We start from the raw sequence: 57,671 nt of genomic DNA on the forward strand, positions 1-57,671 counted from the left end.
CGGTTCATGGTCATTTACCGCAGTACCCTTGGCACCTTGCTGCGCCGCCCGGGGTTGACCCTGTTGGGTGCGTTGGGAGTGATTATCCTGATTTACGCCGCCTATGGCCGTTTCAACCACGGCGTGGAATTTTTCCCGAGTGTGGAACCGGACTCTGCCCAGGTGCAGGTGCGTGCCCGGGGTGATCTATCTGTGTGGGAGCGAGACGCCATTGTGCGCCAGGTGGAGCAGCGCTTGCAGAATATGCCGGAAGTAAAAGCTCTGTATGCGCGTTCCATGCTGTCAACCAGCAGCCAGCTGGCGCCGGATGTCATCGGGGTGTTGCAGTTCCAGTTCAACGACTGGTTTACCCGCCGCACCGCCACCGACATTCTGGAGGATTTTCGGGAACGAACCAGGGATATCCCTGGTATCGAGCTGGAGTTTCGCAAGCAGGAAGGTGGCCCGGCAGAGGGCAAGCCCATAGAGCTTCAGGTCAGCAGTATGAACAGTGACGAGCTGAATGAGTATGTGGATGAGATTCAGCGGCAGATGCGAGCATTGGGTGGCTTCGCCGATATCGAGGATGACCGCAGCCTGCCGGGTATCGAGTGGCGCCTGCAGGTGGACCGGGAAGCGGCGGCCCGCTTCGGTACCGACGTGTTGAGCATAGGCAGTGCCGTGCGCCTGGTCACCAATGGCCTGGTGCTGGCCACCTACCGGCCGGAAGATGTCCGGGATGAAGTCGATATTGCCGTGCGGGTTCCAAACAACTGGCGGGAGCTGGACCACCTGCAACGCCAGACCATCCACACCCCGCGCGGCCAGGTGCCACTGTCGGAATTTGTCAGCCTCGAACCGGGTGATAAAACCGGCTCCATTGTCCGGGTAGACGGCCAGCGCACCATCACCATCAAATCCGATGTTGCCCCGGGCCGACGCATGGATGAGGTCTTGCGCAGCCTGCAGGCCGAAATGCCAGAGCCGCCGGAGGGGGTAAGCGTTCGCTTCGCCGGCGAAAACGAAGACCAGCAGCAGGCGGCCACTTTCCTGACCACAGCTTTTCTGGTGGCGGTGGGCCTGATGCTGCTGATACTGGTTACCCAGTTTAACTCTCTCTACCAGACTTTCCTGATCCTGTCGGCGATTGTGCTGTCGACCGCCGGCGTGCTGCTGGGCCTGCTGGTCAACGGCCAGTCCTTCGGGGTGGTGATGGTGGGTATGGGAATCATCGCCCTGGCAGGCATTGTGGTGAACAACAACATCATCCTGATTGATACCTTCAACCAGATGAAGAAAGAGGGCAAGGCCGCCTACGAGGCCGCCCTGGAGACCGGCTGCCTACGTTTGCGCCCGGTGCTGCTGACTGCCGTTACCACCATTCTGGGCCTGATGCCCATGGTGCTGGGCGTCAACGTCAACCTGCTGGAGCCGTCGCTCGGGCTGGGCGCCCCTTCAACGCAGTGGTGGACGCAGCTGTCCAGCGCCATTGCCGGTGGCCTTGCCTTTGCCACGCTGCTGACATTGCTCCTGACGCCGGCGCTGCTGGTGTTGGGCGAAAAAGCCGGCCAGCGGGTTCGGGCGTTGTTCGGTCGGGATTCCTGATGCCATTCGCCGACAACCCTCTTGTCGAACTTTATCGCGATCAGTGGCTGCTGGCGGTCCACAAACCGGCGGGGCTTCTGGTTCATAGAAGCCCCATCGACAAACACGAAACCGAGTTTGCCCTGCAATACGCCCGTGCGCTGAATGGCGGCGAGCATGTGTACCCGGTGCATCGCCTGGACCGGCCCACCTCGGGTGTTTTGCTGTTTGCCAGAGATCCGGAGACTGCTCGCCTTGTTGGGCAGGCCATGATGGCGGGCGAGGTGGAGAAAACGTATCTGGCGATGGTGAGGGGGTGGGCGCCCGAGTCCGGCGTGATTGACCACCCGCTGAAGGATGAGCCGGAAGACCGGCGTTTACGTGGAACCGAACAGCCTGTGCGGGAAGCGCTTACTCACTTCCGAAGGCTGGCGACCACTGAGATTCCGGTGGCCATTGAACGCTATCCCTCCAGCCGGTACAGCCTGGTGGAGCTATACCCGAAAACCGGCCGAAAGCATCAGCTACGCCGCCATATGAAACACATCAACCACCCCATCATCGGTGATGCTAACCATGGTCGGGGGCGCCATAACCGGTATTTTGCTGAACGGTTTGGCGAGGGCCGGTTGATGCTGGCGGCTACCCGGCTGTCGTTGTTGCACCCGGTCTCCGGCGAAGAGCTGACACTGGTATCCGAGCCGGAAGAGAGCTTTCTCCGGGTGCTTGAAGTGTTTTCTTAGGCCCCGTTTAACAATTGGCTAAAAGTGTTTGATTAATAACCATTGTGTATCTTTTTTTGTCATTTTGCGTCGATTGGTAGTAGCGGCAGGCGCCGCGCCCAAGCTTGGTGCATACTCGTTGATAAGCACATAACTACACTAAATGCTTATACCCGAGGCCCACTGTGCCAAGACTCTCGTTACTGCTCATTCTTGCCCTCAGTCTTTTGCTGCCATCGTCAGTGTTGGCAGAGCCGGCAACCTGGGACAAGCACTCGAAGCGACTGGAGCTGGCGCCCCATGTCGATTACTGGTTGGAAAACGGGCGAACCTCGTTCTCGGAGGTCACTCAGTTACCAGATGAATCCTGGACCGCCGGTGGCGACGAAAGTGCGAACTTCGGCTATAGCGATGATGTTTACTGGTTCCGTTTCCGAGTGACCAACGTCACCGGAGTGGAAGCCGTCAATTTCATGGAAATTGGTTACCCGGTCTTGGACCACATCGAAGTCTACCTCCCTGACGCTCAAGAACCTCTTCTGCTGGGCGACAAGCGGCCGTTCTACGACCGGCCCATCCACCACCGTCATTTTGTTGTGCCTTTGCTGTTGCCAGCCAATGAAACAGTTACGGTATACCTCCGGGTGGACACTACCAGCTCCATGCAGGTGCCGCTGACACTCTGGGAGCGGGATGCGTTTTATGCGGCAGACCAGGGCCGCAGTATGCTGGAAGGTATCTACTACGGCATTGTTCTGGTGATGATCCTGTACAACCTGTTTGTGTTCATGGCCGTGGGCGAGCGCAGTTTTCTCTACTACGTTGGCTACATCACCACCATGCCCCTGTTTCTGGCCAGTCTTCACGGGGTTGGTTTCCAGTACCTTTGGCCGGAAGGCACCTGGTGGAACGATCAGTCCATTATTGTGTTTCTGAATCTGGTGATTGTCTTTGGTGGGGCCTTCAGTATCCGCTTTATCAGCGTTACCCGTGAGAATCACCCGTTGTTGAACCGGTGGACCATGGCGATGATCATGGCCGCGGGCCTGATGGCTGGGGCAGGTCTGTTTATTCCCTACAAGCACATGATTCTGCCCACCATTCTGATCGCTGCGGTGGGCTGTTCGACCATGCTGGTGCTGAGCGTGATGCGTTGGATCAAGAAAGATCCCGCGGCTCGCTATTACACCGTTGCCTGGGTGTTCATGCTGTCTGGGGGAATTGTACTGGCCCTGAACAAGTTCACCTTCCTGCCGCGCAACCTGCTGACAGAGAATGCCACTCAGGTGGGCTCGGCACTCGGTGTCATCCTGCTCTCACTGGCCCTGGCAGACCGCCTGAACCGGGAGAAGAAGCGTTCATTTGCCGCCCAGCAGAGGCTCCTGCGTGAAGAACGCAAGGCTCGCCTGGCTCAGGAGAAGTCGCTGCGGGTGCAGCAGGAGGCCAACGCCATGCTGGAAGAGCGGGTGCAGGAACGTACCCGGGATCTGGAAACCCTGAACGAGCAGTTGCTGGAATTGAATGCCACAGACCCGCTAACGGGCCTGAAAAACCGGGGGCATTTCGACAAGGCGTTCCAGTCATCGGTGGTTCATGCCTACCGGTTTGAGGAAGTGGTGTCACTGCTAGTGCTGGATATCGACCATTTCAAGAAATTCAACGATACCTACGGCCATCTGGTCGGCGACGATTGTCTGAAAATGGTGGCCCAGTGTATCAAGCGCCACGTGACGCGCCCCCAGGATCTCGCTGCCCGCTATGGCGGGGAAGAGTTTGTGGTACTGCTGCCGGATACTCCCGGAGATGGTGCCGAGCGCGTAGCAGAGCGGATTCGGAAGGAAATCGAGAAGACCGCCTTCCGGGTGTCCGGTGAAATACTGCATCTGACCGTCAGTATCGGCGTGTGCAGTGTGTCACCGTCCCGTGCCGACGCCACCAAGGAGATCTTTTCCTGCGCCGATGAGGCACTCTATGAGGCCAAAGGGCAAGGCAGAAATCGTGTGGTGGCGAACCGGCATCAGGGTCAGACCATTACGGCTACATCGCCCGCGTAGCGTCTATCTCCCAGATTTGAGATCAGGGGCAGCCGATGGTCAGCCTCCAGCGCATAAGCCAGTTCCAGCAAGGTGCGTTCATCACCATGGCGGGCCATGAACTGAACGGAAACGGGCAGGCCCGCGTCTGTGAGTGCCATGGGTACGGAGATCGCCGGTGCGCCGGTGGTATTGGCGAGTGGGGTGAAACACACGTATCGGGTCAGCCTCTCAAACAGCTGATCAAATGGAACGGTCGGGCTCAGGTGCCCCAGCGGCGGTGTCGTCTGGCCGAGGACCGGGGTCAGCACGGCGTCGTATTGTGACATATGCCGCGCATAGTCCTGCTGCGAGCGCTTGAGTCGCCAGAGCGCGGCGGGCAATTTCCAGAGTTTCTTCCGGAACATGCTCTCTAGCCCGTTGGTCAGCCCGTCAACTTGCCGCTTATCGAACTGAGGGTGCATCAACTTGCGCCCCTGCAGTTTCACACCGAAGGCCAGCAACCCCCAGTAAAGCGCGAAGTCATCCGGAAAAGACGCTGGAATGGGAACATCCATCGGCTCGATGATATGCCCGAGTTTCTCGAGATAGCGCGCGGTGGCCTCCACGGTTTTGCGGGTTTTCGGGTCTGTTTTGTGGCCGGTCACCGAGTCCAGAACCACTCCGATCCTCAGCTGCTTTCCTGACGGACCCTGCACATGGCCCACTCGGGGAAGGGCCGGGTTGCGTAAATACTCGTCCGCAGCTGCAATGAAGCCTGCGGAATCCCGTACAGAGCGGGTGACCACTCCATCACTGACAATATTGATGGGCAGGGTTTTGGCGGCCTCGTTATCCACCACACGGCCCCGGGTGGGTTTCAGCCCAATCAGCCCGCAGCAGGCCGCCGGGATTCGGATAGACCCGCCACCATCGTTGGCATGGGCCACAGGCACAACGCCGGCGGCCACCAGGGCCGCAGCGCCACCCGAGGAGGCGCCGGAGGAATATTGCAGATTCCAGGGGTTACGGGTGGCGGCGCCATGGGCTGGCTCGGTGGTGGCATTGAAGCCGAATTCCGGCAGCGTGCTCTTGCCCAGACACAGGTAGCCCTGTGCCAGCATCTGCTCAGCGAACGGGCTGGTTTTGCTGGCGGTATTGCTGGGCACGGCCGCCGAGCCATGGCGCGTTGGCAGGCCCTGAACGTCGGTGTTGTCTTTGATAAACGTGGGCACACCGGCAAACGGGGCCTCAGGCTTTGTGAGGCTCCGGGCAAGTGAAAGGCTTCGGTCGTAATCCGTGGCAACCATTCCGTTAATCACCGCTTGTGCCATTTCGGCCCGTTCAATGGCGGCTTTCGTGACGTCCAGCGCTGACACTTCACCTGCACGAATGCGCGCCGCCAGTGCGGTTGCGTCATCTTCACCCATGGCATCATCACGGAAACAATGGAACGGACCTTGGTGCTCGGACTGCATGGTGTACTCCAGACTGATCAGATCGTCTAACGATAACCTACCTGAAAACGTGATGGCATGTCATTTTGGGTATCGCGTCACATGCTTCGTTAAAACCAGCGAACTGGAGATTGATTCTGATCACTTTCAATAACCGGAATCAGACAGTAAGCTGATGGCCAACCTGTTGAACCAGAATGCATCAATGGATCTGATTGAACCCGCTGTCCGAACGTTTCTCGGCATCTTTTTTCTGATGATTGGCCTGCAGTTCTCTGCCAGAACACTGGGCTTATACGCCCGTATGGGGTTCAGTCACATTCATTACGGTGCCCGGGGTAAAGCGACCTGGTGGCATCGCCACATCTTCAATGTCTTTCGGGCGGCGATTCTTCTGGTGTGTCTGGCGCGGATTTTTGTCGACCTGGATGGCTGGCTCGGGGTATTTGCCTGGCTGTATCACTGGCCGGTTCTGTTGGCCGGTGCGGTGTTACTGCTGGCATCGTTTACGGCGGTGAATTACCTGCAGGCGTATATGCACGAAGACTGGCGCTCCGGTATCGCACCCACTGCAGATAAGGCCAGGCTACTGACTCAAGGCCCCTACAGCCGTTCCCGAAATCCGTTGTTTCTGGCGGTTATGACCGGGCAGCTGGGCTTTTTTCTGGCATTGCCCAGTGCGTTTTCGCTGGTTTGCCTGGTGGCGGGTGTGCTGGTGATTACCCGCCAGGCAAAAGAGGAAGAAAAAGCCCTGGCTCAGCGCTTTGGCCAGGACTATGAGGTTTACCGGGCAAAGGTGCCCCGTTGGTTCTGACGTCTGTCGTCAGGATGCCTGTTTTCGGGCGTCTTTGATCACATCGTAGGCGTGGCTGATTTCACGAGTGCGCTCTTCCGCCATCTCCCGCATGCTCTCGGGCATGCCGCGCCCGGCCAGTTTATCCGGGTGGTTCTCACTCATCAGCTTGCGGTAAGCGCGTTTGATCTCTGCATCGGAGGCAGAGGCGGAGACCCCCAATACCTTGTAGGCGTCCTCAATCTGCTGCCCCGAGGAGTAGTTCGGGCTGCCGCCGGCATGCCCGGCATGGGCGCCGCGCAGCATGGCCTCCAGTTGGTCTACCTGGCTTTCTGGCAGGCCAAGGCCCCGGGCAATACGCACCAGCATCTCGTGCTCGGCCGGGTGTACCTGGCCATCTGCGGCCACCGCCGACACCTGAACCTGCAGGAACATCTGCAGAAACGCGGGCTGGCGGCCGGAGTTCTGCAAAAAGCGGTTGAGCTCCGCGTCCAGGTCGAAATCCGGTTGCTTGCCACGGTTGAAGGCGTCCCGGGCGATGGCTTTTTGCTCTTCGTTCAAACGAAACCGTTCAAACATCGCCTCCGCCAGTTGAATCTCGTCCCGGGTCACCACGCCGTCGGCCTTGCACAGGGCGCCCATGACGGCAAACACGGATTCAACGAAGTTGTTTTGCAGGCTCTGAATCTTGCCTATCAGCCGGCTCTTCATCCGCTGGAACAGGAATGCGCCAATGGCAGCCCCCACCAGGAATCCCGGAAACCGGCCAAAGGCATAACCGATCAGGCCACCGAAAATCATTGCGAACAGCATTCAGATATCCTTAGCGAGTAAATCAGTCCGTAGAATATACGTGTTTTTGGTCAGGGCTTCATGAACAGGCTTTCATCCACCGGATCAATCTGTTCCGGCCGCAGGTGCTGTTGCGCGTAGGTCAGCCAGATACGGGACTGCAAAAACAGGTTAAAGGTGTCCTTGTCCAGGTGCCCCTTGTCCACCATAATCGCCATCAGCCCCAAGGATTCGGAGAGGGTTTTACCGCGTTTGTAGGGGCGGTCTACCGCGGTGAGGGCTTCGAATACATCAGCGATTGCCATGATTTTTTCCGGAATGCTCATGTTTTCACCCGTCAGCCTGCAGGGGTAGCCATGACCGTCCATTCGCTCGTGGTGGGTGCCGGCGAGCCTCGGCACATTGGCCAGTCGATCTGGCAGCGGCAGGGCATCCAGCATGCAAATGGTCTGCACGATATGCTCGTTGATTTTGAATCGCTCTTCGTCGGTGAGGGTGCCATAACGCACCGTAAGGTTGTGCAGTTCACCCCGATTGTAGGCGTGCTCGGGCAAGGTCATATCGAACCCCCAGCGGTTACGGGGATCGTCTTTGCGCACCGGGGGAAGTTTGTCGCCCCAGCTGCGCAAGTGGCCGGGTTTGTCAGCCAGCAAGGTTTCCATAACGGGTAGCTCGGGTGTTGGCTGGTGTTCCAGAGCTTGCTGTTCGTCGCCGGACAAGCCCAGGCGATCGTTAAAGTTCCGTAGCCAGGTGCGGCTGCCTATCTCGTGAATGCGCGCGACATCGTCATCCGACATGGATTCGCTGCCTTGATTGACCCGCGCAAGAAACGCGAATTCCTCCTGCAGGGTTTCTTGCAACTGATCCCGTTGTTGCCGCGCCTCGTCAGAATCTTTCCCTTCCAGGCACGCCTTCAGGTACTGGATGTCGGCATCCCGGTGTAACACCTCAAAACGGGTTCGGATTTCATGTATCCGGTTGTGAATGGTCTCAAGCTTGACCGCCTTATCAACCACATATTCCGGGCTGGTTATCTTTCCGCAGTCGTGGAGCCAGGCGGCCAGGCGGAATTCATAACGTTCGTCTTCGGACATCCTGAAGCGTGCAAACGGGCCGTCACTGGCGCTCTCAGCCTGTTCAGCCAGCATCTGTGCCAATTTGGGCACCCGCTCGCAGTGGCCCCCGGTGTAGGGTGATTTGGCGTCGATGGCGTTGGCCACCAGTTGAATGATGCCGTCCAGCAGGGCCTGCTGGCTTTCGATCAGCTCACGGGTTTCGATGGCAACGGCGGCAGAACCGGCAATCTCGTCGACAAACTGGATCAGGTCATCGCTCAGTTCTGTTTTGTCTCCGTGCTCGATCTCGATAATCAACACGCCAATCAGTTTGCGGCGGCGGTTGCGGAGAATGGCAAACACCGAGTGGCCGGGAATGTGGCTGCGCAGAATACGGATCAGTTCGTTGTCATCGGCGGCAGGGGGAATAGACCTGAGTGCCTTGGGTATTTCAAGGCCGCCATTCACGGTCAGTTCGAGTTTGTGATCGTGAATGTTGAACAGGTAGATCGCACCGCGTTTCTGGCCCACGATACTAACGATCTGCTCGAGAATATCCCGCAGCAGCTGGTTCAGGTCCTGGCCGCGGTTCAGTACGGTGGAAATGTTCTGGAAGCTGCGGATGGTATGGGCCATGTCGTCCAGCGCAATGCTCAACTGCGACGCCTCACGGATGTGAGACTCGGAACGAACCTTGGTATCGAATCGGAAGCGTGACAGCTGGCTGACTCTGTCTGTCAGCTGCTCCAACGGCTTGCCCACCTGGCGCCCCATAAACCAGCCGATGACCAGCAACAGCAGGGCGATGGCTCCAGCAATGAGGGTTTGCCTGGCCAATGCGGCCCAGACTTCTGCAAGCAGTTCATCAGAGGGAATGGCAATCACAATCGACAGTGACTCATCCGGCAGGGCATCCAGTGCCACGGCAACGCCATACCAGTCACGCCCCTCTGCGGAAAAACCGCCGACGCCCCGTTCCGTTTGCTGCAGCCGGGCCGTTTGGATAACGGCACCGGCCTCCTGCTCTAATTCTGAGCTGGCCAGCAACTGTCCTCGATCATTGACGATGGCGAGTTGGCTGCCGGGCGTCTGGCGCAGTTGGGCGAGCTGGGCGCCAAGATCGTTCACCGTAACGTCAATGCCAAGGACCGTGGAAGGCTGTGCACTGGCCCGCTGAGACAGTGTCAGCCCGGTTTCCTGAGTGGTGAAGAAGACGTATGGCGCGGATAACTGCAGTTCGCTGACGCTCTGGGCTGCCTGATACCATGGGCGTTGGCGGGGATCGTAGTCATAGCTTTCCAGCACTCGATGCTCGATCAGGTTTAGCCCCTGATCGTAGAAGCGCCATACCCCAACCCGTTGCTCATCTTCCCGTTCGAGGCTTTGAAACAGGAAGTGACTGCCAGTGGGAGCATCCGGAAACTGCACGGCCCCCGAACTGCTCAAGGTGCGGAAGAGAAAGAAATCGCCGTCACCAAAACCGGCGTAAATAGCACTGACGATGGGGCTGCTGGACAGAATATCGGCCAGCACTGGCAGTCGGTCCAGCCGTTCATCCAGGTTGGTTGCGCCCGTTAACGGGTCATGTCGGAGCACTGCCAGGGCGGTGGAGGGCGGCTGGGTAATGGCGTTGATACGGTCATCCACGCTGGTGGCCAGTTGCCGTGCCGTGGCCTCTGCCGCTGTTAGTTTGGCCTGCTCCATGCCTCTGAAACTCTGGCCCACCAGCACCAGGGTGAGAATGAGCATGCCCAGAGTGATGGCGGACGCGATCAGAAAAGCGAGCGACACCTGTGCGGTCTGGCGGTTCGGCAGCATGGGCGAGCCTTAAATGGAAAACAGGTATCCTGAGTGTAGACCCTGACCGCCGAGGTGTTTTGAATGTTGATGAAAATGATCAGGTTATGACAACAGATCTGTTTGATTTCCGTGATGCTGAACCCTGGCAGGAACTGGTGGGTGAGGGCGTTGTGGTATTGCGCCGGTTTGCCCGGAACACGGCCCCGGATCTGATACAAGCCATTGGTGAGGTGGCCAGCAAAGCGCCGTTTCGGCATATGGTAACGCCCGGCGGCCACAGCATGTCGGCCGCCATGACCTGTGCCGGCGAACTGGGCTGGGTGACAGACCGGTCGGGTTACCGGTACCAGTCCACCGATCCGGAATCCGGCCTGCCCTGGCCTGAGATCCCCGAGTCCTTTATAACGCTGGCGCGGAACTCTGCCGAGGCGGCGGGGTATCGGGGATTTGTGCCGGATGCCTGCCTGATCAACCGTTATCAGCGCGGCGCCCGCATGGGGTTGCACCAGGACAAAGACGAGCAGGATTTCTCCTGGCCCATTGTCTCCGTTTCCCTCGGTTTGCCGATAACCTTCCAGTTTGGCGGGCCGAGGCGATCAGACAAACCCCTGAAAATCCCGTTGGAGCACGGCGATGTGGTGGTTTGGGGAGGGCCGGCCCGGCTGTTCTATCACGGCGTACTGACACTCAAAGCGGGCCACCACCCTTTAACGGGCTCTTGCCGTTACAACCTGACTTTTCGCAAAGCCGGTTGAGGTGTGCGGCAGCGAGGCGGTTGGCACCCTTGCCTTACTTTCCTGACCCGCTTCTGGTAAGCTTCGCCGCCCCGATTCGACAGTAATCTGACTTTCATCCAAGCGAAGCATTCCATAACCGTGATGATCCTTCCGCCATAGCGTTCATGCTCCCTTAACTGGCCTCGCCCAGACTTCTTTTTCAGGTTTCCTGACACCCGCCCGTGCCCGTGTGCATGGAGCCGTTTATTTTTCATTGTTCAGTTGGATATCCCCAATCATGGTGCAATCACTCAAGCAAAACTGGTTTTCCAATATTCGAGGCGACCTGCTCGCCGGTGTCGTTGTTGCCCTGGCGCTGATTCCGGAAGCGATTGCGTTCTCCATCATCGCGGGCGTGGACCCGAAAGTGGGTTTGTATGCCTCTTTCTGTATCGCCGTTATTATTGCCTTTGTGGGTGGCCGGCCGGGCATGATCTCGGCAGCAACCGGCGCCATGGCCCTGTTGATGGTGACGCTGGTCAGAGAGCACGGCCTTGAGTACCTGCTGGCGGCAACCCTGTTGACTGGTGTCATACAGATTGCGGCGGGTTATCTGAGACTGGGTGGATTGATGCGCTTTGTGTCCCGGTCTGTGGTCACGGGGTTTGTGAACGCACTGGCTATCCTGATCTTTATGGCCCAGTTGCCGGAACTGACCAATGTGACCTGGCATGTGTATGCCATGACCGCCGCTGGCCTTGGCATTATCTACCTGTTCCCGCTGATTCCCACCGTGGGCAAGCTGATTCCATCGCCTCTGGTGTGTATTGTTGGCCTGACCCTTGTGGCCATGGTGATGGGCCTGGATATCCGCACGGTTGGGGATATGGGTGAACTGCCGGATACCCTGCCCATCTTCCTGTGGCCGGACGTGCCGCTGACCCTTGAAACCCTGATGATCATCCTGCCGTATTCGGTTGCTCTGGCCGTCGTCGGCCTGCTCGAATCGCTGATGACAGCCACCATCGTGGATGACCTGACCGACACCACCAGTGACCGTGACCGTGAGTGCAAGGGCCAGGGCATTGCCAACATCGGCTCCGGCTTGCTGGGCGGCATGGCCGGCTGCGCTATGATCGGCCAGTCCATCATCAACGTGAAATCCGGTGGTCGCACTCGATTGTCTACCCTAACCGCCGGTGTCTTCCTGCTGATTCTGGTGCTGGTCCTCGACAAGTGGCTGGTGCAGATTCCCATGGCCGCGCTGGTGGCGGTGATGATCATGGTCTCCATTGGTACCTTCAGTTGGGACTCCATTCGCAATCTCAGGGAGCACCCGTTGTCCACCAACATCGTGATGCTGGTAACGGTGATTGTGGTGGTGGCTACCCACAACCTGGCCTTTGGTGTGCTGGCGGGCGTGCTGCTGGCGGCGCTGTTTTTTGCCAACAAGATTGGCCACTACATGCTGGTGACTTCTGAGCTGGATGAAAACACCGAGACCCGTCGCTACACCGTGGTAGGTCAGGTGTTCTTCAGCTCGTCAGAGAAGTTCCTGGAATCCTTTGACTTCAAGGAAGCAGTCGATAATGTAGTAATAGATCTCAGCCGGGCCCACTTCTGGGACATCACCGCCGTGGCTGCGCTGGATAAGGCGGTGATCAAGTTCCGCCGTGAAGGCTCCGATGTTGAGGTGATTGGCCTGAACCAGGCCAGCGCCACCATCGTTGACCGCTTCGGTGTTCATGATAAGCCGGATGCCGTCGACCGCCTGATGGGTCACTGACAATGATCGACAGCAATGAAAAGAACGACATTCGCAGCCACAATAACGAGCAGACGGACAACCAAGGCGAGGCAAGTATGTTACGAGTAGTGGCCTGTATCGATGGCTCCCGGGCAGCACCTGCAGTATGCGATTACGCAGCCTGGGCCAGCCGGCACATGGAAACGCCCCTGATGCTTTTGCATGTTCTGGACGAAGAACGCTACCCGGCGGAGCCGGATCTGGCGGGCAACATCGGCCTTGGCAGCCGCGAGCAGTTGCTGGACGAACTGGCACAACTGGATCGCAAGCGGGCCAAATTAGCGCTGGAGCACGGCCATCACATGCTGGATGAAGCCGAAACCAGGGTGAAAGCCGCCGGTGCGGCGGAGGCCGTCAAGCGCCAGCGCCACGGTAACCTGACCGAGTCTCTGGTGGCTCTTGAGAAAGAGACCCGCCTGTTTGTCATGGGGCTGCACGGTGAAAGCAGTTCTGACCGTGATATCCACATCGGCAGCCAGCTGGAAACGGTTATTCGCAGTGTTCACCGCTCCATTTTGTTGGTGCCGGATGACTATAGTGAACCGAAAAGTGCCATGCTGGCGTTTGACGGCAGCCCCACCGCTTTCCGGGGTGTGGAGTTGATTGTCCAGAGCCCTGTTCTCAAAGGCATGCCGCTGCACCTGGTGATGATTGGTGCAGACACTGCAGACCGCTGGGAGCAGCTCAAGAAGGCAGAGCAGATGTTGTCCGGGCTGGGTGTTGATATCACCCTGGCCATTCGCGCTGGGGATGTGGAGCCTGCATTGCACGCTTACCAGGAGGAGCATGATATCGACATTCTGGTGATGGGCGCTTACGGCCATTCCAGAATTCGCCAGTTCCTGGTGGGCAGTACCACCACAACCATGCTGAAAACCGCTAAAAAACCATTGGTTATCATTCGCTGACAAGGAATCCCCCGGCCATGCTGACCCGGCAAGTAGTCCCGTTGATCGCCAGGCTGAGCCTGTTATTGTTTGCGGGGCTGCTTGCCGGCTGCGCAAGGGGGCTGCCGCCGGTCGACCATGGCCCGGTTTTGGCGGTATCCTCGGAGGCAGAATCCTTCACAACGGATCAGCGCCGGATGCACCTTGATCCCGAATCCCGACTCTCTGCGTTTGGGCTGCTCGACACGGGCCGCGATGCCTTTGTGGTTCGCAGCGCCCTGATTGAAACCGCCAGTCAGCGCATTGATGCCCAATATTACATCTGGAACGACGATGCCAGCGGCCGGTACCTGGCTGGCCGCCTGGTAGCCGCTGCAGACCGGGGCGTGCAGGTTCGCCTGTTGCTGGATGACATCAATGTGGCCGGCAAGGAATCCCTGTTTGCCATGATGGAGGCCCACCCGGCCATCAGCATCCGGATTTTCAATCCGTCTCCTTCCCGCAAGGGCGTTGGCCGCTGGCTGTCGTTCATCACCGACTTCGACCGCATCAACCGGCGCATGCACAACAAGACCTTCGTGGTGGATGGCAATGTAGGGATCACCGGCGGCCGCAATATTGGCGATGAGTACTTTGACGAGCACCAGGAACTGAATTTCCGGGATCGCGACGTCATGGTACTCGGGCCGCTGGCTGGCGCCATGACCGATAACTTTGAGGCCTACTGGCAAAGCCCGTGGTCCTACCCGCTGGGGCAATTGTATGAGCTGCCGGAATCGGAGCGTGCGGGTGACCGCTTATCCGGACTCAGCCGTGCCACCACCGAGCCGCTGCCTTTTGCTGCGCCCGTACCCCAGGGCAGGGACCAGGCGGAATCCCTGCTGGCAGGGTGGTTCGCTGACTCGGTGACGGCGGAGGCCGAGCTGGTGTTCGATCCGCCACCGGAAGACCTGGAAGCGCCGGCGGACAAACCGCGAAGCACCGCAAAGGCCCTGTTTGATCTGATCGAATCGGCCCGGAAGGAAATCCTGATTGAGTCCGCCTATCTGATTCTGGCCGACGAGCAGCTGAATGGGCTGGACAATCTGGGTAACCACCGGCTGAAGGTAGCGGCGATCACCAATTCGCTGGCCACCAACGATCTGGTCACCAATCATTCCGGTTACGCCCGCTGGCGGAGTGACATGCTGGAGCAAGGCTTTGACCTGTACGAGTTACGCCCTGATGCGCCAGCCTGTAAACGTTGGGTGGCCAATGAACAAGCCTGTGATAACGGTGTGGTCAGCCTGCATTCCAAAGCCGTGGTGTTTGACCGGGAAACGTTGTTTATTGGCTCGTTCAACGTGAACCTGCGTTCGATCTATCTCAACGGCGAAACGGTGCTGGTGATTCGCAGCCCGCAACTGGCGCGCGCGGTAGCCGAAGATATTGAGCGCGCCATGGCGCCGGAGAACAGCTGGCGGGTGAGCCTGAACGAGCAGGGTAGTCTGGTGTGGCAATCCCGGGATGGGGAGGTTTATCAGGAACCCGAGAGCGGATTCTGGCGCCGGGCGGCGTCCCGGATGTTGTCCTGGCTGTCGATCGAGAAGTATCTCTGAGGCCTGTCAGGCCACGTTACCCGCCGCCACCCCGGAGGCCCACGCCCACTGGAAATTATGCCCACCCAAGTGGCCTGTAACGTCCACCACTTCCCCGATAAAGTACAGGTTCGGATGCTCCAGGGCCGCCATGGTTTTGGAGGATAGCTGGCGAGTATCCACACCGCCCAGGGTCACTTCGGCCGTTCTGTAACCTTCCGTTCCAGCCGGCTTGATGGTCCAGTCGCCAAGCGTGCCGGCAACCTGTTCCAGTTCCTGGTTGCGATACCCCTGCAGTGGGCCGTTCCAGCCGTGCAGGTCGTTAAACGCCTGGGCGAATCGTTTCGGCAGGTGCTGATTCAGATAGTGCGCGATGGTGGATTGCGGCTTGCTGTTGCGAAGGGCCAGCAGGTCTTCGTGAATGTTCTCAGCCGGCAGCAGGTTGATGTGTACCGCATCGCCTGGCTGCCAGTAACTGGACACTTGCAGCATCGCCGGGCCACTGAGGCCGCGATGGGTTACCAGCATGGGTTCCCGGAAGTGTTGTTGGTGGCAGTGGGCGTCCACCGGGCAGCTAACGCCAGACAACGGCGCCAGTTGTTGCTTCAGGTCCGGGTGCAGGGTGAAGGGCACCAGCCCCGCGCGGGTGGGCAGCACGCTCAGGCCAAACTGCCTGGCAATCTCGTAACCAAAGCCGGTGGCACCCATGGTGGGAATCGACAGCCCACCGCAGGCTACGATCAGGGATTCGCAACCGAGTGTGCCACCACGGGTCTTCAGGGAGAAGCCCGAGCCTGCTTGCCGAATGCCGGACACCGACGTGTTCATGCGAATCTCGGCGCCGGCCCATTCGCACTCGGTCAGCAGTACGTTGAGAATGTCCTTCGCGCTGTCTTTGCAGAACAGTTGGCCCGGCGCTTTCTCTTCATACTCCACACCGTGGCGGTCCACCAGTTCCACAAAATCCTGCGGGGTATAGCGCTTTAGCGCGGAGATGCAGTAGTGCGGGTTGTCGGAGAGAAAGTTCGCAGGCGTGCTGTTCAGATTGGTGAAATTGCAGCGGCCACCGCCAGACATCAGGATCTTTTTGCCCGGTTTGTTGGCGTGATCCAGCACCAGTACTTTGCGGCCGCGATAACCGGCGGTGGCCGCGCACATCAGCCCGGCAGCGCCTGCGCCGATGATGATGACATCGTACCGGGATGTTGAACCTGCCATAGAACTGCCCACCACTCGTTGAAAATGGCGGGCAGTATATCAGCCTCAGGGCAGGTAAACGGCCCCTTCCATGTAAAACGCCGCCTGGCCGGCGATCGCTACCCGGTCACCTCTGAGCTCGCATCGCAGAACGCCACCGCGTGCAGAGAGTTGGCGGGCTTCCAGTGTTTGTTTGCCGAGCTGTTCAGCCCAGTAGGGCACCAGTACGCTGTGGATGGAGCCGGTTACCGGATCCTCATCAATACCCGCTCCTGGGGCGAAGTAACGGCTGACGAAATCGCACTGAGTCCCTGGAGCGGTAACGATCAGCCCCTGATTGCCCAGTTCTGCCAACAACGCCAGGTTCGGGGCTGCTTCGGTCACTGCAGCTTCTGAATCCAGAACCACCATGTAGTTGGTGTCATTTGGCACGTAGAACGCCTGTTCGGGGGGCGTTTGGCAGCGCTTTCCGGATTAACTCCGGGGTTGGTCGGGGTTCAAATGGCAGGTTGGGGAAGTCCAGTTCCAGCCAGTCATCGGAACGGCGGGTAACCGCCAGGGGGCCACTTTTCGACTGGAAACGAACTCTGTCTTGCTGCCAGCCAAGACGGTTGAACACCACCCAGGCCGACGCCAGGGTGGCATGCCCGCACAGTGGCACCTCTACCGTCGGGGTGAACCAGCGGATATGAAAATCTGCATCATCCTGCTCCGGGAGTGGCACCAGGAAAGCGGTCTCGGACAAATTGTTCTCCAGGGCAATGGCCTGCATCTGTTGCTCCGGAAGCCAACTGTTCAGGGGCATCACCGCCGCAGGGTTTCCCCGGAACAGTTCATTGGTAAATGCATCCACCTGGTAGATATCGGTCTTCATGGGTTGTCCTTGTGGGTTGTTAGTAGAACGCGTCTGGCTGGTGAGACTGAGATTCCATGTAGCTCCTGCTCACTGTAACAGTGAATCTCTGGCAGCGGCGCAGCGCCCCGAAGAACCCAGTGACGGTTGCCAACCGGTATCACACGGATGCCCTCACGGGCCAGGGCCTGCATGGCTGTCATCAGTGTGCCGGCGGCCGGCGTGCCCCCTGTGGCGTAGAGGCCCAGTACATCGTTCCGGGTGGCGCGGTGAACACGGCGCGGTGAACGCGAGTCGGGTTTTGGGATGGTTGCCGTTGCCATGATGAAACTCCTTTTCTGATTCAGCAACCATTATTGGTTTCATCGGATTTCCATAACAGATTCAGCTACAGTGTTATTGAATCGGTACAGATGCAGAAAAATGCAAACTGTACTGCCGAAAAAGCCGGGAAACTGTACTGCTCATAGTGGCGTCGGTTCTGGTGGAATAGAGCTTATAAAGCACGGCTTGGCGGAGAACACGATGGGCATGCTCTACAACCAGGTGGCGGACCAGCTTCAGGCGCTGATCCTTGATGGTGTATACCGGGAAGGGGAGCGTGTGCCCGGTGTGCGGGTATTGAGCCGGCAGTTCGGTGTCAGTATTTCAACCGTGCTGCAGGCCCACCAGACTCTGGAAGCCCGAGGTTACCTGCAGGCCCGGGAACGCAGCGGGTATTTCGTGCGCCGGCCAGCCCGGGATTTGCCGGAACCAAGAATGACGGAACAGCGCAGTCGTCCGGTACCGGTGTCTGCCCGGGAAATGACCCTGGACCTGTGTGCCGATGAACAAAAGCGTATGGTGCCCCTGGCCACGGCCATTCCGCACCCGGACTACCTGCCGGTCAGGCAGATTCAGCAGAGCACGTTATGGGCGGCGAGGCGAGGCCTGGAAACCCTCGACTATGCGTTTCCGGGCAAGGAATCGTTCCGGCGCCAGATTGCGCAGCGAATGGCCACCATCGGAGTGCCCATTGCGCCAGATGATGTGCTTGCCACCAACGGAGCCCAGGAGGCTATCATTCTGGCCCTGCGGGCAGTGACCCAACCCGGGGATATCGTCGCCGTGGAGTCACCTTCGTTTCCCGGCATCCTGCAGGCGCTGGAAGTGGTGGGCCTGCGGGTGATTGAAATCCCCACCCACCCGTCAGACGGCATCAGTCTTGAAGGCCTGCAGCTTGCCCTGGAGCAGTGGCCCTTGAAAGCCTGCGTGGTGGTGCCAAACCACAGTAATCCCATGGGTGCCCGGATGAGCGACGAGCGCAAACAACAGCTGGTGTCCATGCTGGCGGCTGCTGGGGTGCCATTGATTGAAGACGATATCTACGGCGACCTTTTCCATACCGGCGAGCGCCCGCGCCCGGCCAAAGCTTTTGACCTGGCGGATAACGTGATTTACTGCAGCTCATTCTCCAAGACCATCTCTCCGGGGCTGCGGCTTGGGTGGATGATCCCCGGTCGGCATATGGCTGCCGCCCGGCAACACAAATATTTTGTGAATCTGGCAACTTCCACCATCCCGCAGCTGGCAGTCGCCCATTTTCTGGAACAGGGTGGTTATGACCGTTACTTACGCTCGGCCCGGCAGCACTACAAGGAGTCCACAGACCGGCTTCGTTCGGCTATTGCCAGAACCTTTCCGGAGGGCACTGCGGTGAGCCGGCCCCAGGGCGGGTTTGTGCTCTGGGTTCAGCTGCCGGAGGGGGTGTCGGGTACCGAGGTGTATCACCGGGCGCGGGGAGAGAATATAAACGTCGCCCCGGGACGGATGTTCTCCACCGCCAACAAGTTCGACAACTGCCTGCGGCTGAACGGCGGCAATCCCTGGACCGGCCGGATTGAAGCCGCGGTCGACCGCTTGGGCGCCATCGCCCGGGAGGTGCAGTCCGGGGTCAGCCCGGACCGGTTCTGAGATTTGCCGGGTCGAGCAGTCCAGCGGCAATGGCAATGCCGGTGACATCCGGCAGCCGTTCTGCGCCCAGGCGCTTCATTACCCGAGCCCGATACAGGTCGATGGTTTTAACGCTGACATCCAGCTGTTCGGCGATTTCCTTACTGGTGTAGCCCTGGGCCAGGGGCAGAAAGACATCCCGTTCCCGGCGGGTGAGGGTGCTGATCAGCGCTTCGGTATCCGCATCGGAGCGAACGGGTGGCTCGGGTTCGGCGGGTGCCTGTAGTGCCTGCTGCACGCTGTCCAGTAACAACTGCTCATTGAAGGGCTTCTCGATAAAATCAAAGGCGCCGGATTTGAAGGCGCGCACCACGATGGGCACATCGGCATGGCCAGAGACAAAAATAATCGGTATCTCCAAACCCCGTTTTTGCAGTTCTTCCTGAACATTCAGCCCGCCAAGGCCGGGCATCCGGATATCCAGAATCACGCAACCGGGGCGTTGGTCTTCCACGGCATCCAGAAACTGCCGGCCATCACTGTAGGCTCTGACTTCAAGCCCGACCGATTCCAACAGCCATTGGGTGGACTCCAGCATACCGGCATCGTCATCAACAACGTAAACGGTGTTGGCGTTTGACTGGGTGGTACCAGACATCGGGGGCTTACTCCTGGGTTGGTTTGTGGGTGCATCGGGTGTTGCCGGGAGGGAACCGGCAGATCAGCGAAAGGCCGCCGGTGTCTGTGCGGGTGGCATCCAGAAAGCCGCCAAATCCCTCAATGATGGAACGGCTCATGGACAGCCCAAGTCCCAGCCCCTTGGCCTTGCTGGTGTAGAACGGCTGGAACATCTGGCGGATGCCTTCGTCGTCCAGCCCCGGGCCTTCATCGATGACCTGAATCAGGGTTTCCTGTTGGTCGTTGACGCAGGTGCTGACCACAATCCGGGAAGGGCCTGCACTGTCTTTCTCTGCCCCGGCTTCCACATTGGCCTCGATGCCGTTACGGATCAGGTTGATCAACACCTGTTCAAGCAACACCGGGTCTGCGGTGATGGTGGGGGAGTCTGCGGCCAGGTTCTCATAGATCCGGACGCCGTTCTTCTCTGCCTCCCACTGGCACAGGCGTGCAACCTCGGTAATCACCGAATTCAGGGATACCGGGCCCATGCGCTTCTGGCCTTTACGCAGGAACGCCCGAAGACGTTTGATCACCTCGGAGGCGCGGTTGGCGTGGTGCACGATCTTTTGCAGGCCGTCGTCTACCTTCAGCAGCTTCGCGGGATGTTGGTCTGCTTCCTTTAGAAAGCGCTGGCTGGCGGACGCGAAATTCACAATTGACGCCAGTGGCTGATTCATCTCATGGGCAATGCTGGAAGCCAGTTCACCCAGGGTAGCCAGGCGGGCCGTGTGGGCCAGTTCATCTGCCAGCAGCCGGTTCTGCTCCTCGGATTCCACCCGGGCGGTGATGTCACGGGATACGCTGATCACCTCCACCACGGCGCCGGTATAGGTCTCCCGGATGGCGCGGCTGGCAATCTCGAACCAGCGGCGGCTGCCGTTGCGGTGAATAATCTCCAGCGTCATGGTGGCGTAGCCGTCTTCCCGCAGCCGGTGGCGGGTCAGGGCCAGTTGCTCGGCCACGTTTTCCCCCTGGAACACCTCTTCCAGGGCCTTGCCCCGGAGCTCTTCCGGCCAGTAGCCCAACAGGCGCCAGGACGCTGGCGTGGCATCAATGAATCGTCCGTCCGGGGCATGCCGCGAGATCAGGTCTGTGGTGTTCTCGGTAATCAGCCGATACAGGCGGTTGGAGCGAACGGCTTCTTCCAGGGTGAGGATATCGTTGGTGGCATCACGGCCCCGAACCAATACTTCCCCGCTGTCTGGATCCGGAATGAAGCTCCACAGGAAAATATGGTCGGCAAACCGGGATTCCACGTTTTCAATGGCTCGGCCCTGTTCCAGGGCTGATTTAACAAGCGCTGCCGCGTTCACCGGTAAAAGGTGCTCCGGATGGTCCAGTTCTGCGCGTTGGACGAGGGAATCGGCCGCATGATTACTGGCCAGGACCTCTAATGTGCGACCGACCATGAGAGTGGGTTGTGGGTCATTAGGGGCCATTTGGCTGAAAATGCGGGCTTTTTTAGGGTTGCTCATAAATTTATAGTAATAATCCTATAATACCATAGTAGAGTTTCTAATATTTGTTCTATCTTCTACCATTTCGGGCAATCTGGAGTATAGCTGCTTTGGCTATTCTTCTGAATATGCCATAAGAACAACATCTGAGTTAGAGGACCACACCAATGACTTCGATCTTCGACCAGGGCCTTGCGCCCCGGGATGCCAACTACGCAGTTCAGTCCCCCATTGATTTTATCGAGCGCACCGCCAGTGTGTACCCGGATTATCCGGCCATCATCCACGGTGCCATCCGTCGTAACTGGGCAGAAACCTATGACCGTTGCCTGCGCCTGGCCTCTGCCCTGAAAGGCCGGGGTATCGGCCGGGGCGATACCGTGGCGGTGATGCTGCCCAACATTCCTGCCATGGTGGAATGCCACTTTGGCGTGCCCATGATCGGCGCAGTACTGAACACCCTGAACGTGCGCCTGGATGCCGAGGCCATTGCCTTCATGCTGGAGCATGGTGAGGCGAAAGTCGTGATTGCCGACCGCGAATTTGGCCAGGTCGTTAAAGATGCGGTTCGTCATCTTGAGCACAAGCCCCTGGTGATTGATGTGGACGATCCTGAGTACGGCGAGGGTGTCCAGGTCAGCGACCTCGATTACGAAGCCTTCCTGCAGGAGGGTGATCCCGAGTTTCAGTGGAGCTTCCCGGCCGATGAGTGGGATGCCATTTCCCTGAACTACACCTCCGGCACCACGGGTAACCCCAAAGGTGTGGTTTATCACCACCGCGGCGCCTACATCAATGCCCTGGGTAACCAGACCGTTTGGTCCATGGGTATGCACCCGGTGTATCTGTGGACCCTGCCGATGTTCCACTGCAATGGCTGGTGTTTCCCCTGGACCATCACCGCCATGGCTGGCACCCACGTATGCCTGCGCCGGGTAGACCCTGAGAAGATCCTGCAACTGATCCGTGACCACCAGGTTACCCACATGTGCGGCGCGCCGATTGTTCTGAACGCACTGCTGAACGCGTCTCCGGAAGCGAAAGCCGGTATCGACCACGAAGTGAAGTCCATGACCGCCGGCGCGGCGCCCCCCGCCCAGGTGATTGGCTCCATCGAAGAAATGGGTATCAAGGTGACTCACGTTTACGGCCTGACCGAGGTGTATGGTCCGGTCACCGTCTGTGCCTGGAAGTCCGAATGGGATGAACTGCCATTGCGTGAGCGTGCCCAGATCAAGGCGCGCCAGGGCGTTCGTTATCACACCCTGGGCGGTACCATGGTGGCTGACCCCAACACCATGCAGCCGGTCCCGAAAGATGGCAAAACCATTGGCGAGATCTTCCTGCGCGGTAATACCGTGATGAAAGGTTACCTGAAGAACCCCAGTGCCACGGAAGAAGCCTTCCGGGGTGGTTGGTTCCACACCGGTGACCTGGCCGTGTGGCACGAAGACGGCTACATGGAAATCAAGGACCGCCTGAAAGACATCATCATCTCCGGCGGTGAGAATATCTCCACCATCGAGGTGGAAGACACCCTTTACCGCCACCCGGCGGTGATGGAAGCGGCGGTGGTTGCCCGCCCGGATGAGAAATGGGGCGAAACGCCCTGTGCTTTCATCACCCTCAAGCCAGAGGCAGGGGATGTGTCTGAAGAAGACATCATCAATTTCTGCCGCGAGCACCTGGCCCGGTTCAAGGTGCCCAAAACCGTGGTCTTCTCGGAGCTGCCGAAAACATCCACCGGCAAGATCCAGAAGTTCGTGCTGCGGGACCAGGCCAAAGATCTGAACTAATCCCCCTGAACGGCGGCATCTTTCGGTGCCGCCACACCTCGTCACAAAAACAACATTGACTGGCACCCTTTAACGGCGTGCCCGGAGGTAATGCAATGCAAATGTTCCACAGAAAAAACGGTGAAGAACAGCCGTTCTGGCCCGCGGGCCCTTTCAAAATCCGTCTGCCGTTCGTCCACTATCGTTGGGAGTTCGCAGAGATGGTCCAGGCCCTGATCATGTTCGTGGTCAGTTTGGCGATGATTCCCCTGCTTGAAACCTATCTCGGCGTACCCTACGAGGTGGCCCTGGCTTATGTCGTTATCTGCGGTATCGGTTTTATGCTGCCGGCGCTGCTGGGCGTGCCACTGGTTCCCGGCTGGATAACCCCGGGTATTCCTGTGGTGCTGCTGTTCCTCTCGGACTACGAGCCTGGCCCGGAGGCCATTCAGGCGCTGTTCGCCCTGCAGTTCCTGGTGTTCCTGATCTTCCTGATTCTGGGGGTTACCCGCCTGGGCAGTAAACTGGTTGAGTGGATTCCGCGCTCCATGAAGGGCGGTATCATTATCGGTGCGGGTATTGCGGCCCTGATGGGCGAAATTGAGGCTGGTGGCCGTCTGGCCAACACGCCCATTTCCCTGATTGTCGGTGGCCTGGTGTGTCTTTACCTGATGTTCTCGGTGTCCTTCAAGGGCTTCGTCGATAAGAGCAATATTGCCCGCAAGATTGCCAACTACGGCATGGTGCCGGGCATGGTTGTGGCGATCCTGGTTGGTTTTGCCACTGGTGAATACGCTGTACCGGATGTGCAGTGGGGCATCACCAAGCCGGCCTTTGACCAGCTGTGGAACTACCTGCCGTTTACCGTAGGTTTCCCGGATCTGAATATCTTCCTGTATGCGATCCCGACTGCGGTTATCGCTTACGTGATTGCCTTCGGCGATATCGTGGTGGGGCAGTCCCTGATGAACCGTGTCGACCACCTGCGTAAAGACGAAGACATCGACAACAGCATTGACCGTGTTCACCTGGTAACTGCTATCCGTAACGGTGGCCACGCGTTCTTTGCGCCATACCCTGGCCTTGCTGGTCCAATCTGGACAGCGGTCACCGCCACCATGGCCGAACGCTACAAGTATGGCCGTAACGCCATGGATTCCATCTACAGCGGCGGTGGTACTTTCTGGATTACCGGCTTTATTGCCCTGTTTGTCCTGCCGCTGGTGAGCTTCTTCCAGCCGGTGCTGCCGATTGCGCTGTCGCTGACCCTGCTGCTGACCGGTTACATTTGTTTGATGGTGGGCCTGGAGCAGCTGGAGAACAACACCGAGCGAGGCATTGCCGGCACCATGGGTGTGGTTCTGGCGGTGTATGGCGCAGGCTGGGGCCTGGCGACCGGTGCGGTTCTCTACTACCTGATCGAACGCACTCATTTACTGAAATTCACTTCCGACCCGGAGGCCCCGGGCGCCGAGAAGAGCGAGTAACACTGAACCCGGTGCCGTTAGTAACTTGGCGGCACCAACCCACTGTGTGTCCTTGGGAGGCTTGATGCCTCCCTTTTTTTGTTTGCATAAGCGTGCTGACAGTTTGTCATTTCATGACAAATTGTCGAAATTGTCAGCCTGGCCCCTTCCGGTTATCTGGAATACGGGGGTACACTGGCCGAACTGGTGAAAATTTATCCGATGTCGAGTGCTTTAATAACAACAAACCGACAACAGGGGGCCGAAATGACCATCAGTTCCACACCGGACGGCGTCGCCGTCAAACCCAGGCATCTGCGTTTTGATGTAAGGGACGAGTTGAAAACCCTTTGGCACGGCAACGATGCCTTCCGCACCGCATTCTTCAATGCCTTGTCGCTGCAGTTTCCCGACGGAGAGCAGCAATTCATCAACGCTGTTCGCCTGTACCGGGACCAGATCACCGACCCTAAGCTCAAAGAAGAGATCAAAGGCTTTATCGGCCAGGAAGCCCTGCACAGCCGTGAGCACAAAGATTACAACGAAGCCCTGAAAGCCCGTGGCTACGATATTGATGCTCTTGATGCGCGCTTTCGCAAACACATGGACTGGGTGGGGCGGTTGCCACCCAGCAGACAACTGGCTGGTACCTGCGGTGCAGAGCACTACACCGCCGTGCTGGCCAACGCCATTCTCAGTCACCCCGAGTGGATGGAGGGCGCTACGCCGACAATGCAGAGGTTATGGCGCTGGCATGCCATTGAGGAAACCGAGCACAAGTCGGTGGCGTTCGACGTATACCGGGCCTGCGTTGGCAATGAGCGGTTGCGCCGGATTGTCTTTCTGTTTGTCACCTGGAATTTCTTCAAGTACACCTTCATCAACACCTGCAGCCTGCTGAAGACGGATGGCAAGCTCTGGAGTCTGAAAACCTGGTTAGGCGGGCTGAATTTTCTCTGGGGGAAGCCCGGCGTTCTGCGCAAGTGCCTACCGGAATTCATGGCCTACTTCCGGAAAGGGTTCCACCCATGGCAGCAAGACAACCGTCGGCTCCTGGAACATAACCTGAAAGAACTGGAGGCTTGACAGCCTGAGGTGGGTGCTGAAATTTTCACCAATCTGTGCAAGACTGTAGCGCGACAAAAATAATGACAATAAAGGGCATGCCCATGTGAGGTGTTGCCCGCACCCGGAGACACACAGCATGCGAGTAGGCCTGATTGTAGATTCCGCCTGTGACCTGCCCTATGACTTTGCCCGCAAGCACGACCTGTTCGTTCTGCCGGTAACCGCTATTATCGACGGCCAGACCTACACCGATAAACATTGCCCGGTTCGTACCCAGGAGTTTTATCAAAGTGGCCTGCTGGGCAAAGGTCATGAAGCGGAAACCAAAGCCTACACTGCCGAACAGATCCATGACCTGTTCATGGAAAAGATCGTGACCGAGTTCGATGTGGCCATCTGCGAAACCGTCACCAAAAGCCGTAGCCAGATTTTCCAGAACGCCGCGGAAGCCATGAACTCGGTCATGGCTCATTACGAGGAGGCCCGTAAGGCCGCTGGCCGGGATGGCAAGTTCTCCATGCGGGTGATCGACAGTAAACAGATCTTTGCCGGGCAGGGTTTGCTGGCGGCCCATACTCTGAAACTGATTGAGCAAAAGCTTTCCAAGAATGCCCTTCGGCATGAGGTCGAGACGTTTACCGACAAGATCTATACCTGTGTGATTCCCCGAGATCTGCACTATATACGCGAGCGTGCCCGGCGCCGTGGTGACAAAAGCGTCTCGGCGTTTGCCGCGTTCCTGGGTAAGGCCCTGAACATTGTCCCGGTGATCTTTGGCCAGGGTGCCGAAGGCAAACCCGTGGTTAAAACCCGCAACTTTGATATGGCAGTCGAGAAAGTAATGAATTACGCGGTCGCCCGGGTGGAGGCTGGTTTATTGACGCCTTACGTCAGCTTGTCCTGCGGCCTGGCCTGGACGGAGATCGAAGATCTGCCAGGCCTGAATCGCTTGCGCGATGCCTGTGAAAGCAATGGGGTAGAGCTGTTGCTGTCACAAATGGGTATTACCAGTGCCATCTACGTGGGCCCGGGCAGTATCTGCCTGGCCCTGGCCGCCGAGCCCCATACCTTCAACGATTTCCAGTAGCCTCCAGGCCCGTCGGCCCAGACTGGCCCTGCATTGCCCCAGCCGGGGTAATTCCGGCGAACCCGCGCCAGGCCAGTTCGTGTTAGCCTCGTTGGCAACGTTCAGGACCCTAGCCAAAAGGATGCCCGGTTTATGTCAAAGACAAGCCCAAGCCTTGCCGATACTTTGTTGGAAGCACACGTCAAACATGAGATGTCTGCTCTCAAAGGGGCGAAACTGAAAAAGTTCATCGATAACGAGGTGGACGAACTGCTCGATCACGCGGGCAGTGTCACCCTGAACCGACTGGTGAGCGCGGACCAGGTGATGGGCGTGATCCAGCGTATTGTGGTGGATATGGAGCTGGACGCCGGTATTCCGGAGCTGGCCGCGGAAATGGCGACCGAGGTCATGAATGCCTCGGTCCAGTCTGACACCACCCTGGGCGAGATCCTGTCTCGTGAACAGGCCAGCGGGTTCATCGAAGAAGCCCTGGAGCTGCGTCACCAACGTGAGCGCATTATTGCCGAAATCATGGCGCACCCGGTCTACCAGGAGCTGGTGTCCAACGTGGTCTACCACGGTCTGGTCAATTACCTCTATGAAGACAACCTGATTACCCGGTCTGTGCCTGGTGTTGGCTCAATGATGAAGTTCGGCAAGAAAATGGCCAATAGGGCGGTGCCCGGGCTGGACGAAACGTTTGAGCGGCGCATCAAGGCCTGGTTGGCAGACAGTTTGCCGGGGCTGATTTCCCGCAGTGAGCAATTCCTGCACAAGGCGCTGTCTGATGATGAGCTGAGAGATACCGTGATGGCTGCCTGGGTATCCCTGGAAGGTCGCACCATTGCTGAGCTCAAAGAGGGACTGGGCGATGTGGAGTTGCAGGAGTTCGTGGTGATGGGGTACGAGTTTTGGCTGAATTTCCGGAAAACCGGCTACTTTGAAGGCTGCGCCAGGGCGGTGGTGGAGCATCTTTTTGCCAAGTATGGCGATCGCCCGGTCATGGACCTGTTGCAGGATGTCGGGGTGACTCGAGAGGTTATCGTGACCGAAGTGGAATCCCTGGCGCTGCCCATCGTGGAGGTGTTGGCCGAGGAGGGCTACCTCGAGGCACTGGTACGCCGGCGTTTGGGAGCATTCTATCGATCTGCAGCAGCCAAAAAATTGCTGGCTTAGTCTGTTTGGCGGTTTCCTTGCCCTGAGCCCGTCAATACCCGGGCTCAAACAAAAAGGCCGGACGATGTTTGTCGTCCGGCCTTTTTGTTGTTGAAGTAATGCTGGAGGTTCTTAGCGCTCCAGATACTTCAGTTTGTCAGGCTTGCCGTCCCACTCTTCAGCGTCTGGCAGCGGGTCTTTCTTCTCGGTGATGTTCGGCCATTTGCCAGCCAGCTCGGCGTTGATCTCAACGAACGCTTCCTGGCCCGCCGGCAGTTCGTCTTCAGAGAAGATGGCCTCGGCCGGGCACTCGGGCTCGCACAGGGCGCAATCTATGCACTCGTCCGGGTCAATCACCAGAAAGTTGGGGCCTTCGTAGAAGCAGTCCACCGGGCAGACTTCCACGCAGTCAGTGTATTTGCACTTGATGCAGTTATCAGTAACGATAAACGCCATAGTCAGATCCCTGGTTCGTAAAGTATTCGGTCTCATCAGGAGCCCTGAAAATCCGGCCCCGCCTATAATTTTGTGCGCGATATTGTAGGGAGCGCCCCCCGTGCCCGCAAGCTTTCCACTGCTATAACCTTATTACATGGATCAATTCTGGCCCACTTTTCGGTTATTTTTCCATTAATGCCCTGAGTTCGTATAGCTGATTCAGGGCGTCCCTGGGCGTCAGCCCATCAATGTCCATGCTTTTCAACGCTTCCTCGACCACGCTGGGTTCCGCACTGGCAAACATATCGCCCTGGAACACGGCCTCCGTAACGGCTGGTTGCCTGGTGGTTTTGGCCGCTGGTGACGGCTCTGACGCAATGCTGGCAGGCGCCGGTGCGGAGGGGCCATTAAGGCCTTCCAGATGCGCCAGCTGAGCCTTGGCATTGCGAATCACATCCTGTGGCACACCCGCCAGTTTGGCCACTTGCAAGCCATAGCTCTGGCTGGCCGGGCCATCGTGCACATTGTGCAGGAAGACAATGGAGTCGTCGTGCTCGGTGGCCGTCAGATGCACATTCACCGCATGTTCCAGGTCATCCGCCAGTTGGGTCAGTTCGAAGTAGTGGGTGGCGAACAGGGTGTAGCAACGAATGTCCCTGGCCAGGTGCTCAGCTGTGGCCCAGGCCAGCGACAGGCCGTCAAAGGTACTGGTACCGCGGCCCACCTCATCCATCAGCACTAGGCTGTGCTCGGTGGCGTTGTGCAGGATGTTGGCGGTTTCGGTCATTTCCACCATAAACGTGGAGCGGCCGCCGGCAATGTCATCGGAAGAACCCATGCGGGTGAAAATCCGGTCTACCGGCCCCAGCACCGCCCGGTTGGCGGGCACAAAGCTGCCGGTGTAGGCGAGCAGGGCAATTAACGCGGCCTGGCGCATGTAGGTGGACTTACCGCCCATGTTCGGGCCGGTGATCACCAGCATCCGCCGCTTGGCGTCCATCAGCAGGTTGTTCGGCACGAAGGGCTCGTCGAGCAGTTGCTCCACCACCGGATGGCGGCCCTCTTCCACATCAAAACCCGGCTGCTCGGTGAACTCCGGGGCGGTGAAACGCAGGCTGGTGGCCCGCTCGGCAAAGTTACTGAGCACATCCAGTTCCGCCAGGGCCTGGGCGGCGTCCTGCAGCGGTGCCAACTGCTCGGCGACGGTTTCCAATACCTCGTCGTACAGTCCTTTTTCCCGGGCCAGCGCCCGGCTCTTGGCGCTCAGGGCCTTGTCTTCAAATTCTTTCAGTTCCGGCGTGATGAACCGCTCGGCGTTTTTCAGGGTCTGGCGGCGGATGTAATCCACCGGCGCCTGGTCAGATTGGGCCCGGCTAATCTCGATGTAGTAACCGTGCACCCGGTTGTAGCCCACTTTCAGCGTGGAAATGCCGGTGCGTTCGCGCTCGCGGGTTTCCACATCCAACAGGTACTGGCCAGCGTTCTCGCTGATGTTGCGCAGTTCGTCCAGTTCTTCGTCGAAGCCTTCGGCAATCACGCCGCCGTCCCGGATCACCACGGGCGGGTTCTCGATAATGGCCCGCTCCAGCAGGTCTGCCAGTTCCGGGTATTCGTCAATAACCGTGGCCAGCTTCACCAGGTGATGTGAGTTAACGGGCTTTAGAGCCTCCTGCAGCCCCGGTAAGCTCTGGAACGCATCCCGCAGGCGTGCGAGGTCCCGGGGGCGGGCTGAGCGCAGCGCGACTCGGGCCAGAATCCGCTCGATATCACCCACCTGCTTGAGCAGATCGTGGATTGGCTCGTAATGGAAGCCGTCCAGCAAAGCCGACACCGCCTGCTGGCGCTGGCGCACGACCTCCACATTCCTGAGCGGCCGGTTCAGCCAACGGCGCAACTCCCGGGCGCCCATGGCCGTGGCTGTGCGGTCCATTACCCAGGCAAGGGTGTACTGCTGGCCGCCCATCAGGTTGGTGTCTATTTCCAGGTTGCGGCGGCTGGCGGCGTCCAGGATCACCGCATCTTCCCGACGCTCGCGGGTCAGTTTGCGGATGTGGGGCAGGGCGGTACGCTGGGTTTCCCGGGCGTACTGCAGCAGGCAGCCGGCGGCGCAGATCGCCAGGTGCAGGTCTTCACAGCCAAAACCGGTCAGGTCTTTAACCTGCAGCTGTTGGGTAATCACCCGCCGGGCGGAATCCATCTCAAACAACCAGGGGCCCTGGCGACGAACCCCGGTGAAGCCCTCCAGCACATCGCTGTAAGGGAAGTCCTCGCTGATCAGAATCTCCGCCGGCCGCAGGCGCTGCAGCTCCCCCTGCAGAGCTTCCAGGCTTTCCAGCTCTGCGACCGCAAACCGGCCACTGGAGATGTCCAGCGACGCGAAGCCGAACTGCTCCTTATGACTGAAAATCGACACCAACAGGTTGTCCCGCCGGTCTTCCAGAAACGCCTCGTCGCTCAGGGTGCCCGGTGTCACCACGCGCACCACCTGACGATCAACCGGCCCTTTACTGGTGGCCGGGTCGCCAATCTGCTCAGCAATAGCGATGGATTGACCTGCGCGCACCATGCGGGCAATGTAACCTTCAGCCGCATGGAAAGGCACGCCCGCCATCGGGATGGGGTTGCCCCCGGACTGGCCCCGGGCCGTCAGGGTAATGTCCAGAAGTTCCGCTGCTTTCTTGGCGTCGTCGTAAAACAGCTCATAGAAATCACCCATGCGATAAAACACCAGCTCGTTCGGGTGTTCCCGCTTGATCTTCAGGTACTGCTGCATCATCGGGGTGTGCTTGGAAAGATCGGTCTGGGCTACTGACATGGGTTTGTCCGGTTGATCGTACTTTTGGGTGAAAGCGGGGATTGTAAGAAAATAATGCCCGTGATGAAACGAAGGGTTTGGCAACAGACACAGGGAGATTGTTATGCAGGCCTCTGACCAACAACTGGAGAGCGCTGGAAACACGCTGGGTGAATGGCTCGTCGAGCACGGTAAAACCATCGCCACCGCCGAAAGCTGTACCGGCGGCTGGGTGGCCAAAGTGCTGACTGACCGGGCGGGGTCGTCTGCGTACCTTATGGCCGGGTTGGTGACCTACAGCAACGAGGCGAAACAGGCCATTCTGGGGGTTGAAGAATCGGTGCTCGCCGAGCATGGCGCGGTGAGCGAGCCAGTGGTTCGCCAGATGGTCGCCGGTGCCATACGTGCTGCGGACGCTGACATAGCCGTGGCCATCAGCGGCATTGCCGGCCCTGGCGGCGGCAGTGATGAAAAGCCTGTAGGCACCGTATGGTTCGCCTGGGGCACCGGCCCGGACCGCATCGAAACCAGCGTGCAGTGCTTTGATGGCAACCGGGATCAGGTACGCCGCAAGTCGGTTTTGTATGTTCTGCAAGGGGTTACGGAGTTTCTGAAAACGCTGTGACGTTTTTCACCCGGGCAGGGGTTGGTCTCAGCGAAGCCTTATGTTTTAATACTGTTCAAATATACAGGAAAACACTGGATGCCTCCGGTGTCATCGCTTCGAATTTCGCTACTGTCGGCCCAGTCTCGGCCCAGTAGCTCCGGCAAATGAGGGTCAGGTACCAATGGAAGACAATCGCAAGAAAGCACTCGGCGCAGCACTCAGCCAGATTGAACGCCAGTTCGGCAAGGGTGCCGTGATGAAAATGGGCGATCAGCCCCGTGAAGCCATTCCTGCGGTATCCACCGGTTCCCTCGGGCTGGACGTGGCCCTGGGTATTGGTGGCCTGCCTTACGGCCGGATCGTTGAAATCTACGGCCCGGAAAGCTCCGGTAAAACCACACTGACCCTGCAGGTTATTGCTGAAGCCCAAAAGGCTGGCAAAACCTGCGCCTTCATCGACGCCGAGCACGCGCTCGACCCCATCTACGCAGAAAAGCTGGGCGTAAACGTAGACGACCTGCTGGTTTCCCAGCCAGACACCGGCGAACAGGCCCTGGAAATCGCCGACATGCTGGTGCGCTCCAACGCCATTGACGTGATCATCGTCGACTCCGTTGCCGCACTCACACCGAAAGCCGAAATCGAAGGCGAAATGGGTGACAGCCACGTCGGCCTCCAGGCCCGCCTGATGTCCCAGGCTCTGCGTAAACTGACCGGTAACGTCAAACACGCGAACTGCCTGATGGTCTTCATCAACCAGATCCGCATGAAGATCGGCGTCATGTTCGGCAGCCCGGAAACCACCACCGGTGGTAACGCCCTGAAATTCTACTCCTCCGTACGCCTGGACATCCGCCGCATTGGCGCTGTCAAAGAGGGCGACGAAGTGGTCGGTAACGAAACCCGCGTAAAAGTCGTCAAGAACAAGGTATCTCCGCCCTTCAAACAGGCCGAGTTCCAGATCATGTACGGCAAGGGCATCTACCACATGGCCGAAGTGCTGGACATGGGCGTTAAAGAAGGCTTCGTCGACAAATCCGGCGCCTGGTACGCCTACAACGGCGACAAAATCGGCCAGGGCAAAGCCAACGCCTGCAAGTTCCTGGAAGAGAACATGGACATCGCCAACGAAATCGAAGCCAAGGTTCGTGACAAACTGATGCCGAAGCCGGTGAAGAAGGAAGCGGCAGAAGCGCCAGCGGAAGCGAGCGGCGAGTTGCTGTAACCCGCTTCATACGGCTCTATGCGGCGTTGATACGTTGGACGGCATATTCGGAGCCTAGCGAGTTGTGGCAGGGAGCCCCTCACGGGAATCTCGTAGGCCATGGATGGCCGGAGCGAAGCGCACATGGATGTGCTCGTAGCGTTTCCCGTGAGGGGGTTCCTGCCACAACTCATGCTCCATGAGTTAACGGCAAGAAGGGAGTCGGACGGCAAATGTCTAGCAAAAAGAGACTACTCATCGTAGCCCACGCCCCATCCCCGAATACCCTGAAACTCCGGAACGCCACTGAAAAAGGCGCCCGTAACCCCGACATCGAAGCCGTAGAAGTGGTGGTAAAAGCCCCACTGGATGCCGGCCCCGAAGACATCCTCGCCTGCGATGCCATCATTCTCGGCACCACCGAAAACCTCGGCTACATGTCCGGCGCCCTCAAAGATTTCTTCGACCGAAGCTATTACCCCTGCCTCGAGAAAACCCAGGGCCTGCCCTTTGCCTACTACATCCGCGCCGGCCACGACGGCACCGGCACCCGCCGCGCCATCGACAGCATCACCACCGGATTACGCTGGAAACGCATACAGGAGCCATTGCTGTGCAGGGGAGATTACAGGGATGAATTCGAGCAACAGTGCGAGGAACTGGGCATGTACGTGGCGGCCAGCCTGGATGCTGGCCTGATCTGATTAACTGGCGAACCGGTTGTAAAAACCCTCAATCCGGGAAAGCGCATTGTCGATCGCTCTCGAGTAGCCTTTCTTGTCGAGACAGTAGCTGAACTGCAGACTCACACGGAAGCCCGTCTGAAACGGCTGGCACGACACCACTCGGGCATCAATGCGCGACTCGCTGATGTATTTACCCTCAATATCCAGGAACAAATGCGCGCCGGAGTCTACCGGCCGAGGGCACAGCACCGCCATACCGTAACGATTGAGGTCCAGGCAGGTTACCGCCACTGGCTGCTTCCCGCGACCAAAGAACGCCCTCTCACGGAGTTGCACCCTGAGACACGACGCCGAAAAACGATCCTTGATGCGGCGATCTGCGGAATAATTCGTCATTGCTTTGACCATCACCCGTATTGTACTTGTTGTATCCGGAATCCGTCCGGGCATGGAAGTGTAGTAATCGACGGCCTGCCTGAAAAATGACCAAGGGGGAATTTGTGACCCGGTTGGCATATTGTCACGAATCCGGCCTCTTCCGATAAATGCGGCGCGGATAGGCGACAGCTTGAAGCTCAAACACTACAATGCGAGCGACAGTTACTACTCAAAACCGAACTCAACGGGAATCGAACTTGAAGTCATTGCCCTTGCATCAGCTCTACAAAGCCTGCGTTCTCAAAGATCTGCCATTCAAAACCACCCGGCAACTGGAGCCGCTGGCTGAGATTGTTGGCCAGAACCGCGCTCAGGAAGCGGTTCGTTTTGCGCTCGCCATGCCCCACGGTGGTTATAACGTGTATGCGGTCGGTCGCAATGGCTTGGGTAAGCGCACCATGATGCTCCGGTACCTGGAACACCACGTCGATACCGAACAGCAGAGCCACGACTGGTGTTACGTGGCCAACTTCGATGAGCCGCGCAATCCGCGTTTGCTGCAACTGCCGGCAGGAATGGGCACCCAGCTCAAACAGGACATGGACAAGCTGATGTCGCGGTTGGTGAAGGTGATTCCCCAGACGTTTGACAGTGACAGCTTCCTGGAGCGCTCCGAGCACCTCAAGAACGAGTACGGCAAAAAGCAGGAAGATGAGCTCGAGAAAGTGGCCAAGCAGGCCCGGCGCAAGAAAGTCAGCCTCACGGTAACCACACCGGGTGGCTATCGGCTGGTTGCCATGAATGGCGATGAGCCCCACACCGTGGAGAGCTTCCAGGCGCTGACCGATGAGCAGCGTGACAAGTTTGAAGACACCATCAACGCCCTTGAAAAGAAGCTCCGCCAGGCCCTTCGCAAGCTGGCCGATTGGGAGCAGGAGTACGCCGAGAAGCAACAGGCATTGAACCAGGAAACCCTCGAAGGCATCTCGGGCCACCAGATTGATGAGTTGGTCAAGCGCTACAACGACCAGCCAGACGTGGTTTCCTATCTTGAAGCCGTTCGCAAAGATCTGGTCGACAACCTGGATATCTTCCTTGAGGACGATGAAGAGCAGGCGGCGATCGCCTACGCCTCACTGGACAAGAAAACGCCCCGGCGCTACGTGATCAATGTGCTGGTGCACCAGAAAACCAATGAAGTGCCGGTGGTGGTGGAAGACAATCCCACCTACCACAACCTGTTCGGGTACGTTGAAAACGTCACGTTCAAAGGCACCGTGTTCACCGACTTCTCCCTGATTCGCCCGGGTAGTCTGCACAAAGCCAATGGCGGTTACCTGCTGATGGATGCCATCAAGGTGCTGGAGCAGCCGTTTGTCTGGGACGGTCTGAAGCGCGCCCTGCGCTCCCGCACCCTGCAGATCAATTCCCTGGAGCGGGAGCTGACGCTTTCAGGGACCATTTCCATTGAGCCGGAAGCCGTACCTCTGGATGTTAAAATTGTGCTGTTTGGTGATCGCGAAACCTGGATGCTGCTGCAGGAATACGATTCCGAGTTTGCTGAGCTGTTCCGGGTGACCGCCGATTTCGAAAACGAGATGTACCGTACTGAGGAAAGCCAGCTTCTGTATGCCAAGTTCATTGCCAGTCTGGTGGTGGAGAAGAAGCTGCTGCACTGCACCAATAAAGCGGTGGCCCGTATAATCGAGCACAGCGCGCGCATGGCCGAACATCAGAACAGGCTCTCGCTGCATGCAGCGGACATCGCCAACATTTTAAGGGAATCCGATTTCTGGGCCCGACAGGCGGGTGCCAAACTGATCTCTGAAGTGCACGTTGAGCGCGCGCTGGAGAGTGCCCGTTACCGTAGCAGCCGTATCCGGGATCATTTTTACGATTCGGTTCGGGACGGCTCCACCCTGGTGACCACAACCGGCACCTGCGTCGGTCAGGTGAACGCCTTGTCGGTGCTGTCGACCGGCGGTTTCGAGTTTGGTCTTTCCAACCGGGTAACCGCAACCTGCTACTATGGTGATGGCGGTGTCATGGACATCGAGCGGGACGTGAAGCTGGGTGGCAATATCCATTCCAAAGGCGTGATGATTCTCAGCTCCTGGCTGGCCTCCCATTTTGCGGTGAATGACCCGATGCACCTGTCGGCCAGTCTGACCTTCGAGCAGAACTACGGCGAAGTGGACGGTGACAGCGCCTCCCTGGCCGAGCTGTGCGCCTTGATCTCTGCACTGTCTGGTATTCCGGTGCGGCAGGATCTTGCGATTACCGGCTCGGTGAACCAGTTTGGCGAGGTGCAGCCGATTGGCGGCGTCAACGAAAAGGTCGAAGGCTTTTACGCCACCTGTGAGCTGAAGGGCGGCCTGACCGGCTCCCAGGGCGTTATTATCCCGGTCACTAACGTGCAGAACCTGATGCTGGACAGCGAAGTGGTCACGGCATCCAAGGCGGGCAAATTTGCCGTATACCCGGTTGCCCGTGTGGAGGAGGCCATTACACTGTTGCTTGGCAAACCGGCGGGCAAGGCCGATGACAAAGGCAGGTACCCCAAGCAAAGCGTTTTTGGCATTATCCAGCAACGGCTCGAGAAAATGCGGGAACATGAACGGCAGGAACATGCCAGGGACGATCACAAAGATCCGTCCATCCACTGACCGGCTCCATAATAAAACGGACAGGAGAAAACAGATCCATGACTGATATCCAGCAGACTGTGTATGTGGTAGAGGACGACGAGGCCGTCCGCGATTCACTGGAATTGTTGCTGAAATCCGATGGCAAGCCGGTGAAAACCTATGAAAGCGCCGGCTCTTTTCTGGCAGATTATTCTGACCAGATGGCGGGCTGCATTGTGCTGGATATCCGTATGCCGGGTATGGACGGCATGGAGTTGCAGAAAAAACTCAACGACAAGCATTCGATCCTGCCCATTATCTTCGTGACGGGGCATGGCGACGTTCCCATGGCTGTCGATGCCATGAAGGAAGGTGCCGTCGACTTTATCCAGAAGCCCTATCGCGAGGAAGCGCTGCTGGAGAAGATCGAGGCGGCGCTGGAGCAGGATCGTGAGCAGCGGAAATCTCTGGATGAGCGCCAGGAGATCGTTCGCCGTATCAAGAGCCTGACACCCCGCGAGCGTGAAATCATGGATCGGATGATTGCGGGCCAGGCCAACAAGGTGATCGCCATCGAGCTTGAGATCAGCCAGCGCACCGTTGAGATTCACCGGTCCCGTGTGATGCACAAGATGGGCACCCATTCATTGGCACATCTGGTGCGTATGGTTCTGTCCGTAAAGGAACTTATCGACTAGGTCTGTCGGTATCGTCATCATACAATGACGTTTTTAACCGGCCATGTTTCTATGACTGAAGTTGTCAGTGAGAACTCCGAGGTGACGGTTCTGCTGGTTGATGACAACCCGCAGAACCTGAAAGTCCTCTACGAGACCCTGAAAGACAAAGGCTACCGGCTTCTGATCGCCAACGAAGGCGAGAAAGCATTGGACCTTGCCCACCGCCATCATCCGGAAGTGATTCTGCTGGATATCATGATGCCGGAAATGGACGGCTATGAGGTGTGTGAGCGCCTGAAAGCCGATCCGGAAACTTCAGATTGTGCCGTTGTATTCCTGTCAGCCCTGGACGACCTGCAGGCCAAGGTGAAAGGCTTCAGCCTGGGTGGTGCAGACTACATCTCCAAGCCATTCCAGTCCCTGGAAGTGATTGCAAGGGTTAAAACCCACGCCCAGGTGATTCGCCTCGAGCGGCAACTCCAGGCCCGGAACCGCGAGCTGCAGAGCGATCAGGCGCGCATCCTGAACTCCATCAGCGAGGGCATCTACGGCCTTGACGAGAACGGCATCATCGAATTTGCCAATCCCGCAGCCGCCATGATTATGGGATGCCCGGCGGAAGACCTGATCGGCAAGAGTTTTTTCGAACTGCACTTTTCGACGGCGGCGGAGTGCCAGGACAGCCTGCCGGTGATGGCCACCTGCCGGCAAGGTGTGGCGGAAAACCAGCGTGATATCCGGCTGCTGCGAGCTGATGGCAGTGGCTTCCCCGCGGAGTATCGTTCCACCCCCAAACTGGATGACGGCGAGTTGCATGGCGCGGTGGTTGTGTTTCGGGACATTACCGTGGAACTGGACAACGAACTGGCCCTGGAGGAAGCGCGGGCCCTGGTTCAGGAACAGCGGGATCAACTGGCCCACACCTCACGCCTGACCACCATGGGTGAGATGGCCGCAGGGTTTGCCCATGAGGTCAACCAACCGCTGACCGCTATCACCAATTATGCCCGGGTGTCCAAGCGCATGATGGCCAAGGAGCAACCGGACCTTGTGTTGCTTCAGGAAACCCTCGACAAGATCGAAGCGCAGTCGCACAGGGCCAGTGAGATTATTCGCCGCATCCGACGGTTCATGAAAAAGCCTGCCACTGGTAAAGAAGTCCTGTCTGTTCCGGTGCTGCTGGAGGACACCCGGCAGTTTGCGGAAGTGGATATGAGGAACAACGAGGGCGGTATTGATGTCCGCGTTGAAGATGACCTGCCAGACGTACTGGCGGACCCGATTCAGGTGCAGCAGGTTGCCCTTAACCTGATCCGTAATGCCCTTGAAGCCACTCGCAGTGCCGAATCATCCACGCCTGTGGAAGTCAGCGCCCGCCGATGCGGTGACCAGTGTGTGCGCATTCAGGTGCTCGATCACGGGGTGGGTGTGCCGGAGGATGCCGAGGAAAAGCTGTTTCATCCCTTCTACACTACCAAGGATGAAGGCATGGGCATTGGTCTGGCCACCTGCCGGTCCCTGATTCAGGCCCAGGGTGGCGACATTGGCTATGAGCGTCCGGAAGAGGGTGGTGCCTGCTTCTACTTCACGCTGCCTGTTGCCAATGCGGAGGGGCAGCCCTGCGCAGCAGATTGAGCATCGATCTGGCGGTGAGCGGCCAGATCGATGCGTTTATCCCGCCGTTATAGCCATTCAATACGACCACTCAGGTGTGGCGCATCGCCTTTGCTGTTCAGGAGCTGGTAATCCCAGGCGTCGCTGGCGGTCTGCCAGTTCAGTTGGGCGGTGCCGGGCAGAAACAGGGGTTTCTTGAACTGACAGCTCACCCGCACAGGGCCGGATTGCCAGTCAGCCTGCTGTTCCAGTAATGACAGCGCCCGGGCTTTGCTCCACACGCCATGGGCAATGGCCCGTGGGAAGCCAAAGGCTTTGGCACTCAATGCGTGCATGTGAATCGGGTTGCGGTCCCCGGATACCTGCCCGTACCGTCGCCCAAGGTTCTCCGGTGCCGTGATGGACTCGCTGAACGGATAGGTTTCGAGTTTGGGCGGTTGCGCTTTCGGCTTGCCACCTTCAGCATTTGCCATCCGGAACAGGTTGGTGCTTACCTCCTCCCAGATCAGCCGGCCCGCAGAGCGCGCCTCGGTGATCAGGTCGAACTCGATGCCGCGCTCCGTGCTCTGCTGATTGCCCAACGTAACCCGGATATCCAGGTTTTCGCCGGTCTGGATGGGTCGGTGTTGGGTGATGGTGTTGCGCAGATGCACAAGGCCCAGCAGGGGCAGTGGAAACCGTTTGTCGGTCAGCAATTTCAGGTGCAGCGGGAAAGCAAGGATGTGCGGCCAGGTCATGGGCAGGGTGGAGCCAGGCTTGAATCCGCACACGTTCAGATAGCGGGACAACATCGGCGTATCTGTGGCCACGCCCAGCAGCTCAGCCTGCAATTCCGGGATCTCTGTGTTGGCGCCGGGCTTGTGTGATTTTGGCAGCAGTGCTCTGCCGAACATGGGCAGCAGAGAGGGTGGGGTGCTGCGATAAATCAGTGGTTCTGTCATGGTATTCTTCTCCCTTGTTGGCCTGATCGGCCGGGTAATTTCCCGTGAATCAGTAACGTAATTACCGATTTTCTCTACATTCTGGTACAACTGTGCGTCTGTGGCCTGATATGCTCTAATGTAAGACGAAAGTCGTGGCGGCCTCGCAGTCTGGCAAACCCCTCCAGATCGGGCATTGACCCGCCGTGCCATGAGCACTGTCCGGTGGGTCAAAGTAGTAACCATATAAATAAAATAGCGGGATACTATGCAGGAACTACGTGATGCGGGCGTGATGTTGCGCCTGATTTATGAGGCGATGAAGAAAAAGGGTGTCGATACCGATGCCATATTCAGCCGCCTCGGCGTTGACGAGAACTACGTCTACACAGACCAGCTTCGCACTCCCCACAGCGCCCAGCTTTACTTCTGGCAGGCGGTGGAGGATGTATCCGGCGACCCGGACATAGGCCTGCACCTGGGGCCGCTGTTGCCCGCCTATAAGGGCCAGGTTCTCGAATACCTGTTTCTCAGCAGCCCAACCTTCGGAGAGGGACTGCGCCGGGCTCAGAACTATCAGCGCTTGCTGAGCGATGCCGCCAATACCGATTTCTTCATTGAAGGCGAAGAAGCCTGCATGGTGCTGGACGCCGCCTCCGATGAGATTCGCAAGCTCAAGCACTTCAATGAGTGCTTCGTACAGGGGCTGATTACCTTCTTCAAGTCCATCACCGATGGCAATTTCTACCCATCACGAATCGAGTTCGAGCATGGGCGGGAGCAGGGAGCCGAGCACGTACGCGAAGTTCTGGGTTGTAACGTGGTTTTTGGCGCAGAAGAAAACCGGTTGTATTTCCCCGCTGCGATGCTGTCCCACGCCTCTCCCCACGCCGAACCAGAACTGTTGGCGCTGCACGAGCGCTTTGCCAGTGAACAGGTGGCGCGGCTAGAGAAAAAGGACATTGTCGGTCAGGTGGAGCGCATCATCGCCGAGCTGCTGGACAGCGGCGAGGTGACCCTGGATGCCGTTGCAGAACGGCTGGGTATCAAACCAAGAACCTTGCGCACCCGGCTCACCGAGGCGGAAACCAGCTTCAACCAGGTGCTGGCGGATTTCCGCTATCGGCTGGCGCGGCAGCTCCTTGCGACCACCGATGAGTCCATTGATGAAATTGTGTACCTCACCGGTTTTTCCGAACCCAGTACGTTCTATCGGGCGTTCAAGCGCTGGTCTGGTATGACGCCCATCGAATACCGGAAGACGGCCCAGGGCAAAGATGCCATGGTTGACGCCATGTAACCGGGGGTTTGGAAAAATCTGAAAAAAGTTCAGTAAAAGCGTTGACATAAACGGGGGCCTCTTTATAATGCGCCCTCGTTGTCACCGAGCAGTCAGCAAACAGGCTGTTAGGCAACAAACGCGGAGCGGTAGTTCAGTTGGTTAGAATACCGGCCTGTCACGCCGGGGGTCGCGGGTTCGAGTCCCGTCCGCTCCGCCATTTTTATCCCCCCCTTGCTTTACCTCAGTTACTTCCCTTGATGTGTTTCCGGTATTCTCCCGGGCTTATGCCATACCAGCGCCGATAGGCCTTGTGGAAGGCTGGTGGGTTCGCGAATCCCAATAGCCAGGCGATTTCCGAAAGCGAACTGTTGGTCTCCTGCAAATAGTCTTGTGCGAGTTGTCGTCGAGTGTTGTCCAGCAACTCCCGAAAGCCGGTTCCTTCACTGGCAAGCTGTCGTTGCAGTGTCCAGGGCGTTGTTCCCAGTCGGTTGGCCAGGGTTTCAATGGTGGGTGTTTCTCCCCGCAATAACGGCGTCATCAGGTACCGGGCCCTGTCAGCCACACTCCAGCCTTTGCGAATCTGCTGCAGCTCCTGTTCACACCAGGCGGTCAGTTTTTCGTGCATACCTTGGTGCGCCTGGCTCGGTGCCTGAAGCCAAACGCTCTCCTTCAGACGAATCGAGTTTTCCTTCGCGCCGAATTCCACGGGGCAACGAAACCAGCTCTCGAATACCTCGTCCAGCCCGATCGAGGGATACTCAATTCGTACCCGTTCCAGGATGTCGTAACGGCCGGTCATGTGTCTGATCAGTTGGGTCCAGGCGGCAAGGATGGAGTCCACGACAAAGTAGTTGTACTGGTTGTATGGACTGATCGAATAGAAACAGGCCTTACGGTGTTCAGCCGCCAGACTTGGCTCGCCTCTGGAGTTCCGGCTGCTTAACAGAGCATACCGTACCAGTGTGGCAAGGGACTGGTGTACGGTGTTGGCGGTTTCTGCGGCCAGGCCGGCAATGCCGGCGTCGATGGGGCGGGTCAGGGCGCCCATACGCAGGCCCAGGGCGGGGTTGCCCGTTGTGGCGATGGCAGCCTGGCCCAGGCGCATGAACCTGGGAATGCTGATGCGTCCTTCCGGCGCGGCCAGCTCAGGGTCGTTAAGATGGAACTGGGATTTTAGCCTTTCGGCATCGCCTCCCTCGGCCTCAGTGGCACGCAGCAACACGGAAGCATAGAGCAGGCTGATGTCGCCCAGCGAATTCTGGTTGGGTCTGGATGCATTGGTCATGATCGTATTATCGGTGTTGTCCAGGGATAATAAAATGTTCTTTTTGGATATTGTTGCGCTGGCGGGAGCTGGGTAGTGTAGGGCCATAACAACGGGCGCGATGGTTGCCCGATCCTACAATCGATGAGGAGATTACCAATGGCTGCATCACCGGGCGTGAGCAAGTACCCGCACCTGCTTGAACCACTGGACCTTGGCTTTACCACCCTGCGTAACCGCACACTGATGGGTTCCATGCATACCGGCCTGGAGGAAGTGAAAAACGGATTCGAGCGTCTGGCTGCGTTTTACGCCGAGCGTGCCCTTGGTGGCGTTGGCCTGATCGTAACCGGTGGCATCGGCCCGAATACCGAAGGTGCGGTATTCCAGCACGCCGCCAAGATGAACACAGAGGAAGAATCTGACAAGCACAAGGTGATTACCCAGGCGGTGCATGAGGCTGACGGCAAAATCTGTATGCAGATCCTGCATGCGGGCCGTTACGCGTATTCCCCTGAGCTGGTCGCGCCTTCGGCTATCCAGGCGCCGATCAATCCGTTCAAGCCCAAAGAGCTGGACGAAGCCGGCATCCAGAAGCAGATCGACGACTACGTGAACTGTGCTGCCCTGGCTCAGCGCGCTGGATACGACGGCGTGGAGATCATGGGTTCCGAGGGTTATTTCATTAACCAGTTCATTGTCAAACACACCAACCACCGCACCGATCAGTGGGGTGGCAGTTACGAGAACCGCATTCGCCTGCCCATTGAAATCGTTCGCCGGGTTCGTGAGCGCGTGGGCGAAAACTTCATCATCATTTATCGCCTTTCCATGCTCGATCTGATCGAAGACGGCAGCACCTGGGAAGAAGTGGTGCACCTGGCCAAGGAAATCGAGAAGGCTGGCGCCACCATTATCAACACCGGTATCGGCTGGCATGAGGCCCGTGTGCCGACCATCGCCACATCCGTGCCCCGTGGCGCCTTCACCAAGGTAACGGCCCGCCTCAAGGGTGAAGTCAGTATTCCGCTGGTAACCACCAACCGGATCAACATGCCGGACGTTGCCGAGAAGGTTCTGGCAGAAGGTGATGCGGATATGGTGTCCATGGCCCGCCCCTTCCTGGCGGACGCTGACCTGGTGCTCAAGGCGGCGGAAGACCGCGCCGAGGAGATCAATACCTGCATCGGCTGTAACCAGGCCTGTCTTGATCACACGTTTAGCGGCAAGCTGACGTCCTGCCTGGTCAATCCCCGCGCCTGCCACGAAACCGAACTGGCGTATGTGAAGACGGCTACGCCGAAGTCGGTTGCGGTGGTTGGTGCTGGTCCCGCAGGCCTGGCGTTTGCCTCGGTTGCCGCGGAGCGTGGACATAAAGTCACCGTCTTTGACGCCGGTAGCGAGGTGGGCGGTCAATTCAATGTGGCCAAACGCATTCCGGGCAAGGAAGAATTTTACGAAACCCTGCGCTACTTCCGGGTGATGCTCGACAAACATGGCGTTGATATTCGGCTCAATACCCGCGTTACGGCAGAGGACCTCAAGGCCGGTGGCTTTGATGAGGTGGTCCTGGCCACTGGCGTGGAGCCACGCACACCGGAGATCGAAGGTATTGATCACCCGAAGGTGATTGGCTACCTGGATGCGTTGTTGGAGCGTAAGCCGGTTGGTCAGAAGGTTGCTGTCATCGGTGCGGGTGGTATCGGCTTCGATGTGTCTGAATTCATCGTCCACAAGGGTGAATCGCCTTCGTTGAACACCGAGCACTTCATGAAGGAGTGGGGCGTGGATCTCACGGTTGAGCACCGTGGCGGTATTCAGGGTGTTCAGCCTCAGGTGCCTGAGCCTGCGCGGGAGGTCTACCTGCTGCAGCGCAAGGCCTCGAAAGTTGGCAAGAACCTGGGCAAGACCACCGGCTGGATTCATCGTACCTCTCTCAAGCACCGCAACGTGCAGATGGTGCCCGGCGTCAGCTATCGCAAGATTGATGACGAAGGCCTGCACATCACCATTACACCGAAAGGTGCCGAGCAGGGCGAGGATAAAGTGTTGCCGGTGGATACCATCATCGTGTGTGCTGGTCAGGAGCCGCTGCGTGAGCTGCACGCAGGCCTGGAAGCAGCCGGTTTGCCGGTGCATCTGATTGGTGGTGCCGATGTGGCGGCAGAGCTGGATGCAAAGCGGGCCATTGATCAGGGTAGCCGCCTGGCAGCGGAGATCTGATCACAAAACGTTGCAGTTTTTCTCTGTGTTTCGGTTAAGGTCTGGCTAGACTATGGAGTTGAAGAGCGGGAGGGGGATGGAACTCTCTTCCCGCATCGGGCGTCCATAACAAGAGTTTTCCGAAGCATGGAGAAAGTGAATGGTTAATGCCGGGCAGGCAGCCGACGGGTATTCGGCGGTTTTCTTTATGGAGGGCAGTCAGGTTGCCCGGCAGATGCGGTTGTCTGAATTTGGCGCGTTTCTGGACGGCTATGTTGGCCTATCTGATCTTGCCGAGACAGATGTTCGGGCGGTGCTGGTCAACCTTTCACCGGAGTTGACGGTTCGGTCGTTGGTTTTCTTCCGTATCTGGTTTGATGATGAGGGGCGGGCCGACAGTCACTGGAACGTGCCTATCGAGGCGTTGGCAGAGAAAGGCGCCAAGGGACCGGATATGGGCGGCGGTGCTATCCGGCTGGTTTGTAGGAGCCAGTGTCCTGATCCGGCATTTGCCCAGGAACTCTGGGACCCGGACATGACACCGGGCAGTAACCACTTCCAGTTGATCCGCAAAGCGGTTGACGCCAACGCTTTGCGTTTCCAGAAGGTGGAACCGGAAGAAGAGAATATTCCGGTCCTGACCGCGGCGAGTGTGGAGCAGCCCGTCGAGGATAACCGTGACCGGGCCCGTGTTGCCCAGATCCTCCGTGAACAGCGGCTCAGGATCAAAACCCTCCAAAGTGTGCATCGGGATTCCCTGGCTGACCTCCAGCGTGAGCATCGCCTCGAAATGCAGGCTTTGCGCAGCGAAATGTCAGATCTGGAACAGCGATACGAACGCACCCGGATCAGCAATGAACAGCTCAAACAGCGCCTGGCTCAGCGCAACGAGCAATATCTCTCCATGCAGGAAAAAATGGCGGAGGGCGACGCCCGCCAGCGTAAGGACGTTCATGCTGACGCCGAGACCGTTCTGCTGCATGAACAGCTGGAGCGCAAACAGCGTGAGCTGGAGCTTCGGGATGACAAAATTGTTGCCCTTGAGCAGGAAAACCACGAGCTTCGACACCAGGTACCACCCGAGGATTCGCTGCTGGAACAGTTGCAGAGCCAGTCCGTATTCCTGGTTGCCTATCATCCCGGCGTGGGCCATATCACACTGCCTTACGACGATATCGATACCTATTTTGGCAATCCGGTGGCCTATGCCGCCGAGCGTTGCGGTATGAACGAGCCGGCCTACAAAGACTGGCTGGCACACTACGAACACCCGGTTTGCCGCCACGTGGATAGTGACGGAAATGCCTGCGGTGAGCCGATCATGCGGGTAACCCAGCCGGCGGAATTCCAGCCAGGGGTAGATGATCATTGCGAACAGCACCGGTCCTGACGCGGATCTTTTTTCAGTATCTGCCTGAGATTCGTTAAACTGTGGCTCTGTTCGTTACAGAACAGGAGGGGCCATGCCTTTCCTGTCTCATTCAGACACCACGGGATACTTCATGGATCAGTTCAGGAATATCGGCATTGTCGGGCGCATGGGCAGCGTCAAGGTGGTTGAGTCTCTGCGGCAGCTCAAGCAGTACCTGACGGCCAACAACTACCACGTCATCATCGAGGAAGATACCTCCACCATGATTCCGGGCCATGGCCTGCAGGTCGCCAGCAAAAAACTGCTGGGCGAAATCTGCGACCTGGTCATTGTCGTGGGCGGGGACGGTAGTTTGCTGGGGGCTGCCCGTGAACTGGCCAAATCCAAGATCCCGATTCTGGGAGTTAACCGCGGCCGCCTGGGCTTCCTGACGGATATTTCTCCATCTGACCTCGAAGAGCGCCTGGCCCGGGTGCTTGAGGGTGAATATATCGAGGAATCGCGGTTCCTGTTGGATGGCCATGTGGAACGTAATGGCCAGCCCCTGGGCTACGGTTCTGCCCTGAACGATGTGGTGCTGCACCCCGGTAAGTCTACCCGGATGATCGGTTTTGACCTCTACATTGATGGCCACTTTGTTTACAGCCAGCGTTCCGATGGCTTGATTGTTGCCACGCCCACCGGCTCAACCGCCTATTCCCTGTCAGCAGGTGGTCCCATCATGCACCCGAAACTGGATGCTGTGGTGCTGGTGCCCATGTTCCCGCATACCCTGAGCAGTCGTCCGATCGTGGTCGATGGCAAGAGTGAAATCAAACTGGTGATTGGTGAAACCAACGAAACCTACCCGCAAGTCAGCTTTGATGGCCAGATGAACATTGCCTGTGCGCCCGGGGATATCATCCGAATTACCAAAAAGCCGTTCAAGATCCGTCTGATCCACCCGACCGATCACAATTTCTATGCCACCTGCCGTGACAAGCTGGGTTGGGCAAGCGAAATAGCAGCGAGTTGATTATGGCGGGACAGACTTCAACCGCGAGCCGCGGTTACGACATTATTGGTGACATTCACGGTTGCGCCCACACCCTGGAGCGGTTGCTCCAGCAGATGGGGTATCGTAAACAGAACGGCATTTACCAGCATCCCCGGCGCCAGGCCATTTTTATTGGCGACATCATCGATCGGGGCCCAAGAATCCGTGAGGCCCTGCATCTGGTGCGGGATATGGTGGAGCACGGTGCCGCCCGCATCGTTATGGGCAACCATGAATACAATGCCCTCGGCTACTGCACCCGGGCGCGGCCGGGCAGTGGCAAGCAATTCCTGCGCGAACACAACCCTCGCCATGACCGCCTGATCAAGGAAACTCTTGAGCAGTTCGATGCGTATCCCCACGAGTGGAACGATTTTCTGGAGTGGTTTTACACCATTCCGCTGTTTATCGAAGAGGAGCACTTCCGGGTGGTGCATGCTTGCTGGGATCAGGATCTGATAGACAAGTTCCGGCAGAATCAGGGCGGTGCCTGTATTGATGAAGACTTTCTTCATGCCTCGGCCGCCATCGAATCTTTCGCCGGCCAGGTGATGGACACCTTGTTGCGTGGCACTGACTTGCGCCTGCCGCCAGGGGTCAAGATTACGGGGCGGGATGGCTATGTTCGGGAATTCTTCCGCACCAAGTTCTGGGCCGACAACCCACAAACATACGCCGATGTGGTGTTCCAGCCAGACCCATTACCACCGGAAGTGGCGTCCATGAGCTTGCGGGAGGATGAGCGTAAACAACTGATTACTTATCCGCTGGATGCGCCGCCGGTCTTCGTCGGGCATTACTGGATGGATGGTGAGCCGGCACCTTTGAAGTCGAATGTGGCCTGTATCGATTACAGCGCCGTAAAGTACGGCAAGCTGGTGGCCTATCGGCTGGATGATGAAAAGGCACTTTCCCGCGACAAGTTTGTCTGGGTAGAGGTGGATCGTCCCGAGCAGCCGGATTATCCCACCAGTGAAGACAGCGTGGCGCGCTAAGTATCAGCGAGGTTAGTTTGGACCAACATACATCATCTCCGATTACCCCCAGCGGGCGCTGGCAGCCGGCTCCCCGGCATGCACCGTTTGTTGTGAGCGTGATCGGCATCGCCGTTGCCATGGTGTGGCTGACATCCATGGGGCAGAACCCCCTGGCCGCGGCCATGATGATCGTCGATCCGAGGCACTATTCCTGGGACCTGTTCAGTTCCCTGGGCGGGAGGTTGGATGCGCTTTCTGCGACAGTGGCAGGCGGGCAGTTGTGGCGCCTGATTTCACCGGATTTCCTGCATTTCAGCTGGACCCACATCATTTTCAACTCGGTCATGCTCTGGTTTCTGGGCAGCCAGATTGAATGGATTGATGGTCGCGCCCGCCTGGTGGCGCTGTTCCTGGTAACCAGTCTGTCCGCCAATCTGTTGCAGTATCTGGTGTCTGGCCCCCTGTTCGGAGGTTTGTCGGGTGTCGTTTATGGCATCCTTGGTTACTGTTGGCTGAGCCAGCAACGCCGGCCCAGATTCCAGTTTCCACCTGCGTTGGTCACCTTTGCCCTGGTGTGGATGGTGATCGGCTTTACGCCTATCCCGGAAATGATTGGCCTGGGCCGGATGGCTAACGAGGCTCACCTGGGAGGCTTTGTGGGTGGTCTGGCGTTGGCAGCGGTGATGCCCGCCCGGGGGCGGTTTCGGTGAAGGCATAAAAAAGCCCCACCAAAGGGTGGGGCATTAAAAGAGCTTATAGCTCCTGATGAGAGAGACCAAATGATACGACCGTCGTCATTTGGCGAGATAATGATAATTGTTATCATTTCCATCTGTCAAACGGATTTGCCGATTTTTTTATGAATGATTTTTCAGGAGGTGGGTAATGACCTACGACGAACTCATTGAACGGCTGGATCCGACTGTATACCGGAACCTCAAGCAATCTATCGAGCTTGGTAAATGGCCTGATGGAAGGGCAATGACCCGAGAGCAGCGGGAAATCAGCCTGGAAGCGGTTATCTATTACGAGAACAAACACAATGTGCCCGAAGAGCAGCGGGTGGGCTATCTGGACCGGGGCGAGAAAGCCGGTACCGCCTGTGATCCATCCGTGCAGTTTCGTAAAGATCGCCAGAACGGCAACGATGTGGATCCAGACCAGTTCGTCGAGGTCAAGGTTTGAGCGAGTCAATTGATGTAACCGGCCGCTTGCGTAAGATGCCGGCGCAAGCCGGCGATCCGGTGGCCTACACTCTGGCCGTGGGTGACACCCGCATTCCCCTGAATGACCTGATTGGCCAGAAGGTGCGACTGGACTTTGACGGTGTGATTCGCTGCATCCACTGCGACCGCACCACCAAGAAGAGTTTCAACCAGGGCTACTGTTATCCCTGTTTCCGCAAACTCGCTGCCTGTGACAGTTGCATCATGAGTCCTGAGAAGTGCCATTACCATCTGGGTACCTGCCGGGAGCCCGAGTGGGGCGAGGCGAATTGCATGGTGGAGCACGTGGTCTACCTGGCCAATTCCAGTGGCTTGAAGGTGGGTATTACCCGGGGCTCGCAAGTGCCGACTCGCTGGATCGACCAGGGCGCGGTGACAGCCATTCCCATGCTGCGGGTAGCCAGCCGTTACCTGTCCGGTCTGGTGGAAGTGGCGTGCAAGAGCCATGTGGCGGATCGGACCAATTGGCGCGCAATGCTCAAAGGCGATGTGCCGGAGCTGGACCTGGTGCAGGAGCGCCAGAGGCTGCTGGCAGTGATAGAGCCTGATCTGGCAGACCTGCGGCGAACCCATGGCGAAGACAGTTTGCGAGTTGTGGACGAGGCCTCACTGGGGCTTGGTTATCCGGTTCAGGTGTGGCCGTCTAAAGTGAAAACGCATAATCTGGACAAGTCACCGGATGTGGAAGGGCGGCTGGAAGGCATCAAGGGCCAGTACCTGATGCTCGATACCGGTGTGATCAATATTCGAAAATTTACCGGATACGAAGTCCGGTTCCGGGTTCTTGACTGAGCGCGGAAGTCTACTGTCTGGAGAGTGTGAATGCGTACCAACCAGCCACAAACCATCTACCTGAGCGAGTACCAGGCGCCGGCGTATCTGGTGGACCATGTAAGCCTGAGGTTTGAATTGTTCGAGGACGGCGCGCGGGTGCACAGTACCTTGTCCATGCGCCAGAACCCCGCGGCCGGGCAGAGTGGCACGCCACTGGAGCTGGATGGTGACGGTCTGACCCTGGAGACTCTGTCCCTGAACGGTCAGCCGCTGGCCAGTGGCGAGTATCAGAACGAGGGTGACAAGCTGGTGATTCCAGTGGTGCCGGATTCGTTTGAGCTGGCGGTCGTCACCTGGATAGAGCCGCAGAACAATACCCGCCTGGAGGGCCTGTACAAGTCATCGGGCATGTTCTGCACCCAGTGCGAGGCCGAAGGTTTCCGCTGTATCACCTATTATCCGGACCGGCCGGATGTGATGGCGCGCTTCCAGACCCGCGTTGAAGCCGATAAGTCTGCCTACCCGGTGTTGCTTTCCAATGGTAACCCCATTGAGCAGGGCGACCTAGAGAACGGCCGTCACTTTGTGACCTGGGAAGATCCGTTCCCCAAACCGGCCTACCTGTTTGCGCTGGTGGCGGGCGACCTTGTCGAGAAACGGGATACGTTTACCACTGTTTCTGGTCGCGATATCGATTTGCGCATCTACGTTGAGGCGCGCAATGCCCGCAAGTGCGATTACGCTATGGATGCGCTCAAGCGTTCGATGCGCTGGGATGAAGAGGTGTATGGCCGTGAGTACGATCTTGATATCTTCATGATCGTAGCAGTGGATGATTTCAATATGGGGGCCATGGAAAACAAGGGCCTGAACATCTTCAATTCATCCTGCGTGCTGGCCAGCCAGGACACGGCTACGGATGCCGCTTTCCAGCGTATCGAAGCCATTGTTGCCCATGAGTATTTCCATAACTGGTCCGGTAACCGGGTTACTTGCCGGGACTGGTTCCAGCTGAGTCTGAAAGAAGGCTTTACGGTATTCCGGGATTCCCAGTTCTCGGCGGATATGGGCTCGCCCACCGTCAAGCGCATTGAAGACGTTACCCTGCTGCGCACCGCTCAATTCGCCGAAGATGCCGGCCCCATGGCGCATCCGGTTCGGCCGGCGTCGTACATGGAAATCTCCAACTTCTACACCCTGACCATCTATGAAAAGGGCGCAGAAGTGGTGCGGATGATTCACAATCTGCTCGGCGCCGAGCTGTTCAGGAAGGGCAGTGACCTCTACTTTGGCCGCCACGACGGCCAGGCCGTCACTACCGATGACTTTGTTCGGGCAATGGAAGATGCCTCCGGGCGCAACCTGAGCCAGTTCCGTTTGTGGTACGAGCAGGCGGGCACGCCGGTGTTGGCGGTAGCGGATCATTACGATGAGGCACAAGGTGTGTATCGACTGGATATCCGGCAGTCGATTCCGGATACGCCCGGACAGTCCGGGAAAAAGCCGCAGCATATTCCGTTTGCGATCGGCCTGCTTGATTCCGAAGGGCAGCCGCTGCCTCTGAACATGGGGGCGGAGGACAGCAACGGTCCCGCTGAGCGGGTGCTTGAACTGACTGAGACGCAACACAGCTTTGAGTTCCATGGACTCAAGGAGCGGCCGGTGCCGTCGTTGCTGAGGGATTTTTCCGCCCCGGTGAGGGTTCATTACCCATGGGCCCGCGAACAGCTGTTGTTCCTGATGAGTCATGATCCGGATGGCTTTAACCGGTGGGATGCTGGCCAGAAACTTGCGGTCGATGTTATCCAGTCATTGGTTGACGCGCCTCAGGGCACGGAAATTGAACCACGGCTGGTGGAAGCCTATCGCCTGTTGTTGAACGATACCGAGTTGGACCAGGCGCTTGTGGCCAAGATGCTGCTGTTGCCTTCGGAAGCCTATCTGATCGAGCTTTCCGAGCAGGCCGACGTGCCGGCCATTCATGACGCCCGGGAGCAGGTTCTGACGCATCTGGCCCAGGCGCTCCGCGATGACCTGCTGGCCTGTTATCAGCGCAACGCTGGTCAGGGCGATTATCAGCTGACGCCGGGTGCCATCGCCCGTCGCAGCCTTCGTAATACAGCGTTGGCGTGGCTGCTGCACATTGATGATGAGCAGGGGCGGGCGCTGGCCGTTGAGCAGTTTGAGCAGGCGGATAACATGACGGACCGGCTCGGCGCCTTGCGTGCCCTGGTGAATTCCGGTTTTGAATCGGATCGGATCAGGGCCCTGGCAGAATTCTTCGAGCGTTTCCAGGATGACCCGCAGGTGGTTGAACTCTGGTTCTCGGTGCAGGCGTCCAGCGACCGGGCAGGGCAGTTGCCGCAGATCCAGGCGTTGTTGGAGCATCCGGCCTTCGACTGGAAGAACCCCAACAAGGTGCGTTCTGTGGTCGGGGTGTTTGCTGGCCAGAACCTGGCAGCTTTCCATAAACCGGATGGCAGTGGTTACCGGTTCCTGGCGGACCAGGTGTGTCGACTGGACGACAGCAACCCGCAGATTGCTGCCCGGTTGGTGTCTCCGCTTACCCGGTGGAAGAAGTTTTCACCGCAATACAGCAGTCAGATGAAGACCGCCCTTGAGCGGATTCGTGACAAAAACGAGCTTTCACGAGACGTGTACGAGGTGGTTCACAAGAGCCTGGCGGACTGACCCAGGCTCGTACCCTGGCTGTGATTGTAAAGCCGTCGTCACAGCCAGATACAAAATCGCACTTTCGGTCGATAGACAATGTTGCTCAATCGGCTAATCTGATGGAAAGTCTGCGATTACGTCAGACCATAACAATAAAGCCCTGTAGAGGCTCCCAGACGGATTTAAGGTTGCACAATGAGATACAACAAGAACGCATTTTTGGGCGGGCTGCTTGCGCTTTCGTTTGCAGCTGCACCGGTTCACGCCGGTGTGTCTGCCGCTGAGGCAAACCGCCTCGGTCAGGACCTGACGCCCTTCGGGTCCATCAAGGCTGGCAATGAAGCTGGTACCATTCCTGCCTGGACTGGCGGGCTGACAGAGCCCCCGGCTGGTTACGAAGGCAGTGGGCAGCACCACATCAACCCGTTCCCGGACGATCAGGTGTTGTTCACGATTACCGCCTCCAACATGGAGCAGTACGACGAGTACCTGACCGATGGCGTCAGGGCCATGCTCCGTACCTACCCAACCACATTCCGTATTCCGGTGTACCAGTCGCGCCGCACCCATGCCGTGCCCGACTGGGTTGCCGAGAATACCCGCAAGAACGCAGTCAACGCGGAAATTGTCGGACAGGCCGAGGGCTTGAGCGGAGCGTTTGGCGGTTACCCGTTCCCGATCCTGCACGGTACCGATGAAGAAAAAGCCTGGCAGGTGGTCTGGAACCATCTGACCCGGTGGCGCGGTATTTCCGTTACCCGTCGTTCCAGTGAAGTGGCGGTTCAGACCAACGGTGATTATGGACTGGTGACCTCGCAGCAGGAAGCTTTCTTTAACTTCTACAACCCGGAAGGCGGCGAAGCCGATCTCGATAACATCATTTTCTACTACCTCTCGTTCACCCAGTCTCCGCCCCGCCTTGCCGGCGGTGCCATTCTGATTCACGAGACACTCAACCAGATTATCAACCCTCGCAACGGTTGGGGTTACAATGCTGGCCAGCGGCGGGTTCGCCGTGCCCCTAACCTCGGGTACGATTCCCCGATCGCGGCGGCCGATAACCTGCGCACCGCGGATGACACCGATATCTTTAACGGTGCCATGGATCGCTACAACTGGAACTACGAGGGTATGAGGGAAATATACATCCCTTATAACAACTACCGGATTGGCGAAAAAGGCACACCGTATTCCGAGATTCTGGGTATTTCCCATCTGAATCCTGATCTGACCCGCTGGGAGCTGCACCGCGTGCACGTGGTAGAAGCCACCCTCAAGCAGGGCGAGCGGCACATATACGGCAAGCGTCGTTTCTATGTGGATGCGGACAGCTGGAACACCGTGCTGCTGGACCAGTACGACGGTCGTGGAGAGCTGTGGCGCGTGACCATGGGTATCCCCAAGAACTATTATGAGCTGCCCGGCGTGTGGACAGTGCTGGACGTGTACCACGACCTTCAGGCTCGCCGTTACCACGTGCTGGGTCTGGATACGGAAGAATCCGGTACTCGGGTGTTTACCGACGATGTACCGAATAAACGTTATTTCTCACCGGCCTCGCTGCGTCGGCGGAGTGTGCGCTAAGGACTCGGCGCACAGTCTGATCCCGGAGTGGCAGTAGTAGTGCCAGATATACCGGCGGCCTTATGGCTGCCGGTTTGTTTGTGCTTCTGCGAGGCTCAGGGATAACGCAACAAGATACAATCAACGTAAAGGCAATTTGAATGGCTAATAGGTTCATATGCGAGACACTGGGGTCTGCCTGTCTGGGGTTCTCCATGGTACTGGCAGCCCCCGCGGCATTTGCGGTGCCAGATATTCTTGAAACTCCTTCCCGCCCGACACTGCTGGCGCCGGAATCGTTGCTGAATGACGCAACGCGTGCTGGTGAGCGGATTGTTGCCGTTGGAGAGCGTGGGCATGTGATCTTCTCGGACGATGAGGGACACACCTGGGTTCAGGGCGCTGTTCCCGTGTCCCTGACACTCAACGCCGTGGATTTTGGCACCGAACAGCACGGCTGGGCGGTTGGTCATAGCGGCGTGGTGTTGCATTCGTCGGACGGTGGAGAGAACTGGACCTTGCAGCTGGACGGTAATCAGGCTTCAACCCTGGCTATTGAAAGCAAGCAGTCTCAAATTGCCGAACTGGAAGAACAGATCGAACAGGCTGAAGACGATGAGAAAGCGGATCTGGAGTGGGCGCTTGACGACCTGTTCTTTACTCTTGAGAACATGCAGGCAGACCAGGATGTCGGGCCGGTAAACCCGTTCCTGGATGTCTGGTTTGAAGATGACAGCCACGGGTTTGTGGTAGGTGCTTACGGCATGATCCTGAGAACCCAGGACGGCGGCGAAAACTGGGAAGACTGGGCGCCGAACCTGGATAATCCTCAGAACTTTCACCTCAATAGCATCACTCAGGTTACCGGTGGTGCCCTGGTAGCGGTTGGTGAAGCCGGGCAGATCCATGTGTCGGTGGACGGTGGCGATACCTGGGAACGCCGTGAAAGCCCCTATGAGGGGTCTTTGTTTGGGGTTATGGGTACTGGCCAGGTTAACGAAGTGTTGACGTTTGGTCTGCGGGGCAACACCTTCCGCTCGACCGACCTTGGCCGCAGCTGGACGGTGGTTCCCAACGAGGGCGGTGCAACCATTAATAACGGTGCGGTTGCAGATGACGGCAGGATTACCCTGGTGGGCAATGGTGGCGCCGTGCTTATGAGTACCAATGGCGGCGAGAGCTTCCGGGTGTACTTCCGGAACGATCGGGAAGGTGTGATGGCCGTTGTTCCCCTGCAAGGAACCAATCTTCTTCTGGTTGGCGAGGGCGGTGTCAAGTTCACCGACGCTCGTGGTCGGAATCCGAATTAACGCCCTGGTGTGGCATCAACAGATTAATGGATAGAGGGGCTTTTTAATGTCTAACCCGATGCACGACAGGGGTGAACATTACCTGACAACGCCAAAGGCGGAGCCGTTTCTCGAGCGGCTGATTTTCAATAACCGGGCACCGATCCTGGTTGCGTTTTTCATTCTGACGCTGTTCCTTGGCTACAACGCTGTCAAGATTCAGCCAGACGCGAGCTTTGAGCGGATGATTCCGCTTGAGCATCCTTACATCGTCAATATGCTCGAGCATCGGGACGATCTGGAGAACCTGGGTAACTTTGTCCGGATTGCGGTGGCCGTGGAAGAAGGCGATATCTTTACCGCCGAGTACATGGAAACCCTGCAGCAGATTACTGACGAGGTCTTTTACCTGAATGGGGTAGACCGTTCCGGCCTCAAGTCCCTGTGGACTTCCAACGTACGCTGGGTAGAGGTAACAGAACAGGGCTTCCAGGGTGGTACGGTCATTCCTGATGGCTACGACGGTTCCCGTGAAAGCCTGGAGCAATTACGTCAGAATATCCTGCGTTCCAACGAAGTAGGGCGCCTGATTTCCGATAACTTCCGTTCCACCATCGTTTACGCGCCACTGTACGAGAAGAACCCGGAAACCGGCGAAGCGCTGGATTATGGTGAGTTCTCACGACAGCTCGAAGAAAAGATTCGCGATAAGTACGGAGCGGAAAATCCTAACGTCAATATCCACATTGTCGGTTTCGCCAAGAAAGTGGGTGATCTGATTGAGGGTATTGCCTCCATTGCCTGGTTTGCGGGGATCACCATCCTGCTGACCACGCTGCTGTTGTTCTGGTACTCCCGCTGCATTGCGGGCACCCTGGTGCCGGTGTTCACGTCGATTATTGCCGTGTTCTGGCAGCTCGGTACTCTCAAGCTGCTGGGCTACGGGCTGGACCCATACTCGGTGCTGGTTCCTTTCCTGGTCTTTGCGATCGGTATCAGTCACGGCGTTCAGATTGTCAACGCCATGGCGGTTGAAGCAGGCAAAGGGTTCGATGCCATTACCTCAGCCAGGCTCGCGTTCCGGGCCCTGTATATTCCGGGCATGCTGGCCCTGATTTCCGATGCCTTCGGCTTCCTGACCCTGGTGTTTATCGAAATCGACGTAATCCGGGATCTGGCTATTGCGGCCGGCCTGGGTGTGGCGTTCGTGATCATCACCAACCTGGTGCTGCATGTACTGATCATGTCTTACATCGGTATCTCGAAGGGTGGTGTCCGGCATGTGCAGAATCACGGGGAAAAACAGGACCGCAAATGGCGGGTCATGTCGTACTTCTCTCATCCGGGTGTTGCGCCGATTTCCCTGCTGATTGCGGTGATTGGTCTTGGCCTGGGTCTTTACTACAAGCAGGACCTGAAGGTTGGTGACCTGGACGAGGGTGCGCCGGAGCTGCGCCCGGATTCCCGCTACAATAAGGATAACTCCTTCATCATCAACAATTACTCCACCAGTGCTGACGTCCTGGTGGTGATGGTGAAAACCCAGGAAGAGCAGTGCACCCAGTACAACGTATTGCGTGCGATGGATCGCCTGCAGTGGGAGCTGCAGAACACCCCGGGTGTGCAGAGCTCTGCTTCCCTGGCGGATGTTTCCAAGATGGTGACCAAGGCCCTGAACGAGGGTAGCTGGAAGTGGTACGAGATCTCCCGTAACCAGACCATCATCAACGCTTCCATTCGTGAGGCCCCGGCAGGCCTGATCAACACCACCTGTGATCTGACGCCGGTGCTGGTGTTCCTGGAAGACCACAAGGCGGAAACCCTGCAGACCGTGGTTGACCGTGTTGAGGAGTTTGCCGATAACTTCAACAACGACGAGCACACTTTCCTGCTCGCCGCAGGTAACGCCGGTATTGAGGCCGCTACCAACGAAGTTATTGCCAATGCCAAGGACATCATGTTGCTGCTGGTCTACAGCGTGGTGAGCTTGCTGTGTTTCCTGACGTTCCGGTCGATCCGCGCGGTGGCCTGTATCGTGATTCCGTTGGGCCTGACCTCCATCCTGTGTGAGGCAATCATGGCGGTCTCGGGTATTGGTATCAAAGTGGCGACCCTGCCGGTGATCGCATTGGGGGTAGGTATCGGTGTCGACTACGGTATCTATATCTACAGCAAGCTTGAGAAGTTCCTGCTGGAGGGCAAGACGCTCCAGGATGCTTATTACGAGACTC

Annotated in this window: 44 protein-coding genes, 1 tRNA gene and 1 pseudogene (1 of these 46 running past the window's edge); 33 read left to right on the forward strand and 13 right to left on the reverse strand. The window is 57.9% G+C overall.

The window, feature by feature from the left end:
• The 3 genes from J122_RS07225 to J122_RS07235 all read left to right on the forward strand — a co-directional run.
• A partial coding sequence (locus tag J122_RS07225; protein ID WP_156471736.1) for an efflux RND transporter permease subunit occupies window positions 1–1,584 on the forward strand: 1,584 nt, incomplete at its 5' end.
• Window positions 1,584–2,306 (forward strand): pseudouridine synthase, encoded by a 723-nt coding sequence (locus J122_RS07230; RefSeq protein WP_061331667.1) that lies wholly within the window; start codon window positions 1,584–1,586, stop codon window positions 2,304–2,306. The genes J122_RS07225 and J122_RS07230, both read left to right, overlap by 1 nt.
• Window positions 2,307–2,470: 164 nt before the next feature.
• Window positions 2,471–4,339, forward strand: a complete 1,869-nt coding sequence (locus J122_RS07235; protein WP_061331668.1) for a diguanylate cyclase — start codon at window positions 2,471–2,473, stop codon at window positions 4,337–4,339.
• On the opposite strand, the gene J122_RS07240 is transcribed toward J122_RS07235, so the two are convergent.
• Window positions 4,309–5,775, reverse strand: coding sequence for an amidase (locus tag J122_RS07240; protein WP_061331669.1), 1,467 nt, complete (start codon window positions 5,773–5,775; stop codon window positions 4,309–4,311). The genes J122_RS07235 and J122_RS07240 overlap by 31 nt on opposite strands.
• Window positions 5,776–5,959: 184 nt before the next feature.
• Between J122_RS07240 and J122_RS07245 the strand changes: the two genes are divergently transcribed.
• Window positions 5,960–6,568 (forward strand): methyltransferase family protein, encoded by a 609-nt coding sequence (locus J122_RS07245; RefSeq protein WP_061331766.1) that lies wholly within the window; start codon window positions 5,960–5,962, stop codon window positions 6,566–6,568.
• 9 nt (window positions 6,569–6,577) lie between these two features.
• Here the strand turns inward: J122_RS07245 and djlA are convergent, their stop codons facing one another.
• Window positions 6,578–7,360, reverse strand: a complete 783-nt coding sequence (djlA, locus tag J122_RS07250) for a co-chaperone DjlA (RefSeq protein ID WP_058093084.1) — start codon at window positions 7,358–7,360, stop codon at window positions 6,578–6,580.
• A gap of 50 nt (window positions 7,361–7,410) precedes the next feature.
• Entirely contained in the window at window positions 7,411–10,212 is a 2,802-nt protein-coding gene (locus tag J122_RS07255; RefSeq protein WP_061331670.1) for an HD domain-containing phosphohydrolase, read from the reverse strand.
• A gap of 86 nt (window positions 10,213–10,298) precedes the next feature.
• Between J122_RS07255 and alkB the strand changes: the two genes are divergently transcribed.
• From alkB to J122_RS07275, 4 genes are all read left to right on the forward strand, one after another.
• Window positions 10,299–10,949, forward strand: coding sequence for a DNA oxidative demethylase AlkB (gene alkB / locus J122_RS07260; RefSeq protein ID WP_061331767.1), 651 nt, complete (start codon window positions 10,299–10,301; stop codon window positions 10,947–10,949).
• Between the two features lie 259 nt (window positions 10,950–11,208).
• Window positions 11,209–12,696 (forward strand): SulP family inorganic anion transporter, encoded by a 1,488-nt coding sequence (locus J122_RS07265; RefSeq protein WP_061331671.1) that lies wholly within the window; start codon window positions 11,209–11,211, stop codon window positions 12,694–12,696.
• 77 nt (window positions 12,697–12,773) lie between these two features.
• Window positions 12,774–13,625: a universal stress protein gene (locus J122_RS07270; protein WP_227510132.1), complete on the forward strand. Its 852-nt coding sequence runs from the start codon at window positions 12,774–12,776 to the stop codon at window positions 13,623–13,625.
• Between the two features lie 17 nt (window positions 13,626–13,642).
• The gene (locus J122_RS07275; protein ID WP_227510117.1) at window positions 13,643–15,202 is read left to right on the forward strand and encodes a phospholipase D family protein; all 1,560 of its coding nucleotides are present in this window, start codon (window positions 13,643–13,645) and stop codon (window positions 15,200–15,202) included.
• Window positions 15,203–15,208: 6 nt separating this feature from the next.
• On the opposite strand, the gene J122_RS07280 is transcribed toward J122_RS07275, so the two are convergent.
• From J122_RS07280 to J122_RS07290, 3 genes and pseudogenes are all read right to left on the reverse strand, one after another.
• Window positions 15,209–16,399, reverse strand: coding sequence for an NAD(P)/FAD-dependent oxidoreductase (locus tag J122_RS07280; RefSeq protein ID WP_061331673.1), 1,191 nt, complete (start codon window positions 16,397–16,399; stop codon window positions 15,209–15,211).
• 45 nt (window positions 16,400–16,444) lie between these two features.
• Window positions 16,445–17,252 (reverse strand): annotated as a pseudogene (locus J122_RS07285) (PhzF family phenazine biosynthesis protein).
• Window positions 17,249–17,554: a hypothetical protein gene (locus tag J122_RS07290; protein ID WP_061331674.1), complete on the reverse strand. Its 306-nt coding sequence runs from the start codon at window positions 17,552–17,554 to the stop codon at window positions 17,249–17,251. Before J122_RS07290 ends, J122_RS07285 begins: the two are co-directional and overlap by 4 nt.
• Window positions 17,555–17,756: 202 nt before the next feature.
• On the opposite strand from J122_RS07290, the gene J122_RS07295 reads away from it, so the two are divergent.
• Window positions 17,757–19,184, forward strand: coding sequence for a PLP-dependent aminotransferase family protein (locus J122_RS07295; RefSeq protein WP_061331675.1), 1,428 nt, complete (start codon window positions 17,757–17,759; stop codon window positions 19,182–19,184).
• On the opposite strand, the gene J122_RS07300 is transcribed toward J122_RS07295, so the two are convergent.
• Together J122_RS07300 and J122_RS07305 are read right to left on the reverse strand one after the other, a co-directional pair.
• A complete protein-coding gene (locus tag J122_RS07300; protein WP_061331676.1) occupies window positions 19,165–19,821 on the reverse strand; it encodes a response regulator transcription factor in 657 nt (218 codons plus the stop codon). The genes J122_RS07295 and J122_RS07300 overlap by 20 nt on opposite strands.
• A 7-nt stretch (window positions 19,822–19,828) precedes the next feature.
• Window positions 19,829–21,319: a sensor histidine kinase gene (locus tag J122_RS07305; protein WP_061331677.1), complete on the reverse strand. Its 1,491-nt coding sequence runs from the start codon at window positions 21,317–21,319 to the stop codon at window positions 19,829–19,831.
• A gap of 149 nt (window positions 21,320–21,468) precedes the next feature.
• Here J122_RS07305 and J122_RS07310 point away from each other — a divergent pair, with 149 nt between their 5' ends.
• The 5 genes from J122_RS07310 to J122_RS07330 all read left to right on the forward strand — a co-directional run bounded on the left by J122_RS07310 (window position 21,469) and on the right by J122_RS07330 (window position 27,855).
• Window positions 21,469–23,097 (forward strand): acyl-CoA synthetase, encoded by a 1,629-nt coding sequence (locus J122_RS07310; RefSeq protein ID WP_061331678.1) that lies wholly within the window; start codon window positions 21,469–21,471, stop codon window positions 23,095–23,097.
• A gap of 95 nt (window positions 23,098–23,192) precedes the next feature.
• Entirely contained in the window at window positions 23,193–24,563 is a 1,371-nt protein-coding gene (locus tag J122_RS07315; protein ID WP_061331679.1) for a solute carrier family 23 protein, read from the forward strand.
• 246 nt (window positions 24,564–24,809) lie between these two features.
• Window positions 24,810–25,628, forward strand: a complete 819-nt coding sequence (locus J122_RS07320; RefSeq protein WP_061331680.1) for a metal-dependent hydrolase — start codon at window positions 24,810–24,812, stop codon at window positions 25,626–25,628.
• Between the two features lie 118 nt (window positions 25,629–25,746).
• A complete protein-coding gene (locus J122_RS07325) occupies window positions 25,747–26,697 on the forward strand; it encodes a DegV family protein (protein ID WP_061331681.1) in 951 nt (316 codons plus the stop codon).
• A 132-nt stretch (window positions 26,698–26,829) separates the two neighbouring features.
• Window positions 26,830–27,855 carry a hypothetical protein gene (locus J122_RS07330; RefSeq protein ID WP_061331682.1) on the forward strand — a complete coding sequence of 342 codons (1,026 nt, stop codon included), beginning with the start codon at window positions 26,830–26,832 and terminating at the stop codon, window positions 27,853–27,855.
• Window positions 27,856–27,966: 111 nt separating this feature from the next.
• Here the strand turns inward: J122_RS07330 and fdxA are convergent, their stop codons facing one another.
• Window positions 27,967–28,290, reverse strand: coding sequence for a ferredoxin FdxA (gene fdxA / locus J122_RS07335; protein WP_011785560.1), 324 nt, complete (start codon window positions 28,288–28,290; stop codon window positions 27,967–27,969).
• Between the two features lie 163 nt (window positions 28,291–28,453).
• A complete protein-coding gene (gene mutS, locus J122_RS07340) occupies window positions 28,454–31,087 on the reverse strand; it encodes a DNA mismatch repair protein MutS (protein WP_061331683.1) in 2,634 nt (877 codons plus the stop codon).
• Window positions 31,088–31,190: 103 nt separating this feature from the next.
• On the opposite strand from mutS, the gene pncC reads away from it, so the two are divergent.
• The 3 genes from pncC (at window position 31,191) to J122_RS07355 (ending at window position 33,581) form a co-directional block, all read left to right on the forward strand.
• On the forward strand, window positions 31,191–31,691 hold the full coding sequence (gene pncC / locus J122_RS07345; protein ID WP_061331684.1) for a nicotinamide-nucleotide amidase: 501 nt from the start codon (window positions 31,191–31,193) through the stop codon (window positions 31,689–31,691).
• Window positions 31,692–31,854: 163 nt separating this feature from the next.
• Window positions 31,855–32,898, forward strand: coding sequence for a recombinase RecA (gene recA, locus J122_RS07350; RefSeq protein ID WP_061331685.1), 1,044 nt, complete (start codon window positions 31,855–31,857; stop codon window positions 32,896–32,898).
• Window positions 32,899–33,110: 212 nt separating this feature from the next.
• Entirely contained in the window at window positions 33,111–33,581 is a 471-nt protein-coding gene (locus tag J122_RS07355) for a flavodoxin family protein (protein ID WP_061331686.1), read from the forward strand.
• Here the strand turns inward: J122_RS07355 and J122_RS07360 are convergent, their stop codons facing one another.
• Window positions 33,582–33,959 (reverse strand): PilZ domain-containing protein, encoded by a 378-nt coding sequence (locus J122_RS07360; protein WP_058093151.1) that lies wholly within the window; start codon window positions 33,957–33,959, stop codon window positions 33,582–33,584.
• A 239-nt stretch (window positions 33,960–34,198) separates the two neighbouring features.
• Here J122_RS07360 and J122_RS07365 point away from each other — a divergent pair, with 239 nt between their 5' ends.
• The 3 genes from J122_RS07365 to J122_RS07375 are packed head-to-tail and all read left to right on the forward strand — an operon-like array spanning window position 34,199 to window position 38,883.
• Window positions 34,199–36,607 carry a Lon protease family protein gene (locus J122_RS07365; protein WP_061331687.1) on the forward strand — a complete coding sequence of 803 codons (2,409 nt, stop codon included), beginning with the start codon at window positions 34,199–34,201 and terminating at the stop codon, window positions 36,605–36,607.
• A 38-nt stretch (window positions 36,608–36,645) separates the two neighbouring features.
• Window positions 36,646–37,266 carry a response regulator FixJ gene (gene fixJ, locus J122_RS07370; protein WP_058093114.1) on the forward strand — a complete coding sequence of 207 codons (621 nt, stop codon included), beginning with the start codon at window positions 36,646–36,648 and terminating at the stop codon, window positions 37,264–37,266.
• Window positions 37,267–37,317: 51 nt separating this feature from the next.
• A complete protein-coding gene (locus J122_RS07375; protein WP_061331688.1) occupies window positions 37,318–38,883 on the forward strand; it encodes a response regulator in 1,566 nt (521 codons plus the stop codon).
• Window positions 38,884–38,930: 47 nt separating this feature from the next.
• On the opposite strand, the gene J122_RS07380 is transcribed toward J122_RS07375, so the two are convergent.
• On the reverse strand, window positions 38,931–39,803 hold the full coding sequence (locus tag J122_RS07380) for a MaoC family dehydratase (protein ID WP_061331689.1): 873 nt from the start codon (window positions 39,801–39,803) through the stop codon (window positions 38,931–38,933).
• Between the two features lie 247 nt (window positions 39,804–40,050).
• Here J122_RS07380 and J122_RS07385 point away from each other — a divergent pair, with 247 nt between their 5' ends.
• Both J122_RS07385 and J122_RS07390 read left to right on the forward strand, forming a co-directional pair.
• Window positions 40,051–41,082, forward strand: a complete 1,032-nt coding sequence (locus J122_RS07385) for an AraC family transcriptional regulator (RefSeq protein WP_061331690.1) — start codon at window positions 40,051–40,053, stop codon at window positions 41,080–41,082.
• A gap of 122 nt (window positions 41,083–41,204) precedes the next feature.
• Window positions 41,205–41,281, forward strand: a tRNA-Asp gene (locus J122_RS07390).
• Between the two features lie 24 nt (window positions 41,282–41,305).
• On the opposite strand, the gene J122_RS07395 is transcribed toward J122_RS07390, so the two are convergent.
• Window positions 41,306–42,349, reverse strand: coding sequence for an AraC family transcriptional regulator (locus J122_RS07395; protein ID WP_061331769.1), 1,044 nt, complete (start codon window positions 42,347–42,349; stop codon window positions 41,306–41,308).
• Between the two features lie 138 nt (window positions 42,350–42,487).
• Here J122_RS07395 and J122_RS07400 point away from each other — a divergent pair, with 138 nt between their 5' ends.
• The 11 genes from J122_RS07400 to J122_RS07450 all read left to right on the forward strand — a co-directional run.
• Window positions 42,488–44,551, forward strand: coding sequence for an NADPH-dependent 2,4-dienoyl-CoA reductase (locus J122_RS07400; RefSeq protein ID WP_061331691.1), 2,064 nt, complete (start codon window positions 42,488–42,490; stop codon window positions 44,549–44,551).
• Between the two features lie 139 nt (window positions 44,552–44,690).
• Complete coding sequence (locus tag J122_RS07405) at window positions 44,691–45,920, forward strand: hypothetical protein (protein WP_061331692.1); 1,230 nt, start codon at window positions 44,691–44,693, stop codon at window positions 45,918–45,920.
• Window positions 45,921–46,032: 112 nt separating this feature from the next.
• A complete protein-coding gene (locus J122_RS07410) occupies window positions 46,033–46,917 on the forward strand; it encodes an NAD(+) kinase (RefSeq protein WP_058093152.1) in 885 nt (294 codons plus the stop codon).
• A gap of 2 nt (window positions 46,918–46,919) precedes the next feature.
• Window positions 46,920–47,933: a metallophosphoesterase gene (locus tag J122_RS07415; protein ID WP_061331693.1), complete on the forward strand. Its 1,014-nt coding sequence runs from the start codon at window positions 46,920–46,922 to the stop codon at window positions 47,931–47,933.
• A 2-nt stretch (window positions 47,934–47,935) separates the two neighbouring features.
• Entirely contained in the window at window positions 47,936–48,625 is a 690-nt protein-coding gene (locus J122_RS07420) for a rhomboid family intramembrane serine protease (protein ID WP_197463824.1), read from the forward strand.
• A 175-nt stretch (window positions 48,626–48,800) separates the two neighbouring features.
• The gene (locus J122_RS07425; protein WP_058093123.1) at window positions 48,801–49,100 is read left to right on the forward strand and encodes a YeaC family protein; all 300 of its coding nucleotides are present in this window, start codon (window positions 48,801–48,803) and stop codon (window positions 49,098–49,100) included.
• Complete coding sequence (locus J122_RS07430; protein WP_061331695.1) at window positions 49,097–49,933, forward strand: DUF2797 domain-containing protein; 837 nt, start codon at window positions 49,097–49,099, stop codon at window positions 49,931–49,933. The genes J122_RS07425 and J122_RS07430 overlap by 4 nt, the downstream gene beginning before the upstream one ends.
• Window positions 49,934–49,963: 30 nt before the next feature.
• The gene (pepN, locus tag J122_RS07435; RefSeq protein ID WP_061331696.1) at window positions 49,964–52,606 is read left to right on the forward strand and encodes an aminopeptidase N; all 2,643 of its coding nucleotides are present in this window, start codon (window positions 49,964–49,966) and stop codon (window positions 52,604–52,606) included.
• 177 nt (window positions 52,607–52,783) lie between these two features.
• A complete protein-coding gene (locus J122_RS07440; protein WP_061331697.1) occupies window positions 52,784–54,172 on the forward strand; it encodes a DUF1329 domain-containing protein in 1,389 nt (462 codons plus the stop codon).
• A gap of 140 nt (window positions 54,173–54,312) precedes the next feature.
• Window positions 54,313–55,461 (forward strand): WD40/YVTN/BNR-like repeat-containing protein, encoded by a 1,149-nt coding sequence (locus J122_RS07445; RefSeq protein ID WP_227510119.1) that lies wholly within the window; start codon window positions 54,313–54,315, stop codon window positions 55,459–55,461.
• 46 nt (window positions 55,462–55,507) lie between these two features.
• Window positions 55,508–57,671 carry the 5' portion of an efflux RND transporter permease subunit gene (locus J122_RS07450; protein WP_061331698.1) on the forward strand. Its footprint extends 221 nt past the window's final position, so only the first 2,164 of its 2,385 coding nucleotides appear in the window; the start codon lies at window positions 55,508–55,510; its stop codon lies beyond the right edge, outside the window.

It is taken from the genome of Marinobacter excellens LAMA 842 (assembly GCF_001574445.1).
Classification (GTDB): Bacteria; Pseudomonadota; Gammaproteobacteria; order Pseudomonadales; family Oleiphilaceae; genus Marinobacter; species Marinobacter shengliensis.

Bases quoted from the DNA above. Each gene is read 5' to 3' on its own strand.
- J122_RS07230 (WP_061331667.1), top strand. From the start codon at position 1,584: ATGCCATTCGCCGACAACCCTCTTGTCGAACTTTATCGCGATCAGTGG.
- J122_RS07240 (WP_061331669.1), bottom strand. From the start codon at position 5,775: ATGCAGTCCGAGCACCAAGGTCCGTTCCATTGTTTCCGTGATGATGCC.
- J122_RS07245 (WP_061331766.1), top strand. From the start codon at position 5,960: ATGGATCTGATTGAACCCGCTGTCCGAACGTTTCTCGGCATCTTTTTT.
- djlA (WP_058093084.1), bottom strand. From the start codon at position 7,360: ATGCTGTTCGCAATGATTTTCGGTGGCCTGATCGGTTATGCCTTTGGC.
- J122_RS07255 (WP_061331670.1), bottom strand. From the start codon at position 10,212: ATGCTGCCGAACCGCCAGACCGCACAGGTGTCGCTCGCTTTTCTGATC.
- alkB (WP_061331767.1), top strand. From the start codon at position 10,299: ATGACAACAGATCTGTTTGATTTCCGTGATGCTGAACCCTGGCAGGAA.
- J122_RS07265 (WP_061331671.1), top strand. From the start codon at position 11,209: ATGGTGCAATCACTCAAGCAAAACTGGTTTTCCAATATTCGAGGCGAC.
- J122_RS07270 (WP_227510132.1), top strand. From the start codon at position 12,774: ATGTTACGAGTAGTGGCCTGTATCGATGGCTCCCGGGCAGCACCTGCA.
- J122_RS07275 (WP_227510117.1), top strand. From the start codon at position 13,643: ATGCTGACCCGGCAAGTAGTCCCGTTGATCGCCAGGCTGAGCCTGTTA.
- J122_RS07280 (WP_061331673.1), bottom strand. From the start codon at position 16,399: ATGGCAGGTTCAACATCCCGGTACGATGTCATCATCATCGGCGCAGGC.
- J122_RS07290 (WP_061331674.1), bottom strand. From the start codon at position 17,554: ATGGCAACGGCAACCATCCCAAAACCCGACTCGCGTTCACCGCGCCGT.
- J122_RS07295 (WP_061331675.1), top strand. From the start codon at position 17,757: ATGGGCATGCTCTACAACCAGGTGGCGGACCAGCTTCAGGCGCTGATC.
- J122_RS07300 (WP_061331676.1), bottom strand. From the start codon at position 19,821: ATGTCTGGTACCACCCAGTCAAACGCCAACACCGTTTACGTTGTTGAT.
- J122_RS07305 (WP_061331677.1), bottom strand. From the start codon at position 21,319: ATGAGCAACCCTAAAAAAGCCCGCATTTTCAGCCAAATGGCCCCTAAT.
- J122_RS07310 (WP_061331678.1), top strand. From the start codon at position 21,469: ATGACTTCGATCTTCGACCAGGGCCTTGCGCCCCGGGATGCCAACTAC.
- J122_RS07315 (WP_061331679.1), top strand. From the start codon at position 23,193: ATGCAAATGTTCCACAGAAAAAACGGTGAAGAACAGCCGTTCTGGCCC.
- J122_RS07320 (WP_061331680.1), top strand. From the start codon at position 24,810: ATGACCATCAGTTCCACACCGGACGGCGTCGCCGTCAAACCCAGGCAT.
- J122_RS07325 (WP_061331681.1), top strand. From the start codon at position 25,747: ATGCGAGTAGGCCTGATTGTAGATTCCGCCTGTGACCTGCCCTATGAC.
- J122_RS07330 (WP_061331682.1), top strand. From the start codon at position 26,830: ATGTCAAAGACAAGCCCAAGCCTTGCCGATACTTTGTTGGAAGCACAC.
- fdxA (WP_011785560.1), bottom strand. From the start codon at position 28,290: ATGGCGTTTATCGTTACTGATAACTGCATCAAGTGCAAATACACTGAC.
- mutS (WP_061331683.1), bottom strand. From the start codon at position 31,087: ATGTCAGTAGCCCAGACCGATCTTTCCAAGCACACCCCGATGATGCAG.
- pncC (WP_061331684.1), top strand. From the start codon at position 31,191: ATGCAGGCCTCTGACCAACAACTGGAGAGCGCTGGAAACACGCTGGGT.
- recA (WP_061331685.1), top strand. From the start codon at position 31,855: ATGGAAGACAATCGCAAGAAAGCACTCGGCGCAGCACTCAGCCAGATT.
- J122_RS07355 (WP_061331686.1), top strand. From the start codon at position 33,111: ATGTCTAGCAAAAAGAGACTACTCATCGTAGCCCACGCCCCATCCCCG.
- J122_RS07360 (WP_058093151.1), bottom strand. From the start codon at position 33,959: ATGACGAATTATTCCGCAGATCGCCGCATCAAGGATCGTTTTTCGGCG.
- fixJ (WP_058093114.1), top strand. From the start codon at position 36,646: ATGACTGATATCCAGCAGACTGTGTATGTGGTAGAGGACGACGAGGCC.
- J122_RS07375 (WP_061331688.1), top strand. From the start codon at position 37,318: ATGACTGAAGTTGTCAGTGAGAACTCCGAGGTGACGGTTCTGCTGGTT.
- J122_RS07380 (WP_061331689.1), bottom strand. From the start codon at position 39,803: ATGACAGAACCACTGATTTATCGCAGCACCCCACCCTCTCTGCTGCCC.
- J122_RS07385 (WP_061331690.1), top strand. From the start codon at position 40,051: ATGCAGGAACTACGTGATGCGGGCGTGATGTTGCGCCTGATTTATGAG.
- J122_RS07395 (WP_061331769.1), bottom strand. From the start codon at position 42,349: ATGACCAATGCATCCAGACCCAACCAGAATTCGCTGGGCGACATCAGC.
- J122_RS07400 (WP_061331691.1), top strand. From the start codon at position 42,488: ATGGCTGCATCACCGGGCGTGAGCAAGTACCCGCACCTGCTTGAACCA.
- J122_RS07405 (WP_061331692.1), top strand. From the start codon at position 44,691: ATGGTTAATGCCGGGCAGGCAGCCGACGGGTATTCGGCGGTTTTCTTT.
- J122_RS07410 (WP_058093152.1), top strand. From the start codon at position 46,033: ATGGATCAGTTCAGGAATATCGGCATTGTCGGGCGCATGGGCAGCGTC.
- J122_RS07415 (WP_061331693.1), top strand. From the start codon at position 46,920: ATGGCGGGACAGACTTCAACCGCGAGCCGCGGTTACGACATTATTGGT.
- J122_RS07425 (WP_058093123.1), top strand. From the start codon at position 48,801: ATGACCTACGACGAACTCATTGAACGGCTGGATCCGACTGTATACCGG.
- pepN (WP_061331696.1), top strand. From the start codon at position 49,964: ATGCGTACCAACCAGCCACAAACCATCTACCTGAGCGAGTACCAGGCG.
- J122_RS07440 (WP_061331697.1), top strand. From the start codon at position 52,784: ATGAGATACAACAAGAACGCATTTTTGGGCGGGCTGCTTGCGCTTTCG.
- J122_RS07445 (WP_227510119.1), top strand. From the start codon at position 54,313: ATGGCTAATAGGTTCATATGCGAGACACTGGGGTCTGCCTGTCTGGGG.